The sequence below is a fragment of the Prosthecochloris marina genome, from assembly GCF_003182595.1.
Taxonomy (GTDB): Bacteria; Bacteroidota; Chlorobiia; order Chlorobiales; family Chlorobiaceae; genus Prosthecochloris; species Prosthecochloris marina.
This window is the reverse complement of sequence record NZ_PDNZ01000002.1, coordinates 230687-286295: the sequence shown is the minus strand read 5'-3', so window position 1 is coordinate 286295 and position 55609 is coordinate 230687. Positions and strand designations below refer to the sequence as shown.

Genomic DNA, 55609 nt, shown 5'->3' with positions numbered 1-55609 from the left:
GTGCCGGCAGGCTCGGCGGCGTCGAGATCGCCCGTGCAGAGCAGTACAAGGAAGGCAAGATTCCGCTGCATACACTTCGTGCGAATGTTGACTATGCGAGTGTCACCGCCCACACGATTGCGGGTGCTATCGGTATCAAAGTATGGGTATATAAGGGCGAGGTTCTTGTCCAGCGCATCGATGCCGTTGAAGAAGAGGAGATGAAGAAAATCAGGGAACGCAGAAACGAGCAGAGGTCGAGAGGTGGCGGTCGTGATTCCCGGAACAGAAGGCGCCGCAGGCCGAAGAAAACTGCTTGAGGCATAGAGAAAAAAGCACCGCCAGACAGCATAGGTTGATAGTGGTGCCGACAAGAACTTTACAATCAGAAAAAGAATTGGAGTTGCCGGTATGTTAATGCCGAAGAGAGTTAAGCATAGAAAAGTTCAGCGTGGCAGGATGAAAGGAAATGCGGGACGCGGAACAACCATCACGTTTGGTTCATATGGATTGAAAGCTCTTGAGCCTGCATGGATTACCAGCCGTCAGATTGAAGCTGCCCGTGTTGCGATGAACCGGTACATGAAAAGAGACGGTAAAATCTGGATCAGGATTTTTCCTGACAAGCCGGTTACCAAGAAAGCAGCTGAAACCCGTATGGGGTCCGGTAAGGGTACTCCGGAGTTCTGGGTGGCGGTTGTCAAGCCTGGAAGAATCATGTTCGAGGCTGATGGTGTTCCTCAAGAGATTGCTACTGAAGCATTCAGGCTTGCAGCTAAGAAACTGCCGATCAAGACCAAGTTTATCGTAAGACCTGATCTCGAAGGTTAATGTGCTAAACAGACAGAGAAATTTATTATGAAAAAGCATGAAATAGCAGCAATGAGCCGTCAAGAGCTCGTCGACAGCATCAGGGAATTGGAAGACAGGCTTGCTGATCTGAAGTTTTATAAGGCTATTGAGCCGCCGCAAAATCCAATGGTTTTTCGTAATTCACGCCGTGACATTGCGAAAATGAAAACACGCTTGAGCCAGCTTGCAAAGCAGGAGAGCAGTGAAGGTTGACGCGTTCGGAAAAAGGATAAAAAAAGAAAGAAACTTAAAATCAAGAAACTGCAATGGCTAAAAGTGCAGCAGAAAGAAGTCGCAAGAAAAGCTGGATAGGCAAAGTGGTCAGTGATAAAATGGATAAGGCTATTGTCATTGCCGTCGAGCGAAGAGTACAGCATCCGGTTTATAAAAAGTACTTCAAAAAGACGACGCGTCTTATGGTTCATGATCAGAACAATGAGGCTGGAGTGGGTGATATTGTCAAAGTGGTGGAGTGCAGGCCGCTCAGCAAAAAAAAGAGCTGCCGTTTGGTCGAAGTGGTTGAAAAAGCAAAATAAGCTTGGTTTCCAATTTCATTTTAATAAAGGTTGAAGTAGGATGATCCAGAAAGAGACAAATCTGGTTGTGGCCGATAACAGCGGCGCCAAAAAAGTTCGATGCATACATGTGTTCGGCGGTACAGGCAGGCGTTATGCCGGTCTTGGAGATCAGATCATGGTTACCGTAAAAGCTGCGGTTCCTGGAGGTGTTGTCAAGAAAAAAGAGGTATCCAAGGCTGTCGTGGTTCGTTGTGCAAAAGAACAGAGAAGAAAAGACGGTTCATATATTCGTTTCGACGAAAATGCTGTTGTGTTGCTCAATGCACAGGGTGAGCCTCGTGGAACACGTATTTTCGGACCTGTCGCAAGGGAACTCAGAGACAGGAAGTATATGAAGATTGTTTCGCTGGCCCCGGAAGTTCTTTAAGGGTCTGCGATGTTCAAGCGGGAGTAACTCAGCTGGTAGAGTCACAGCCTTCCAAGCTGTTGGTCGCGGGTTCGAGTCCCGTCTCCCGCTCGGGTTTTATGAAAAATATCTCCAGGGTAAAACATGAAAACAGGTATTAATCAGGTTAAGCTGCATGTCAAAAAAAACGACACAGTCGTTGTCATTGCAGGTAATGACAAGGGGAAAACAGGAAAAGTATTGAGGGTATATCCTCAAAAAAACAGGGTGATCGTTCAGGGGGTGAATATCAGAAAGCGTCATGTTCGTCCATCGCAGACTCATCCTCAGGGAGCCATTATCGAACGTGAATTTCCCATTCACGCGTCGAACGTCAAGAAAAGTTAACCAGTTTATGAATCAACGCAGGATGACCAAGACCATCCTGTATAATGTTACAGTAGAAGATGGCAAAGAAAACAGAAACACAGCAAAACACCGATACAGCCAAGCCTCGCCTGGAGACAACATACAAGGATACCGTTGTTCCTGCTCTCGTCGAGCGGTTCAAGTATAAAAATATCATGATGGTTCCGAAGCTTTCCAAAATATCGATCAATATCGGGGTTGGAGAAGCTGCGGCTGAGCCAAAGCTGCTCGAGACTGCTATTCAGGAGCTCGGACAGATTACCGGTCAGAAGCCACAGATCCGCAAGGCCAGAAAAGCCATTTCCAATTTCAAGCTTCGTGAAGGACAGGCCATCGGCTGCAGGGTTACGCTGCGGAAGAAATATATGTATGAATTTCTGGAAAGGTTTGTTACATTGGCCGTTCCGAGGATTCGTGATTTCCGGGGATTGAGCACAACCAGCTTTGATGGTCGTGGAAACTACACGGTTGGAGTCAGGGAACAGATCATTTTTCCCGAAATCGATATTGATAAGGTGCCGAGAATTCAGGGTATGGATATCAGTTTTGTAACAACAGCGAAAACTGACGAAGAAGCATTTGCACTGCTCTCCGAGCTTGGTATGCCGTTTAGAAAAAAGAACAACTAAACAATCAAGAGAAAAGATGGCAAAGAAAAGCGTGATCGCAAGAAACGAGAAGAGGAAAGCGCTCGTAGAGAAATATGCCGCAAAGCGTGAAGAACTGAAAAAAGCAGGGGACTACGAGGCTCTCAGCAAGCTTCCGAGAAACAGTTCCCCTACTCGAGTCAGAACCCGTTGTGTTTTGACCGGGAGAGGCCGAGGTGTTTACGAGAAGTTTGGTCTCTGCCGCCAGATGTTTCGCAAGCTTGCTCTCGAAGGCAAACTGCCCGGGGTAAGAAAAGCAAGCTGGTAGCACGTTCATACGCCCTGATGTGCAGCAAAAGAGTTTATTTTGAAAGTAATTAACAGTGTACTATGCCTGTAACCGATTCAATAGCCGACTACATTACCCGTATCAGAAACGCCGGGAATGCACATAATACAACTACGGATATTCCGTACTCCAAGCTCAAGGAAAATATTTCGAAGCTGCTTGTTGAAAAAGGCTACATCAAAAACTTCACGGTGATAACTTCCGAACAATTCCCGTTTATCAGGGTGGAGTTGAAGTATTCCGACGACGGTTCGCCTTCAATCAAGGAGATTACCCGAGTCAGCAAACCGGGAAGAAGAGTATACAACGGCAAAGACCTGAAGAAATATCTGGGCGGTCTTGGGCTTTTTATCGTTTCGACCTCGAAAGGTGTCATTACCGATAAAGAGGCCAGAGAGCAGGGTGTCGGTGGAGAAGTCCTGTTCCGTATTCTTTAATTAACAAGCCAAAGCGTTTAGGGATATCATGTCAAGAATTGGAAAAATGCCGGTCAAGCTGGCAGAACAGGCAAAGATTGAGATAAAAGATAACGTTATTACGGTTTCCGGGCCAAAGGGTACATTACAGCAGAACATGGTGCCTGAAATCGTTGTCGATATCAAAGAAGGAGAGGTTGCCGTTACCCGTGTCGACGATAGCAAGCGTTCAAGGGCGATGCACGGTTTGTATAGAATGCTGGTGAGCAACATGATCGAAGGTGTTACCAGCGGTTTTACAAAAAAACTGCTTATTAATGGTGTTGGTTTTCGTGCTGAGAAGAAAAGTGAATTCCTCGCTCTTTCACTCGGATTTTCACATATGATATATTTCAAGGCACCTGAAGGCATCGCTATCGAGTGTCCGGACCCAACATCTATTGTCGTTAGTGGTATCGATAAAGCTCTTGTTGGTCAGGTTGCCGCTAAAATCCGCTCTTTCCGCAAGCCTGAGCCGTATCGTGGTAAGGGAATCAAGTACTCTGACGAGGTTGTACGCCGTAAGGAAGGAAAAGCAGCTGGTAAGTAAAGTGGTAAAAGGCACGTTAATTGTCAGGTAATAAAATTTTCAGGATAAAGAAATGGGACAAGTTGTAAAAGTTGCGCGCAGGCAGAAAATTAAAAAACGCAGTAAAGCCAGAGGGCAGGGGACTGCTGAAAAGCCGAGACTTTGCGTATACAGGAGTTTGTCGCAGATTTATGCACAGTTGGTCGATGATAACAATGGTTCTACCCTTCTGGCTGTTTCCAGCATGTCGAAAGAGAACAAGGCGCTGAAAGGGTCGAAAACCGAAGTCAGCCGTGCTATCGGGAAACAGATCGGCGAAAAAGCTATGGAGAAAGGTATTACAAAAGTGGTATTCGACCGTAACGGGTTTCGGTATCACGGCAGAGTGCAGGCTCTGGCCGAGGGTGCACGAGAAGCCGGACTGGTCTTTTAAAACAATACAAAGAAAGTGTTCATGTCGAAGAAAACTGCGAAAAATATCAGACCTGGTGAGTTAAACCTGAAAGAGAAGCTGGTCCATATTAACAGAACCGCGAAAGTTGTTAAAGGTGGTAAGAGATTTGGTTTCAATGCTATCGTTGTTGTCGGCGACAAGGAAGGGCATGTCGGTTACGGGCTTGGCAAGGCAAACGAGGTTCAGGATGCAATCGCAAAAGGGGTTGAAGACGGTAAGAAAAACGTTATCAAGGTTCCGATTGTCAAAGGAACCATACCTCACCAGATAGTGGCGAAATACGGTTCGGCGAAAGTGATGATGAAGCCGGCTACGCCAGGTACTGGTTTGATCGCAGGTGGTGCGGTTCGTGCCGTGCTGGAAATGGCAGGTATTCATGATATTTTAGCCAAATCGCTTGGTTCATCCAATCCTCATAATGTGGTCAAAGCCGCAATCAGGGGGCTTGAAAGTATTTCCGATGCCTATGATGTCGCTGAAAGACGTTCAAAAAGTTTGAAAGAGGTTTTTGAAAGCTAAACAGAGCTTGTGAATAATGAGTGATAAAAAGATAACCATTACCCAGGTACGCAGCATGATCGGGTGTACAAAAAAACAGAAAGCTACTATCAAGGCTCTTGGTCTGGGTAGACCGAACTATAAGGTTGAAAAACCCGATAATGCCTGTACAAGAGGTCAGGTAAGGGTTGTTCAGCATCTGGTGAAAGTCGAAGAGCAGTAAGAGTTTCAATAATTGCAAGTCAGAGATTGAAGAAAAATGGATTTAAGTTCACTACGTCCTGCTAAAGGTGCGGTAAAGAACAGGAAACGAATCGGCAGGGGACCGGGGTCCGGAAACGGAACTACGGCAGGGAAAGGTAACAAAGGGCAGCAGTCGAGGAGTGGTTACTCCCGCCCAATATCGGAAGGCGGTCAGATGCCGATTTACAGAAGGTTGCCCAAGTTCGGTTTTACCAAGCCAAACAGAAAGAACATTATTTCTGTTAACCTGTCTCAGATCGCGCTCTGGATTAAAAACGAAAAGGCATCGGCAGAAAAGATCACCGTTGAAGATCTCAAAAAGCTTTGCAGTGCAAGCCGGGCCGATTACTTCAAGATTCTCGGTAACGGAGAGCTGGAAACCCCGGTTACCATAACCGCGCATTTTGTCAGCAAGGCCGCAGAAGAGAAGATCGTCAAAGCAGGTGGCTCTATTACCCTTGCTTCGCGTACTCTTCTTGAAGCTGAACGGCTCAAGGATCTTCCGCTCGATGAAGCGCTGATGAAGCCGAAGGCTCGTGTGAAAAAGACGAAAGAAAAAAAGTCCTGAACCGCTCATTGATCACTTATGAAGCTGACTGAGAGCCTCCAAAATATCAACAAAATTCCCGAATTGCGGCAACGGATTCTGTATACGTTGCTGCTTTTGATTATCTACAGAATAGGATCCCATATAACGCTTCCTGGAGTCGATGCGTCGGCCATATCGGGCGCATCACAGACACACGCCAGTGATTTGTTCGGTCTGTTCGATCTTTTTGTGGGGGGTGCGTTTGCCAGAGCGTCGATCTTTTCTCTGGGAATCATGCCGTACATTTCTTCGGCTATTATCGTTCAGCTGCTTGGTGCTGTAACACCTTACTTTCAAAAGCTGCAGAAAGAAGGTGAGGAAGGCCGGCAGAAAATCAACCAGTATACGAGGTACGGGACGTTGTTAGTCGCCTCGCTTCAGGCCTGGGGGGTCAGCGTGAGCCTAGCAAGTCCGGCTTCTTTCGGACGGGTTGTCGTTCCCGATCCAGGGTTTTTCTTTATGTTTTCCACGGTGTTGATTCTCACCGCAAGCACACTGTTCATCATGTGGCTTGGTGAAAAAATTACCGAGAGCGGTATCGGCAACGGCATATCCCTCATTATCATGATCGGTATTCTTGCCGGATTTCCTCAATCGCTCATTGCTGAAATTCAATCCGTATCGCTCGGCAGCAAAAACTGGATCGTAGAGGCGGTCATTCTTGCCTTGATGGTTGTAATCGTTGCAGCTGTTGTCGTCCTGACCGTAGGAACTCGGCGTATACCTGTCCAGCATGCCAAAAGGGTGGTCGGAAGGAAAATGTACGGTGGTGGAACCCAGTATATTCCGATGAGAGTAAACACGGCAGGCGTCATGCCGATTATTTTCGCACAGTCGATCATGTTCCTGCCGAGCACGTTTCTTTCTTTCTTCCCGGAAAGCGAGATCATGCAAAATGTCGCCAATGTATTTGCGTATGACTCATGGTGGTACGCGGTCATGTTCGGTTCGATGATTGTTTTCTTCACGTATTTTTATACGGCTATTGCATTCAACCCGAAGGAAGTTGCCGATACGATGCGCAGGCAGGGTGGTTTCATTCCAGGAGTTCGTCCGGGGAAGAGTACCGCTGATTTTATAGATAACATTTTAACCAGGATAACACTTCCCGGTGCTATATCGCTGGCATTCATTGCGGTTCTGCCTACGTTTCTTACAAAATTTGCTAACGTAACCCCAGGGTTCGCTCAATTTTTCGGTGGTACAAGTCTTCTGATTATCGTTGGTGTCGGGCTCGACACGCTCCAGCAGATAGAAAGTCATCTGCTGATGCGTCATTATGATGGTTTTATGAAATCGGGTAAAGTTCGCGGCCGTCGATGACGGGCGCGTGAAAAGGATAGTATGATTACGATTAAAAGTCAAAGAGAAGTTGAGCTGATGAAGGTATCAGGATCCATTGTTGCCGCAGTTCTCGACATGATAGGGGAGGAAGTTCGTGAAGGAATGACTACCCTTGAACTCGATACGATGGCCGAGGCATGCATTCGAGATCACGGTGCAGTCCCGAGTTTTCTTCATTATCGGCCGAAAGGGGATTTAAGTGTAAAGCCTTATCCCGCTACTCTCTGTGTTTCCATCAATGAAGAGGTGGTTCATGGAGTTCCGAGTAAAAAAAGGATTGTCAAAGAAGGGGATATTGTTTCTGTCGATTGCGGTGCCTACAAAGGCGGTTATCATGGAGATTCGGCACGAACCTACATTATCGGTGATGTGCCGTCGGAAGTAAGGAAGCTGGTTACCGTGACCAAGGAATGCCTTGAGCGGGGGATTGCACAGGCTGTTGCAGGAAACCGTTTACATGATATCTCCGCAGCCGTCGAAGAACATGCCCGTTCTAACGGTTTCAGTGTCATTGAAAATATGGTGGGTCACGGAATCGGTAGTGAATTGCATGAGGAACCGGCGGTGCCGAATTACGGACGGAAAAATACCGGCGTCAAGCTTCGCGAAGGAATGGCGCTGGCTATAGAGCCTATGATCGCCATGGGCCGTTCGAGAAATGCAGTGTCGAAAAACGGTGAATGGGTTGCCGTGACGGAAGACGGAAATCCGTCGGCACATTTTGAGCATACGATCATCGTGAGGAAAGACCGCGCTGAAATTATGACGCTGTCGTAAAAGAGCAGGAACTCATTTTAATCAAAAAGGAGTTTGTAAAGATTGGCGAAGGAAGATTCGATTGAAGTAGAAGGTGAAATTCTCGAGGCATTGCCGAACGCACAGTTCAAGGTAAAGCTCGAGAACGGCTTGGAAATCCTGGCGCATGTATCCGGAAAGATTCGAATGCACTATATCAGGATTCTTCCCGGTGACAAGGTTAAGGTTCAGATTTCCCCATATGATTTGACCAAAGGAAGGATAACATACAGATACAAGTAAATCCGGGGTAAAGTGGCGCTTTAAATCGGGTGTTCTGTTGATTATTTCCGAAAAAATTGTTACATTATAGGCCTTTTCTGTTTTGAGAGCCAATACTATCATAGTGGGAGTTAACCATGAAAGTTTATTCATCTATTAAAAAACGTTGTGAACATTGCCGCATTATCAGGCGCAAAGGTAAAAGGTTTGTGATCTGTAAAGTAAACCCGAGTCACAAACAGCGTCAGGGTTGATAAAGCAGGAATTAAGAATAACGACATACTAAGAACATTATGAGGATTGCTGGGGTAAATTTGCCGCTAAACAAGCATGCTGTTATTGCCTTGACGCATATTTACGGCATTGGAAAAACATCTGCGAAAAATATTCTTGAGCGTGCAGGAATAGATCCCGCTAGAAAAATTTCCGAGCTGAACGACGACGAGGCTCATTCCATCAGGGAGATTATTTCCGAGGATTATATCGTCGAAGGTCAGGCAAGAGGTGAGCAGCAGTTGTCCCTCAAGCGTTTGATGGATATCGGCTGTTACAGAGGGTTGCGTCACAGACGCTCGTTGCCGGTAAGAGGTCAGCGTACGCAAACAAACGCAAGAACTCGAAAAGGAAGGCGCAAAACAGTCGCCGGCAAGAAGAAAGCGGTCAAGAAGTAAGCGTCAGTAGTTGAAAGAGCTAACACAGATACCAAAGATTGTAAAGATACATGGCTACAACAAGCAGGAAAAAAAAGAAGGTAAAAGTTACTTCTGAAGGCACGGTGCATATCAAGGCGTCGTTTAACAACGTATTGGTGACCATAACCGACATGCAGGGAAATACCGTTTCCTGGTCAAGTGCCGGTAAAAACGGTTTCAAGGGGTCCAAGAAAAATACCCCGTATGCTTCGCAGGTGACATCTGAAGCCGCTGCAAAAGAGGCTTATGATTTAGGTATGCGGTATGTGCACGTACTCATTAAAGGCCCAGGTTCGGGAAGGGATGCTGCAATCAGGGCTCTGCAAGGTGCTGGCCTGGAAGTGCGATCCATAAAGGATATTACACCTCTTCCGCATAACGGCTGTAGACCTCCGAAACGCAGAAGGGTCTGATCACCATTTAGCTAACAAGAATATTTCAATGAGTTAATTTGATATGGCAAGATTCAGAGGTTCTATTACTAAAGTATCAAGAAGATTAGGGGTTGCTCTGTCGCCCAAGGCGGAAAAATATCTGGAGAAACGTCCTTATGCTCCAGGTGAACACGGGCAGTCGAGAAGGGGGAAGGTCTCGGAATATGCATTGCAGCTACGTGAAAAACAGAAGATGAAGTATCTGTACGGCGTGCTTGAAAAACAGTTCCGTAATTACTATAAAAAAGCTGTTTCCCAGCGCGGTGTAACCGGTGACAACCTTGTGAGATTGCTCGAGAGACGTTTTGATAATGTTGTGTTCAGGGCAGGTTTTTCACCATCGAGGGCTGGTGCCAGGCAGCTTGTAACCCATGGCCATCTTTTGATTAACGGAAAGAAAGTCAATATTCCATCATATCTGTTGAAACCCGGTGATGCTATAGAGTTCAGGCAGAAAAGCCAGAACCTCGATGCCGTTACCGATTCGCTCAACAAAGCTCCGGAATCACGCATACCATCATGGATCCAGGTCGACAAGGCGCATAAGAAAGCGGTATTTCTGACTGTACCTGAGCGGGAAGAAGTACAGGAGCCGTTTAATGAACAGCTTGTTGTTGAGTTGTACTCCAAGTGATTTTAATGAAACTCTAAGGTATAAAGACCATGATATACCAAATGCAGATGCCAGAGAAAATTGATGTCGATGAAGGAACGCATAATGACAGGTATGGTACGTTTATAGCGCAGCCTCTGGAGAGAGGATATGGTGTTACGCTCGGCAATGCAATGCGTAGAGTGCTCCTTGCGTCTCTGCCTGGAACCGCAATTACCGGCGTCAAGATCGATGGCGTTTTTCATGAATTTTCGGCTGTCGATGGTGTCCGTGAAGATGTTCCGGAGATTATTCTCAATCTTAAGAAAGTTCGCTTCAAATCATCCAATAAAAGGAGTTGTAAAACGACGCTGACCATAGAGGGTCCGGCAGATGTCACTGCGGGTGATATTGTTGCTCAAGAAGGGGAATTCGAAGTGCTGAACTCGGATCTGCATATTGCTACGGTGAATGCGGGTGCGAAACTGAGTATGGATGTTTATATCGGTCGTGGCAGAGGATATGTGCCGGCTGAAGAAAATCGCGGAGAAGGTATGCCGATCGGGTTTATCGCTCTCGATGCGATTTTCACTCCTATCAAAAATGTGAAGTTTTCGGTTGAAAATACCCGTGTCGGGCAGCGGACGGATTACGAGAAAATGATTCTCGATGTCGAAACCGACGGCTCCATTTCTCCTGACGATTCAATCAGCCTTGCGGGTAAGATCATTAACGATCATGTTTCGCTTTTTGCGAACTTTTCGCCGACTGAGGAAGAATTTACGGAAGAAGAGTACAAGCAGCAGGATGATGAGTTTGAAAGCATGCGCAAGCTGCTGCAAACCAGAATAGAGGATCTTGATCTTTCTGTTCGTTCCCATAACTGTTTGAGGCTTGCTGAGATTGAAACTCTCGGGGATCTGGTTTCCCGTAAAGAGGACGAGCTTCTTACATACAAGAACTTCGGAAAGAAATCCCTGATGGAGCTGAAAGAGCAGTTGGAAAAGTTTGAACTGAAATTTGGTATGGATATAACCAAGTATCAGATGAAAGGGTAAAGAAGTAAGTAGATTTTTTAAGAATTCTTGAGAGAACCACGCCGTTATGCGCAAAGTAAAGTCAGCAAGAAAACTTGGGAGAACAGCCACCCATAGAAAGGCAACACTGGCTAATTTATCAACACAGTTGTTGCTGCATAAACGTATAGAGACCACCGAAGCTAAAGCTAAAGAGGCAAGCAGGTACGTTGAAAAAATCATCACAAAAGCAAAAGACGGCACCGTCCATGCTCAGCGTATCATTTTCCGTAAAATACGTGATAAAGCCGCCATACGTGAATTGTTCGAGGATATTGTCGGAAAGGTGGCGGATAGAAACGGGGGCTATACAAGAGTTGTAAAGCTTGCGCCTCGATATGGTGATGCTGCAAAAATGGCTGTGCTTGAGCTTGTCGATTATACAGAGGCTCCTATGGACGCTCCTAAACAGGCAAAACAAGATCGTTCCAGGCGCGTTCGGGGTTCGAAGAAAGCTGCAACAGCACCGGAAAAAAGTGAAACTGTCGAACCTGCTGAAAATGAAACTGCAGCGAGTGAAAAAGAATAGGTGACACGCATCATTCGCTTTCTGCTATCGGCGGTAGTGATACTATCTAAATAGAAAAGCACCTTGAACGAAACTCAATTGTTCAAGGTGCTTTTCTTTTTTATTTCAATGGTATTACCGTTTTTAGCTGTTTGCAATGACTATGTATTTATTCTCAAAACAGGCGTCAAAATGGTCTATCGGTAAAAGAGAAACATCTGCCGGGAAGCCGTTGTTTTTTTGGGCCCGGTCCAGTGCCTCTTCAATCTCTTTTTCAAGGTATCCGCCTTTAAGGCATATGAGTGAACCTCCAGGAAGCAGAAGCTTCTCTGCGTAACGGCACAGGTTACGAAGCGGTGCAACCTGTCGGCTGAGCACCGTATGAAAAGCGACTCCTTTCAACTCTTCTGCTCTCTCTTTTTTGGCATGAACATTTTTCAGGCCGATTCTCTGTATCATTTCCCTGCATGCATTGATTTTTTTTCCTGTTGCATCTATGAGCAGAAAAGAGGTTTCAGGGAATGCTATGGCAAGAGGTATGCCGGGTAGTCCTCCTCCTGTCCCGATGTCGAGCACTTTTTCGCCGGGTTTGAATCGATGGTACAAGCCGATAAGCAGGGAATGAAAGATATGCCGGATAAGTAGCGGGGCTTTTTCTTTTCTGCTGACGAGGTTAAGCGTTTTGTTCTTTGACTCGAGAAGGTCGGCATACTCCTCCAACTGCCGGAGCTGCACGTCATGTAGCAGGAGTCCTTTCTCGGCACACTGTTGCCGTATTCGTTCTGTGTTGTTATCTCGTACTGACTCCATTGCAAAACTTCTTGAAAAGGAGATGTAACAGTTTTGAAACCATAAAATGATAAATTAACTGTAATGTATAAATTGTTATGCTGATGGGTGACTCTGAATTTCTCCTTTTTTTATTGCATCCTGAAGAAATTATAATCCTTCGATAATGCAGTTTCCGGTAGAGCATCTCTATGCAGTGGTCATGGCAGGTGGAGCAGGTGGTTTGATGCTTTGGCCCTATTCGAGAAAAAAGATCCCGAAACAGTTTGTCGATGTTTTTGGGAGCGGAACGATGATCGAGTCTGCCATCACCTGTGTAAGCGGGTTGGTTTTACCTGAAAATATTTATGTCGTGACGAATGTTCAGGGTGAGATGATGATGCGTCGGTCATTGCCATGGTTTCCTTCCGAAAATATTCTCGTTGAGCCTGTCGCAAGAGATACCGCTCCCTGTATCGCTCTTGCGACGGCCTACATAAGTAAAAAAGATCCTGAAGCGGTAATGATTACCGTTCCTTCAGATCTTCTTGTGCTTGACAAGCGGTTGTTCGGGGAGATTCTCAATACAGGGGTTGCCGTTGCTCAGGACAGAAAAAGCATAGTGACCATAGGGGTAACACCGGATCATCCTGAACCTGAGTACGGCTACATCCAGATCGACAAACTTCAGGCGGCGGAAGATAGTTTGCAGGAGAGTACTGTTCCGATGTTTACGGTCAGGGCATTTGCGGAGAAGCCGGATATCAAAACCGCACAGGAGTTCATCGACAGTGGTGATTTTTACTGGAACAGCGGCGTTCTTATCTGGCATATCGATGCTATTCGCCGTGAGTTCGAGCGTTCAATGCCAGATCTTTACAAGGATTTACAAAGCATTTATGACGTGATTGGCACGGAAAGAGAACGTGCGGTTATAGAAGATGTCTACAGCTGGTTACATCCGGTATCGATCGCTTATGGTGTTATGGAAAATGCCGAGTCTGTTTGTATGCTTGCCGGGAAGTTTGGGTGGACGGATCTCGGGTGCTGGGATGACGTGCTCAAGATCGATGGAAAAGATGCCGGTGCTTCTGAGGAAGCGGATTTCAATATGGTTCAAGTGGACACAGCAAACAATTTTGTGAAAAAAAGCGGTAAGAAAGCGGTTGCAATTGTCGGGCTTGAAGATATTATCGTTATCGATACTGAAGATGCCCTCCTGATATGCCGCAAAGGACATTCGCAGGATGTGAAAAAGGTTGTGGACATTCTCCGCCGTGAAGGCCTCGAGGATTATCTCTGAATACCGGATGTTTCGAGGATAGTGGTCGGGGCTCGATAGTTGTATCGGTCGAGGCTGCTTCAAAATGGAAGTTCCTCTTTTCTTGCCACCCTGGAGTTTGAACCGTAGAATCCGAAACAATTATTTCACAGGTCTTACCCGGGATCCATCGATTTTCCTGTTTTTCACTATGGATGCCGGATCAAGTCCGGCATGACTTTATAGGATGATTGGATGCCGGATCACCTTGTGTAATAGAACAAAGAGTATTACACAAGGCGTCATGACTTTCTAAGGAGATTGGGTGTCTTACTTATTTTCGGAGATGCTCCATTCTGCGCCTTCCTTGGTGTCTTTGATTGCAACTCCGGAATCTGCAAGCCTGTCACGAATAAGATCGCTCAGTGCAAAATCCTTGTTCTGCCTCGCCTGTTTTCGTACGTCAAGCAGAATGGAAACGATGTCATCGACCATCTCTTTTCCTGCAGCTTTTCCTTGTGAGCTTTCCGTATTTCCGGTCTCGATAATTCCAAGCACGTCGTGGCCACAGGACTCGAAAATCTTTTTACATTCTTCGAGCGAGTTTTCCGAGAGCCCTTGTTTACTGTTCAAGGCGGTATTTACGGCTCGAGCAAGGTCGAAAAGTACGGAAATAGCGATCGGTGTATTGAAATCATCGTTCATGGCATCGGTAAACCGCTCTTCATATCCCGCAGTGTCGAGTTCTTCGCTGCCTGGGGCTGCGGTTGCGAGTGCCCGCCATGTTTCCTGCAGTTTTTCGAGGCCGGATTGTGAAGCCTTGATAGCGGTTTCTGAAAAATCAAGGGGAGATCGGTAGTGGGACTGCAGAATAAAAAACCGTATGACTATCGGTGGGATGGTTTGAAAAAGGTCTTTCAGGTTAACCGAGTTTTTCAGCGATTTTCCCATTTTGGTGCCGTTAACCGTTACCATGTTGTTGTGCATCCAGTAGCGTACATAGGGCTTTCCCGTAGCGGCTTCGGATTGCGCTATTTCACACTCGTGGTGGGGGAACTTGTTTTCCATGCCTCCGCCATGTATGTCGATTGTATCACCGAGGTATTTCATTGCCATGGCGGAACATTCGGCGTGCCAGCCCGGATAGCCGGTACTCCAGGGGGAATCCCATTTCATGAGGTGCCCGGTTTCGGCTTTCTTCCAAAGAGCGAAATCCGCAGGGTGACGCTTTTCGCTTCTCGATGCCACCCTGCCGCCGGATTGCTGGGCTTCCTGGTCTGTCCGGCCCGAAAGCCTGCCGTAGTCGGGAAAAGAGGAGACTGAGAAATACACATTGCCGTTTACTTCGTAGGCATGGCCGTTTTCCATCAGCTTTTTTATCAATGCAATTTGTTCGGGAATGTGTCCGGTTGCCGTAGGTGCGATATTCGGTCTGTCAACTCCTAATCGATCCATATCTTCATAGTAACTCCGCGTATAATATTGGGCGATTTCCATGGGATCGGTTTTTTCGAGACGGGCCTGTTTGGCGATTTTGTCTTCTCCTTCGTCGGCGTCATCGGTAAGGTGCCCGACATCGGTGATATTCTGGATATACTTGACGGTATAACCAAGATGCCGGAGCCATTTGACGACGACATCGAACGAGACATAACTTTTTGCATGGCCAAGATGAGCATGCCCGTAAACCGTAGGACCGCAGACGTAAAGCGTTGCGATTCCGGGATGCAGGGGTGTAAACTCTTCTTTTTGCCGGCTGAGTGAATTGTATATAAAAAGGGACATGATTCGTGGTTCTATGCAGTGGCTGAAAATCTAAGGAAAAAGTTAAACATTTGGGTTTTTGATACAAGGTGTTTAGCTTTCCGGTTTAGCTTTTACCCGGTTTTGCAACTTCGAATCGCTGCTCCCGGACCTTTCTTTGATTTGGGTTACTGTTATGACATGAAAATACGAAACGCAAAGTTTTATAAAAGTGTTTCCGCCCTCGATCAGCTTCCCGAAGAGCAGTTCCCGGAAATTGTTTTTGTCGGAAGATCGAATGTCGGAAAATCGACTCTGCTTAATTCGCTTACAGGGAAAAAAGGGCTGGCAAAAACAAGTTCAACACCTGGAAAAACCCAGCTTATAAATTATTTCGTGATTAACGATACCTGCTATTTTGTCGATCTTCCCGGCTATGGGTACGCTAAAGTGGGAAAAGGCCAAAAACAGGAGTGGGGAAAGCTGCTCGGTGATTATGTGCGTACTCGTGACCGCATTGCACTCGTTGTCATGCTTATCGATTCCCGCCATCCGGACATGGAATCCGACCGTCATATGATGGAGTTTCTTCAATATTACGATCGCTCTTTTGGGATTGCGTTGACCAAATATGACAAGCTGAAACAAAAAGATAAGGCGCGTGCCGGGCATGCCGTGAAAAGTTACTCGTTCAAATCCAAATTTATAGTAAATTACTCGGCCCTTTCCGGGCAGGGAAAAGATGAGCTTTTAGAACAACTTGCCATGTATACAGGTTAAAAAAGAATTGTCGTGAAAGAAAAAACAAACATGCAGCAACCATCGGCTTCAGCAACGGTCATTGTCGGGACTCAGTTCGGCGACGAGGGAAAAGGGAAACTGGTTGATTTTCTGTCATCGAAGTTCGATGTGGTTGTTCGCTACCAGGGTGGTGCAAATGCCGGTCACACCATCTGTTTCGACAACAAAACGGTCGTACTTCATCTCATCCCGTCCGGGATATTCAATGAAGGCTGTACTTGTGTCATCGGAAACGGAGTTGTTATCGATCCGAATGCCCTGCTCGATGAAATACGACAGGTCGAAGAGCTTGGTTATGACGTCAAGGGGCGTTTGTTCATCAGCCACAACGCTCATCTTATCATGCCGTATCACAAACTGCTCGATTCATTACACGAGAGTGCCCAGAACAAGAAGAAAATCGGCACAACCGGGCGTGGTATAGGACCGAGTTACGAAGACAAGTTTGCCCGTAAAGGCATACGGGTGGTCGATCTGCTTCATCCTGAAATTCTCGAAGAAAAACTTCGTTCCAATCTGGAAGCCAAGAACAAGCTGATCAGGAATATTTATGGATCCGAGGAGATAGATATCGATACCATGGTTCGCCAGTACTCCGAGTTCGACGAGATTATCAACCCCTATGTCACCAATACGCAGCTGCTTTTACACAAGATGCTGCGTAAGGGAAAGACGGTACTGCTCGAAGGGGCGCAAGGATGCCTTCTGGATGTCGATCATGGAACGTATCCGTATGTAACGTCATCCAACCCGACAGCAGGCGGTGCTTCGACAGGATCGGGGATAGCTCCGAACTACATCGGTAACGTTATCGGGGTTGTCAAAGCGTATATGACCCGTGTCGGTAACGGGGCGTTTCCGACGGAGCTCAATGACGAGACCGGTGAGAAACTCGGTACAATCGGTAACGAGTTCGGAGCGACAACTGGCAGAAAGCGCCGTTGCGGCTGGCTCGATCTGGTCGCTTTGCGTTATTCGCTGATTGTCAACGGTGTGACGGAAATAGCTTTGACGAAACTCGATGTACTCGATTCATTCAGCGAGATATGTGTTTGTACTTATTACACGCTCGATGGAAAAAAGATTACGGACTTTCCGACGGATGACCAGACGCTCAGCCGTGTGACACCGGTGTACAAGCCTTTGAAAGGCTGGAATGCATCGAATGCGGCAGCAAGATCTTTCGATGATCTGCATACCGAGACAAAGGCGTTCATCTCGTTTCTCGAAGAAGAACTCGATGTGCCGGTAACGTTTATTTCGGTTGGTCCCGGCAGGGATGAAACCGTTTTCAGGTGATGGTTCAACGGCTATAGTGGCAAGGAGAGATCATGGCATTGATGGATATAACGGTTGTTCCGCTTGACAAGGGTTCGAAAGGGCTCAGCGCCGGTGTCGCAGAGCTTCAGAATATTCTCCAAAAGAGTGGCCTGGATTACAGGCTTCATGATATGGGCACTACCGTTTCGGGTTCCGCCACCGAGCTTTTTGCTGTGGCGGAGCGGCTGCATGAACACTTGTTTACAGCAGGAACACAACGTGTCTATACGGTTATCAAGATCGACGACCGCAGGGACAGGGAGGTTACTATCGGCGAAAAAGTCGCCTCGGTTGAACGGAGGATGGGCAGTTCCGGCACCAGCCCTCGCTCATAAACGCGATGTATGGCTTCTCTGCTCTCGGAAGAAAGCTATGAGGTTGTCTCAAAAGAACTGCTTCACGATTATCGGTCAACGTTTCCGATAGAGAGTCATGCCGCACTCGATGCGGCATCCATACTGACTTTCATTGGAAGATGGATCCCCGGGTCAAGCCCGAGGATGACTAGAGAAAGAGTAATTATAGGACTAACGAGACAGCCTCTTGAACGGTCCATCTCATGGAAGGATTGTTTTTTCAGGGAGTTTCGTACGTGAGCGATGAAACGACAAGCTCGACCCCCTTGGCGACTTTCGAGTGATGCTCGTCTGCTACCTGGTCTACAACAAAGCATACCTGGTCGGCAACGGATTTGCGCCTGTAGGTTCTGGTGTGCGGTGTCTTTACACCCAAAATGTCCATGGAGAATTGCTCTGAAAGAATTTCGTATTCACCCGATTGTCTTATACTGCCAAATACCGAATCAGTGACATCCCCAAAAGGAACCTCTTCTTTGAATGATCGAGCATAGATTTCTGCAAACCCTTGTATATCGCGAGCGTCATCTGCCGGGAACATAAAGATTGTTACCAAAAGACCAATTCCCGGGGACTCGATCAAAAGGTGCCGGAGTTCTCCTTTCTTGCCATCTTCTGTTACTTTCCAATTTCCCGGGTATTGAAATTCCAGTCCGGCATTGTTGTGGGCTCTTGGATTATCTACCTCTGCGCTTCTTTCGCCACAACCTGTCAAGAATAGTGATAGAAGTACCAAGCAGGAAATTTGAATCATGTTTTTCATTGATGTCTCCCTGACAGTATTCATTATATGTACTCCGGGTAGTAGCAGAAACCTATATAAAGATGAGCTGCATATTTTTTTCGTGCTACTTGAATTGTATTATCACCCTGCAGCGAAGGAAAAATAGGTTTTTCTTACGACTCTTCCGGGGTTATGCTTATGTTTCTCAGTAACTTATACTTTCCAAACATCCTCCGCAATTTCGCCATGGTTTTCGAACAACTACAAATAATAATAGCTACGCAGCCTCTCTCCCATGTTGCAGACGGGGCAGAGAAGTATGGTGGAAAGATCGGATTTTGCGGCAATCCGTCACATGTCGTTAGAAGTGGCTCCCAACCAGCAATGGTCACTCCTGTTTGGTTGTGCTAAGAGGGGCGATCATAGGTTTTCATTTCTACCTATTATTCGTATCTTCAATTCTTTATATTCAAAGCTTGACGGTTGCAGAATCTGAAGCTGTATTCATGGTGTCACCCGAAGGATGCGGCGTCAGCAAATTTCAGGAGGAAGGAGCTCATGGCGTCAGTTCCGGGCACAACTCATTTAATTAAAGAAGACAACGTTACTCATAGTTTTTGCGGTCTTGCCAGTGTCGGCTGGCTGTACCAGAAAATCAAGGATAGTTTTTTCCTGATTCTCGGCACCCATACCTGTGCGCACTTTCTCCAGAATGCTCTCGGTATGATGATTTTCGCGAAACCCCGTTTCGGTATAGCGCTGATGGAAGAGAGTGACCTCTCGCGGCAGGACCCGAAACTCGAAGACGTTATTGCTGAAATCAGGAGAGACCATCACCCTTCGGTTATTTTTCTGCTTTCTTCCTGCACGCCTGAAGTCATGAAAGTCGATTTCAAAGGGCTTGCGCATTCGTTGAGCACTTCTGAGGTTCCGGTGCTTTTTGTGCCGGCGAGCGGACTCGTCTACAACTTTACCCAGGCGGAGGATTCGGTGCTTCAGGCAATGGTGCCTTTTTGTCCGGAGGCTCCTGCCGGAGAAAAAAGTGTTGTTTTTGTCGGATCGGTCAATGATTCCATTGCTGATGATCTTCGTTCCGAGGCTGAAGAACTCGGCATCAAGGTAGGAGGGTTTCTGCCCGAAAACCGCTTCGATCAGCTGCCTGCGATCGGGCCTGATACCGTGCTCGCTCCGATACAGCCCTATCTTTCGAGAGTTGTTTCCAGGCTTAACCGTGAACGGGGTTCGAAAGTGCTTCGCTCTCTTTTCCCTTTCGGGCCTACGGGAACGAGGGTTTTCTGGGAAGATCTGGCGGCCATGTTCGATATAACAGTAGACTTGCATGAAAGGGAGCAGGCGGCATGGGACCGGATTTCAGACCAGGTTGACCTGTTGAAAGGCAAAAGGGTGTTTTTCACGGCGGATACCATGATGGAACTGCCGCTCGCCCGTTTCCTGAAAAACGTCGGGGCAGAGGTCGTTGAGTGCAGCAGCGCATATATCAATAAAAAGTTTCATGCACGCGAGCTCGAGGCGCTCGATGGCGTCAAAGTGGTCGAGCAACCCAACTTTCATCGTCAGCTGCAGGACATCAAGCAGGATAATCCTGATCTGATCGTTACCTCTCTCATGACTGCCAATCCTTTCGTCGGGAACGGATTTGTCGTCAAGTGGAGCATGGAGTTCACGTTGATGCCGATTCACAGCTGGTCCGGAGTTTTCACGCTCGCGAACCTGTTTGTTTCTCCGCTTCAGCGCCGAAACAAGCTTCCTGAGTTTGATGAGTCGGTGTGGTTGAAGGGAGTGATGCCGAGCGCCGGGCATTGAACACGATGGTTTCGGCTGAACCGAAGTTCGGGTAAGAGCAAATAATGGAATTGCAATCATAAAGAGGATTACAAAGCATGCGTTTAGCTTTCTGGCTCTATGAGGGAACAGCGCTTCACGGGATAAGCCGTGTTACCAACAGTATGAAAAATGTTCATACGGTCTATCATGCCCCTCAGGGAGACGATTATATAACCGCAACCTATACCATGCTGGAAAGAACACCGGAGTTTCCCGCTCTTTCCATCAGTGTTGTCAGAGGCCAGGATCTTGCCCGTGGTGTGTCACGGCTGCCCAGTACCCTGGAGCAGGTTGAAGAACATTACCATCCTGAAATCATTGTTGTCGCTCCAAGCTGCAGTACCGCTCTTCTTCAAGAGGATCTCACTCAACTCTCCCGGCATTCAGGAGTCGATCCCGACAAGATTATCGTACATGACGTCAATCCTTTCAGGGTTCAGGAACATGAGTCGGCTGAAGGTTTGTTTACCAAGCTTGTGGAGCGGTATTCGCTTGAACAGAGTGTGACCGAAAAACCAAGTGTCAACTTGTTAGGGTTTACATCACTTGGATTTCACCTGCGTTCGGACCTTGTCAGCCTGCGCCGGATTCTCAAAACTCTCGGTGTTGAAGTAAACGTCGTGGCGCCATGGGGCGCGGGTCTTGAAGAGTTACGAAATCTTCCTGCAGCATGGCTCAATATCGTGCCTTACCACGAAATGGGACGGGGTGCAGCACATTACCTTCGTGAGAAGTTCGGAATGCCCTCGGTTCAGGGGACGCCTTTAGGAGTAGAGCCAACGCTCGACTGGATTAGAGAGCTGCTTGAGAAACTGAACGTTATTGCGGAAGAGAAAGGGTTACCGGCGCTTGCAATGCCGCCTTTGACCGATTTTTCGCTTGACGGGCTGAGTGCACCGAGCGGGGTGCCGTGGTTTGCCCGTACTGCCGATATGGAAAGTTTCAGCGGTAAATGGGCGTTTGTTTTCGGTGATGCTACACACACTGTCGGTATGGTCAAGTTTCTCAAGGATGAGCTTGGGATGCAGATCATCGGCGCGGGTACCTATCTTAAAGAGCATGCCGAATGGATTCGTGAACAGCTCGAAGGGTATCTGCCGGAACCGCTTATGGTGACGGACAAGTTCCAGGAAATCTCGAAAAAAATCGAGAACGAAATGCCGGATCTGGTTTGTGGCACGCAGATGGAACGGCACAGCTGCCGGAAGCTCGATGTACCGTGCATGGTTATTTCAACACCGACGCATATAGAAAATCACCTGATCGGGTACTATCCTGTTCTTGGATTCGAGGGGGCTGATGTACTTGCCGACCGGGTCTATACGTCATGTAAGCTCGGACTTGAAAAACACCTTGTTGATTTCTTCGGCGATGCCGGTCTGGAATACGAGGAAGAGGAACCGGCAGCGACATTGAACGGTCAGCCAGGATCTTCAGCAGAAAGCGGTGAAGAGGGTACGCAGTTCGGAGAAGAAGGCGGTGCGGACGGAATGCCATGGAGCGCAGATGCTGAAAAAATGCTCAAAAAAGTACCGTTTTTCGTTCGCAAGAAGGTTCGTAAGAATACCGAGAATTTCGCCCGTGAAAACGGTGAGACAAACATAACCGCCGAGGTTTTCAAAAGGGCCAAAGAAGCTTTGGGCGGGTAAGCAAGTATCGTATCGTTAATAATTTAATCTTTGCGTTGTCACCATGAGTTTAATCCTTGCTGTTTATGGAAAGGGAGGTATCGGGAAGAGTACAACAACCGCGAATATTTCAGCAGCGCTTGCACTGAAAGGCGCTAAAGTTCTACAGATCGGCTGCGACCCCAAGCATGACAGTACCTTTCCTCTTACGGGTACCCTGCAGAAAACCGTGATCGAGGCTCTCGAGGAAGTTGATTTTCATCACGAGGAGCTGACCGAGGAGGATATCATAGAAACCGGTTTTGGCGGTGTTGACGCGCTGGAAGCCGGCGGGCCTCCTGCCGGAAGCGGGTGCGGTGGCTACGTTGTTGGTGAAGCGGTCAAGCTTCTTCAGGAACTCGGTGTCTATGACCGTTACGATGTCATTCTGTTCGATGTTCTCGGCGACGTGGTCTGCGGCGGGTTCAGTGCTCCATTGACCTATGCCGATTATGCGGTGATTATCGCAACCAATGATTTCGACAGTATCTTTGCGGCTAACCGCCTTTGTATGGCCATCGAGCAGAAAAGTACACGCTACAAGGTGCAGCTTGCCGGAATCGTCGCAAATCGTGTGGACTATGCGAAGGGCGGTGGCACCAACATGCTTGAACAGTTTGCCGACAAGGTCGGTACCAAGCTTCTTGCACGGGTTCCCTATCACGAACTGATCCGCAAGAGCCGTTTTGCCGGAAAGACCATGTTCCAGATGGAAGACGGGTCGGATAAAGACGAATGTGTCAAACCATACAACGAGATTGCGGATTTCCTTCTTTCCAAGGAGCCTTCGGCTTCCGTTCCGGCACCGATCGGCGACAGGGAGATTTTCGACATTGTCGGAGGATGGCAGTAAAGAAAGGCAAAGGGCAAAAGTCAAAAATGAGTGAGTCGTCGAGCTGTTGAGAGGACACAAGAGCCCGAAAACAAATCTGTTACAGAGCTCATAATAGAGCTTTACTCCACCATGAATAACCGGATTCTCAATTGATCTCCGGGTAAGACCTGTGAAATAGTTGTTTTGGATTTCACGAGTCAAGCCCGAGGATGACTGAAAAGAGAAAACTCAGTACTTTTTCAGACGTGTTCGTCCGTTATCATATCATCACTAGACAAGGGCAGCTTTCGGGTTGCCTTTTTGCGTGTAAGGTTACTTGTGGGTTGAATTTCCTTGTTTCTTGCGCTTAGGGTGAAGATATTATTGAAGTATATCTGTCGAGGAGTTGTTTGTGAATGTTCTCATGAAAGAAAATTTATGGTCATGCCATTTGAACAAAAATACTCGGTAGAGGAGATAAAGAATCATTTTGATAATGATGTTGCAAGGTTTTCGAATCTTGACACCGGGCAAAAATCGTTAATTGATGCTCCTTTGTTGATGGAACTGATTTCGCTCTCTGCGTTCAGATCTACGAAAAATATCAAGCGTGTTCTGGATATTGGCTGCGGGGCGGGGAACAGCACGCTCAAGCTGCTGCAATATGTCGGTTCTTTTCATTGTGATCTTGTTGATCTCTCCCGTCCAATGCTTGACAAAGCTTGTGAACGGATTGGAAAGGTCAACTCAGGTGTGATACGGTCTTTCCAAAGCGACTTCCGCCATGTTGATTTGGAAGAATCAAGCTACGATGTGATTCTTGCTACAGCTGTTCTGCATCATTTACGGGATGATGGTGACTGGGAGGCTGCTTTCAGAAAAATTTTCCAGTTGACTGCACCGGGGGGCAGCGTCTGGATTACCGATCTTGTTTCTCACGAAACCGAACCGGTTCAAAAGCTTATGTGGGAACGCTATGGTTACTACCTTTATGCTGCCGGGGGTGAAGAGTATAAGGACAAGGTTTTTGCAAATATTGAGAAGGAGGATACTCCACGATCAGTTCCCTATCAGTTGGATCTTCTGCGTCACGTAGGGTTCAGGCGTGTAGAGCTGTTGTATAAAAACGAGTGTTTTGCGGCGTACGGAGCGATTAAAACTGACTAAAAAAAATGAGTGTTCAATACAAAACAGGAACCGACGGTATTGACTGGGAGGCTTTGGGAGATCTCTATGAGGAAGTCGGACTTGTTGCGCAATTTGGAAAAAAGAGAGATGTCGGGGTAATCAAAGATGCCTTTCAAAATAGCTGGAAGGTCGTGACGGCATGGAAAGAGGGGAAACTGGTTGGTGCCGGGCGATTGATTTCGGATGGATTATGCTATGGAACCGTCTACGATGTCGGTGTATTGGAAGCATGCCGGGGAGCGGGCGTCGGGAAAGGTATTATGGAAGCCTTGCTGAAAGGAAACGAGCATCTTCTCATCTATCTCACCTCGACCTTTGGCAATGAGGCGTTTTATAAAAAGCTTGGTTTTAAAAAACATAAAACCGCCTACGCAAAGTATCCGCACGTGTCCGAATATCTGGAACAGTAGAGGGTAGCATGATGAACCCTACGCTCGCGTTCGACGTTTATGGAACATTGATCGATACCCATGGTCTTGTATCGAAACTTCGGGAAACAGCCGGTGAAAAAGCTGAGGAGTTTTCCCGAATCTGGCGGGAAAAGCAGCTCGAATACTCGTTCCGCAGAGGGTTGATGCAGAACTATGAGTCGTTTGCGGTTTGTACCCGCGACGCGCTTGATTACGCCTGTGCTTTTTGCAAGGCGCCTCTTACTGCAAGGCAGAAGGATGATCTGCTTGAACGCTACCGCACGCTTCCGGCTTTCGGTGATGCAGAGGAGAGTCTGAAGGCGCTCAAAGCATCAGGCTTCCGTCTGTTCGCCTTTTCCAACGGCAGTGCGGAAGCTGTCGAGACGCTCCTTGCGGCAGCAGGCATCAGAGAACAGTTCCTCGGAGTGGTCAGTGTTGAAGAACTGCGGTCGTTCAAGCCGAACCCGGCGGTGTACAGCCATTTTCTCAGGAAGTCGGGTGCGAGCGGAGATGGAGCATGGCTCATTTCAAGCAATCCGTTCGATGTGATCGGGGCACTATCGGCAGGTATGCGGGCGGCTTGGGTCAAACGTTCTCCCGAAGCGATCTTCGATCCTTGGGGATGTGAGCCGACACTCACTGTTTCAGGCCTTGACGAGCTTGAAGAGCATATTTCAGCATTTATGGTGAACGGAGGGGTACAGGTGAGATGAATCCAGCAAACGTTAGCAGAAACAAGCTTGAAAAGCTCACCGATCTTCCCAACATCGGACCCGCAATAGCGTCCAGCCTTCGTTTGTTGAGAATCGACAAGCCGGACGATCTTGTCGGACGGTCACCGCTTGAATTGTATCATATGCTCTCTTCGATTAAGGGTAAGCGCCAGGACCCCTGCCTGCTCGACGTACTTATTTCCATAACAAGGTTCATGGATGGCGATGACCCACGTCCTTGGTGGCATTATACTGCAGAACGAAAGAGGATGTTCGGAGTTCATCAGGAAACTTCATAGATATGATTGCAGATATTTCCATAAAGCCGGTTCAGGAGGGAGACTATCACGAGCTTTCCCTGATGGTCGGGGCGTTATTGGATGAGATAATGGCTGTGATAGATGAAAAGGTCTTTACCTTTGATCAAAAAGAAACCGAAGCTCGGTCAAGGGAACTGGTGGCCAGAGGGAAATATTGGATTTTTATTGCCAGGGAGTCTGCCACTGGCGGTTCGGTGGGTTTTGTGTCGCTTTATGAGAGTTACGCGCTGTATGCCGAGGGAGCTTACGGTACTCTGCCCGAATTATATGTCCGCCCCCAATGGCGGTCGCAGTCTGTCGGAAACATGCTCTTGCAGACAGTCAATGCCTTTGGCCGTGAAAAGGGCTGGAACAGGATAGAGGTGACGACACCGCCTCTGCCTGAATTCGAACGGACGCTCAGGTTTTACGAAGCAAACGGTTTTTCGATAACAGGCGGGAAAAAGTTGAAAAGAGATGTCACTCCCTGAAGTAAGGTTGATCAGCGCGGGAATCTTCATCATCCACTTCGAAAAAATATGGTACGCAACAGATCACTGACCGAGTTGAAAAATATCGGGAAGAAAATAGCTGAACGTCTCAGTGAGGCAGGTATACATACCGAAGAAGCGCTGAGGGCGGCCGGGCCGGTCGAGGCACATAAAATGATCAGGGGAAACCATCCTGATGAAACCTTGCCGTTATGCTACTACCTCTATTCATTCGAGGGCGCTTTATGTGATAAACATTGGGACGCTATCGGAGAGGAGAGAAAACGTGAGCTTAAACGGGCAATTGCCGATTAATCTGTTCTGCTTTAGTTGCAGATCAAAACCACTTTTTCTGATTGTCACCTATGAAGATATTCTGGAGCTATGCCCGGCTTGACGATATGAAGCCGAAACGCAAAATCTCGAAACTACGGAAGGAGTTTGAAAACGTTCTGTCGCAGACGGTCGGGAAGAAATGCGAGGTTTTCTTCGATACGGATTCCCTGAACTGGGGCGTGAAGTGGAGGGAGGAGATAGGGGGTTCACGCAAGGCTTTTAAAAACACGTTCAAGGAGGACGGCGAGGAAGCGGAGATCAACAGGCAGTTGAACAAAGCGTCTTTTGCTATTGCTGACCTGCAAATGATGGATTTCCGCGAATTGCGCAACGAAAAACTCGATTCAAAAAAGGTTGAGAATTTTCTGGACAGAATGGCTGGGGCGGTTGGGGTATGAGTAAAAGCCGGGTTTGTTGAAGGTTTTCGAAAACTTGGAGAAAGCGTTTTATTCAAGGAGAAAACGCTATTTAAAGTGCGGTAAGTATACAAGGTACAAGCATGACATCGGCTCACTTCATGCGGAAAAATAAAGAAAAACTATGATAGATCAATCTCATGAGTACGTGACTCTTCGTGAAGAATTGCTCCAGGCAAAACGGTATGTTTTTGAGAGACCACTGGTAATCGTGGCATTAGGGGTTGGAGTGCTTACGACGCTTGATGTGGAATATATGGGGACAATGGCGCTTGTTTTGGCGAGCTTGCTCCTTTTCAATTTCTGGTTCACCGTGAATCGTCTCAGGAGTGCAGCCAGGATTATCGCATATATACAGTTGGAGCTGGAGGGTAGGACCGATGGTGCATGGGTTGGCTGGGAGTCATGCCTTCGATATTATCGCAAATGGTTGACGCTTGACTCAGCGGGAGCGGAAAAGAATGTGGACATTGAAACGGAGATCGATAAAGATGCGGTACCTGACGCGATGCTGCATTATCCGCCGATATATTACCTCCATATCGCTCTCATGCTTGCCGTAGCGATTTGGTCAATAACGGTCACGTGGATTGGATATAGTGCCGTCAATGTGCTTTGCAGCATCTGTATTGTGGTTCTTTCCGCTATTTTCGGTTTGGAATCTCTCAAGTACAAACCATCGGTAATTGCCGCTTTGGTTGAAAGAAACCGTGTGGTTTGGCGGCATGTGTTCGAGTACATGCAAAAAGACGGAGCAAAGCCTGTTGTCGCCGGTAAAAAGGGGTAGTTGGTGCCAGATTTCTTCCTGCCCTGTCACTCGGGTGACGTTGATTTGCAAACTTACAATAAGAATCGCCCTTATTTTAGTTTCAGGCGTTATCCTAAAATAACGTTTTAGTGAGCATGGGATTATGACTCCAACTTCAACTGCCAAATATGTTGCTCTAAATCGTTGATTTCCCTTAAAGTGGAAAATATCTTTGGCCATTGCGGAGCATTAAATAGTGGATTTCCGTGAGTTTTGGGATCATAAGCTTGACTCAAAAAAGGTTAAGAATTTTATAGACAGAATGGCTGAAGCGGTCTGAAAATGATTAATAATGACATTTCTTGAATTTTACGTCTCTGGTGATAATATTAATTTCATTAAGCGTTAAGAAATTATTACAGGTTGAGATGTAAAACGGTTACAGATTGAATTGTTTTAGGTAGGAGATATCTCGCAAGGCAGCATAACCAAAAAGATTAGACAAGCCATGACATTAAAGGCGCCTATATCGGTTACCATCTATAGTGAGATGGCGCCAAAGCTAAATTTTGCGTGTCATCAGAGTGCATTTGCTTTTCTAAGGGACTTACGGATAGAGAACAATGACCCGGAACTGGCTCTGGATAATGTTGTTGTAACGTTATCGTCAAATCCTTCTTTCCTTAAGCCAAAATCATGGCGGCTTGAACAGCTTGCTCCTTCAGGGATTGTTCATATAAAAGATCGGGATATCGAACTTGATGGAAATTTTCTTCTGCACCTTTCGGATTCCATACGTGGTAGCGTAACGATTACCGTTGAAAAGGACAGTTCGACACTATTAAAGGAAGAGAGTAAAACGGTTGAGTTACTGGCGTACAATGAATGGGGAGGGGCAGGATACATGCCTGAGCTTCTTGCAGCTTTCTCGATACCTAATGATCCTGCAGTTGATCGTGTGTTACGAGATGCCAGTCTTGTATTGCGAAAAGTTGGCAAGCCAGACGGCATTGACGGATACAAGTCAGGCAGTCGTCAGCGTGTTTGGGAGATTGCATCAGCAATTTATACGGCAGTCTGCAATCTTGGGATTAGTTATTCCCTTCCCCCATCGAGTTTTGAACAGAATGGTCAGAAGATCCGTTTGCCAGGACAGATCCTTGAAAATCGTGTGGCTACCTGTTTGGATACCTCAATGCTTTTTGCTTCAGCATTGGAACAGGCGGGCTTGAATCCAATTATTGCTTTGCCTAACGAGCATGCGGTCGCTGGGGTCTGGTTGCAACCAGAAGAACTTTCGACGATTGTCATTGACGAGGCTGAGACTTTACGAAAGCGTGTTCAGCTCAAAGAGTTGCTGCTGATCGAGACTACTTTTGTGACTTCGCATCCATCCCCGCCATTTTCTAAATCCGTAGCGGCTGCTAACGATATGTTTTTTCCTGAGAGAGACGGTTCGTTCAATGCGGCAATCGATATTCGCAAAGCCCGCGCTCATCGATTTACTCCTCTTGGGTTAAAAACCGGAAAGCCTTCGGATGAAACTGAATCAGAAAACGCTGGGAGCGTCGAACTCGCAATGGAGGATGCTCCAGTACTACCTGATTTCGACGACAACATCAATGAAGAAAAACCTGATACCCCTTCAGGGCGTCTTGATCGTTGGCAACGAAAATTGCTTGATTTAACGGCTCGCAATGCCTTGTTGAATCACAGGTCTTCAAAAACAAGCCTTCGCATTATTTGTCCGGAGCCAGGGTTTCTTGAAGACAAATTGGCCGAGGGAGCCAGAATTTCGATTCAAACAGTGCCGCGGCCTACAACTCTGGCCCAGGATGAAGAAATTCATCGTCAACGTACAGGAGAGGTGATTACCGAGGAATATGCTCGAAGTGTACTCGAGAAAAATCAGGTTTTGGTCGATTTGCCTGAGGCGGAGCTATCGGTAAGGGCAGTTGAAATTTACCGAAAAGCTCAAACAGCTTTGCAGGAAGGGGGGGCCAATACGCTTTATCTGGCCCTTGGTTTTTTACTATGGAAGCATAAGGAAAAGGATGATCGGCGATTCCGGGCACCGTTGATTCTTTTGCCGGTAACGCTGGAGAGAAAGTCTGTTCGAAGCGGTATAAAAATGCTGGCTCATGATGACGAACCTCGTTTCAATACCACTTTGCTGGAAATGCTAAGAAGAGATTTCGATATCGATATCCGTGGGTTGGATGGAGCCTTGCCTTTAGATGAGAGTGGTGTTGATGTAAATGGAATTTGGGACAGGATGCGCCGTGAAGTTAAGTGTGTCCCTGGTTTCGAGGTCATCGAAGATGTTGTCTTGGGGCATTTTTCTTTTGCCAAGTATCTCATGTGGAAAGATCTTGTTGATCGTACTGATGAATTACGCAAAAACCCAGTGGTCAGACATCTTATAGATACTCCGCGTGAAAATTATCCGAGTGATGTATCTTTTGTTGATGCTGCCCGCTTAGACCAAGATTTTAAACCTTCCGATATTCTTGCTCCTTTACCAGTGGATTCTTCACAAATGGCCGCAATCGCCAGTGCGGAACGTGGTAAAGACTTTATCATCATCGGTCCACCGGGTACAGGCAAAAGTCAGACTATTAGCAACATGATTGCTCATATGCTGGGCAAGGGTAAAACCGTTCTTTTTGTTTCGGAAAAGACAGCGGCTTTGGAAGTCGTTTATCGTCGACTCAAGGATATAGGGCTTGAGCGGTTCTGTCTGGAACTGCATTCTAATAAGTCCAGTAAGACCGATGTTCTTAAACAGCTTGATAATGCATGGGTTAGCTGCCAAAGCAAAGATGTCGGAAAATGGGAGAATGAAGCTGAACGGCTTCGAGCTTTGCGAGACCAGTTGAATTTTGTCGTAGATAGGCTTCATATTCGCCGTCGAAACGGTATGACTGCGTTTTATGCAATGGGGGTAAAGGTACGTGATGGTGAATTTGCTTCAAGAGTAAACTTTTCTTGGCCTTCAGCGGATCAGCATGACGAGGAAGAATTACAGTCTATGCATGAAGCTGTGGAGAAATTGTGTGTTCACCTGGCTGAGATTGGCGATGTGTCAAAAAATACATTGCAGTTGATAACGAAAGGAGATTGGTCGCCACAGTGGGAAAGTCAGGTGGTAGAACAATCTGGCCGACTTTCTGTTGCAGCCGATGCTGCAGAGCTTGCATGTAACGCACTTCTCGAAGTTCTCGGGATCACGGTTCCTGATCGAACTATGGCCCGTCTTGATGCCATTGCAAGCTTTGCAAAAATTTTATCAGAGTCTTATCGAAAGCAAGCCGCCTATGCGCTTGAAACTGATGCTGTTAATCGTATCGAGGCTCTTGAAGAAGCTGTCAGTCGCCTTAAAGCTTATGCTGATGCTCAGACAAAGCTGAGTTGTTCTTATGATCCTTTAGCATGGCGCAATCTCGATGGTAACGAGATTGCACGACGTTGGAAAGCTGCGAATGCTGCTATTTGGCCAAAGCGTATAATAGAGCGCAAAAGGCTGATCAAAGAAATGAAAGCAGGTGGTGCCCAAGGTGATCCCGATCCTGAGCGTGATGCAGTGATGCTGAAGCGGTTGCGGGAAGAAGGTGAAGCCATAGATCGTCTGGAAAAGATGCTTTCGGGTTTCAAGGATTGGCAGGGGTATGATACCAATTTTGATGCATTATCTGATTTGCAAAATCTTGGTCAAACAATTCGGATTGCAGTCAGTCGTTTGGTTGATGATGCTTCAACGCTTGCCGAACTTCGTGGTAAGATTCGAATATTGCTTAATGATGGAAACGATCTTCTCGCTCCTGATGCTACTGTAGGCCTCGCAGTGCATGAGTTTTTGAAGATGAATAGCGCATTACAGGATGCCTGTGATGATTTTGAGGCTATTGCTGGAAAAGCGATTCGTGATCATTTCTCAAAGACTGATAAGGCTTTGGAGGCCATTAGAGAAACTGCCGAGACGATCACACTTCGCCATACTGAGTTGCGTGACTGGTGTGCATGGCGTCGAAGCAGAACCGCTGCTTTGGATTTGGAGCTTGCACCTTTGGTTGAGGCGATTGAAAATGGTCGGGTTCCTGTCGACGAAATCGAAAAGACTTTTGAAGCTGCATATTGTGCCTGGTGGTCAAGCGCAGTAATTGGTGAAGATGAGATTTTGCGGACTTTTTCAACACCAGAACATACAGCGACGATTGAAAAATTTCGCACACTTGACCAACAGTTTCAGCGACTCACTGCCGATTACATTCTTGCAAAATTGTCTGGTAAGTTACCGGATTCGGATGAGGTGAGACGAAATTCATCTTGGGGTAATTTGCGCCGCGAAATCAAGAAAACAATTCGACATAAGCCAGTCCGGCAACTGCTCGACGAGATTCCTGATGTTCTGACTACGCTTGCGCCCTGCCTCATGATGTCACCACTTTCTGTTGCACAGTATCTGCCAGCTGGTCAAGAGCATTTTGATGTCGTGATATTCGATGAGGCCTCACAGATTACGGTTTGGGATGCAGTTGGAGCTTTGGCTCGGGGACGCCAAGTTATAGTCGCTGGTGATCCAAAACAGATGCCACCAACGAATTTTTTTGCTAGGACGGATGATGATTCTTATGGGGATATCGAAACTGAAAGTGATCTGGAAAGCATTCTTGACGAAATGTTGGGCGCAAGCATTCCGGAAAAATTACTGAATCTTCATTACCGTTCACGTCGAGAAAGTCTTATAGCTTTTTCTAACAGTCGCTACTATGACAATGAGCTGATTACTTTTCCAGCTCCAGTTCATCCCGATCTGGCGGTTAGTCTTAGACGACCTGAGGGATATTATGCTCGGGGCAAAGGACGTCACAATGAAGGTGAAGCAAGGGCAATCGTTTCAGAAATTTTGATGCGGCTTACTCATAGTGATGAGAACCTGAGGAAGCAGTCTATCGGCGTGGTGACATTCAACTCTGAGCAGCAGTCTCTCATCGAGAATATGCTTGACGCAGCTCGTTCCAAAAACCCTCATATCGAGTGGGCTTTTTCTAGCCAAAGTGTTTTAGAGCCTGTGTTCGTGAAGAACTTGGAGACAGTGCAGGGGGATGAACGTGATGTTATCCTGTTCAGTGTCACCTATGGTCCCGATCAGAGTGGTTATATCACGATGAATTTTGGTCCACTGAATCGGGATGGTGGTGAAAGGCGTTTGAATGTGGCCATGACAAGAGCTCGATCGGAAATGGTTGTTTTTTCAACGCTCTCCCCTGATCGTATCGATTTATCACGTACTCAGGCAAGGGCTGTTACTGATCTTAAGCATTTTCTTGAATATGCTGAACGAGGTCCCTCGGTGCTGGGAGCCGCTGTTTATGGCTCTATTCGGGATTTCGATTCGCCTTTTGAACTTGCTGTCGCTCGTGCATTACGTGATAAAGGGTGGAAAGTTCACCCTCAAGTTGGGGTTTCTGCTTACCGAATCGATTTGGGAATTGTGCATCCAGATGAGCCGGGCAGGTATCTTGCAGGTATCGAGTGTGACGGCGCCATGTATCACAGTTCAGCTTTCGCGAAGGAACGCGACAAAATTCGCCAGTCAGTTCTAGAGGGACTTGGCTGGAAACTATTGCGTATTTGGTCAACTGACTGGTGGACTTATCACGCAAAAGCTCTAAACGATCTTCACGATGAATTGAAAAATCTCTTGGAGGCTGATAGGCAAAAGAAGAAAGAGAAAGTGGTGTCTCAGACAGAAAACCGTTCCGATAAAAATGGCGACAATGATTCTCTAAAAGAAAATTATTCGGAGGATAACAGGAGAGCTATCACTGAGGAAGAAGCAATGAAAGAGGTGAATCATTCTGATTTTATTCCTCCACAAAGCGGCATGGTAGAGCGCAGACATACATCAGAAACAGCAATGCTTAATCAAGATTTGCAATCGGTTACTGATAAATCACCCGACAGACTCGATGAAGATGCCAAATGTATTTATAAGGTTGCTACTCTTGATGAAGAAATATACAGGCCAGAGCCGGAAATATTCTATTCTGATGAGTACAAGCCGCGTTTGATGAAAATGATCAATTATATAATCGACATTGAGAGCCCAATCCATGAACATGTTTTGATTCGGCGAATTGCTCGTCACCATGGATTTCATCGTGCCGGAAAGCAAATTCGTGACATTGTAATCAATTTAGCACGTCCGCGGAGTAATCAAACCAAGGAGCGTATTGGTCTTTTTTTTTGGCGAAAGGGAATCAGTGGTGAAGACTCTCTGCCAGCCCGATACGAAAATCGCAATGATGAGATGAGAAAAGTCGAGTATATCTGTAAAGAGGAAATACAGGCTATCAATTCTTTGCTTTCAATGGATGGTGATCCAGTAGAGTTTGCTCGACGTATCGGAATTGTCAGATTAAGTCAAAATGCGCGTAAAAGGTTGGTCGAGGTTTTTGAGTCTTCCAGCGATTAAAAAGAAATTTGAAAAATAATCGAGAGATCAATTTTTGTTTCCTATTCATGTTTTTTTGCCATATACATCATTGGACTTTTATTCCTTTTCAGGCAACTCCGTTCCTCTGTTCAGAATATCAAGATAGTTGCTATAGCTGTATATTCGGTTTCGTTTTTGGGCGGTCAGTTCGCTTACTATTCCAAGATGTTGAAGCTTTTTCAGTGACCTGTTGATTGTTGCAGGGGTAAAACCTGTTTTTTGTACAAGTGACGTGGACGTGGCAATCGGGTGTTCAATCAACGCCCGGTGCACTTCCAGTATCGAAGCGGCCGCTCTGCCAAGGCCTGTGATTTTTTCACGATCCTGATTGGAAACATTGACAAGCTGTTGTGCGGTTTCCACTGCCTGGGTTGCGGTTGCAATAACCGCATCGGCAAAGAAATCCAGCCAGGCTTCCCAATCTCCCTTGAACCGAACAGAATCGAGTAGCTCGTAATATGTTTTACGATGTGTTTTGAAGTAAAGGCTCAGGTAAAGTAATGGTTCATGCAAGACTTTTCTGTCACAGAGAAGCATTGTGATAAGGAGTCGCCCAAGTCGTCCGTTTCCATCAAGAAATGGGTGAATGGTCTCGAATTGTACATGGGCCAATGCGGCTTTGATGAGTACTGGAGTCGGCTCAGGTTTGTCATGCAAAAACAGTTCGAGTTTTCCCATGCACTCCATGACCATTTCGGGCGGAGGAGGAACAAAGGTGGCGTTGCCTGGTCGGGTTCCGCCAATCCAGTTCTGGCTTTTACGGAATTCGCCAGGAGTCTTTTCACTACCTCTTCCTTTTGCAAGAAGTATCGAGTGCACCTCTTTCATTAAACGCAGTGATAACGGGAAACCGCTTGCTAGCCGTTCCAGTCCATGGTTCAATGCCGCAATGTAATTGCTTACCTCTTGTACATCATCAAGAGGGACTCCGGGCTCCTGATCGAGCTCAAATATAAGGAGGTCGGAGAGGGATGACTGCGTTCCTTCTATCATCGAAGAAAGGACAGCTTCTTTTCTGACATACATATAAAGAAAAAGCGACGTGTCGGGCAGAAGTGTCGAGACGCTGTCCAATCGGCCAATGGCAAGGAGGGCTTGATCGAATTTACTGCGCAATTCAGCCGTCCATTCGAGAGGTGGGGTGGGAGGTAATGGATTCGGAACAAATGCTTCTACACTTTCACCTGAGGTTGTTGTTGTGATGTAGTGTCCCTGTAGAATGCGTTTCATGCTTATTGTAGAAAGTTAAAATAAGGATTACTCTTATTTTAAGTTAGTCGCTTATCTTAAAATAAGAGAGGCGTAATTATCTTACAAGCAAAATGATCCGAAGTGAACTTACAATAAGAATCATGCTTATTTTAGGTTCAGGCGTTATCCTAAAATAAGGATAAGGGGCTGTCTCAAAAGGACTGCTTCATGACAATCGGTCACCATGCATACGTATCAGGCAGAGAGTCATGCGTTCCCGTAAAATAGGTATTGGGATTTCATAGGGATGCGGCATCCATACATACTTTCATTGGAAGATGGATCCCCGGGTCAAGCCCGAGGATGACTACAGAAAGACTCTTTGTAGGTCTTCTAATGAGACTTCCTCTTGTCTGTTTCCCGGTGGGGTATCAGATATAACAGGTGTAGCGGCAGGTGATGTCGCCGCTTTCTCCGATGATCGAAGCGTCGATTTTCGTATTGGGGTTTACCAGTTCCTTGAGCAGTTTCGTGAACGTGCCGAGGTAGAAATTGCCGACAACCGGGATGGTCGGATGGGTTACCTTGACGGTGATGACCGGTTTTTTACCGGAGGTATAGCTGAAGTCACCGCTTCCGACAAAGGTCCAGGCATTCTTGCTGATGGCAAAGAGCAACAATTTGAATGCAAGGCTTGGTGGCAGGGGTTTGAGCAGTTTCTGGAAGAATCCCGGGATTCTCACTTTCAGCAGATAGGCCGCAGTGCGCTGGCCTGAATCTTTCAGCAGTTCCGCCAGAACACTGTTATCGAGGTCCTTGTCGAGGGAGGTGACAAGGGTGTGAAACGTTTTCTCCTCAACCATTTCCGACGGTAGGTTGCCGATAAGGTGCCCATGACCTGCAACCGTCAGGCGCGCGTCAGCTTCTGCCTTGCCGTATTTCGCTTCAAGGGCTGCGACGGTTTGAATGATAGAGTTGGGGCCAATTTTTGCAGGAGCTGTCATATGGGAAAAACAGTTTGGTTAGTAAATGATTGTGAGAAAATACATATAGTGGGCTAATTCTGAAACAAACTACCTCGTGAAATAAAAAGGGTCGCCCATTATCCGGATGTGGGTGGAAAGATGATGTTGATGTTTTCCGTATCCCATCCCTTTCGAACGGTTACCGTATCTCTATTGACGGTAAAGAGATCTGCAGGTTTGAACGGATGGATATTGCCCGGATCCCACGATAATTCGTTGTCTTGCTGGAGAGGGGAGCCCGGAATGAACGCTCTAAGAGTGTACTTCCCTGGGGCAAGCTGATGTATGGTGAAATCAGTTGGGCTGTCATCGTCACGCTGAACTACCGTTCTGCGGGGCAAGCGGTTTGTCGAATCGAGCGCTTCGACGACGACAGTTCCTGTTCCACCCGATACGGTTCCCTTGATCGTGCCGAAGTCTCCTGTATCCGCAACGGTAAAGAGAGACGATGCAAGTGAGTCGGCGGCTTGTTCTCCGTCGAGGCCGACGAGGGTAGCCAGTTGGATGTCAACGCGGTAGGTGGAACCATTATCGAATGACGGATTGGCCTGCAGCGTGTAGCGGCGGTTGTCTACCGGCGTGAGCGTGAAGGCGAGAGGAGAGAGGTTTTCTCCACTAACGAGGTGCAGCTTTGCTGCTTGCCTGAGTGATTCTTCTTCAACCGGTATATTGAAGGATATATCGACCGTTCTTCCCCGTTTTGGAAAAGTGGGGCTGAGAAATGCTGTTTTTTCATCGTTTTTTGGTGATAATCCGGTGAGTTCGACCGTTTCTTTTCTTTCTTTGTCTGTCCCCCTGCACATGGTCGATTTCAGATTCCCCTTATACGTGATCCGGTAACCTGACTTCCTGTTGAGTTTCCCGGTAACCACCCTGAACGTAATGGCTGATGTTGTATTTTGTGTGCTGTAGAATCCTTTAACCGGTAATTGCTTGTTGCTGACTGTGTCGATGATAGTCAGCGATGAAACGTCGAACTTCTCGACTGGAATGCTGCGGTTGAAGCTGATTTCAAGAAGGTTGCTCGCCGGTGCGGAGCAGTATACCGGTTGTGGAGTGAGCTGTGATTCGGCAAGCCTGATTATGTTGTCAAGAGTTCCTGTTTTGATCAGCTCCTCATGGCCTATTCCGAAAGGTTCGTTTTCAGGGTTCAACCGTTGGTCGCCGTTTTTGTCCTGCAAGGCAAGCAGCCGGTAGCTGCCCTCCGCAAGGTATTCAAAGATAAATTTTCCATCCCGTCCGGTTTGTACACTGTAGTCGGGTGTGCGATCAAGAGGATTGAAGGAAAGCGTATCGTTGTTTGTTACGGAGTAAGCAAGAACCAGCGCGCGAGGGAGTGGACGAGCGTCACTCGAAAAGACCTGGCCTCCTATGATTCCCCGGTTGATCTTCTCCCCGGTTGAAAACGCGTAGGTATAGCTTTGCTCGAGTTCGTTACCACGGCTGCTTCTCAATGATTTGTTGAGGGTGATCGTGTAGGTTTTGTTTTTGCCCAGTGGTTTCGTGAAGATTATTTCTGCATCGGTGCCACCGGCTTCAAGTGTATAGTCGGTGGTCGCGGGAGAAAAAACGATAGATTTTCTCAAAGACCAGGCAGGAACATAGCGATTGAAACTGAAAACGATCTTTTGAGGTGACGTATTGACGGAAGAGGAAGGCGGAGTCACCGAAATAATTTCAAGAGGTGCGGTATCCTTCGGTCCTCCGGTTGGGGGGCGATCAAGTGCACATGCCGTTAGGAAAAGGCTAAGTGCTAAAAGAAGTTGCAGCGGTTTCATGGAAAGAGATGTTGAAGCCCTGGCCCGGATTGTAAATCAGCGTATGAATTCGTAAATTAAAAAGCTAAGAAGTTCTATGAAAATATTTTGAGAAAAAAATAACAGATTGTTTACGATATAGATGACCAGAAGCACTTGCAAAGTTCTTTATGTGTCTGGTGAAATTTCTCCATTTGTACGGGTCAGTTCTCTCGCCGATTTCATGGCATCTTTTCCTCAAGCCATGGAAGATGAAGGTTGTGAGGCACGCATAATGATGCCAAAATACGGTGTGATCAACGATCGCAAATTTCGCCTTCACGATGTCTTGCGACTTTCAGATATCAAAGTACCCCTGAAAGACAAGACTGACTTGCTTCACGTAAAGGTTACGGCTCTTCCGTCCAGCAAAATACAGACTTATTTTCTCTATAACGAAAAATATTTCAAGCGTAACGGCCTTTTTACGGACATGGCCCAGGGTGATAATTTCAAGGGTAGTGCCGAAAGGGTGATTTTCTTTAATATCGGTATTCTTGAAACCCTGCAAAGACTCGGTTGGAAGCCAGATATCATTCATTTTCATGACTGGTATGCGAGTCTTGTTCCTTTGTTGCTGAAAACAGTTTATGCCGATAACGCTTTTTTCAAAGGGATTAAAACGGTTCTTACCCTTCATAACGTACACTCTCAGGGTGTTTTTCCAGTCAAACCGTTCAAAAAACTGCTGCCTGAAGCTATGATTGAGGGGCTGCATGCTGAAGGCGATGATGCGGTAAACATGCTTTTTACAGGAATTGAACACGCTGATAGAGTTGCTACTACCTCCGGTCGTTATGCCGAGCTTATCAGCAATGATGTGGATGCAGCTCACGGCGTCGATAAAATTCTGGCGTTGCGCGGCAATCATCTGGAAGGAATAATCAACGGGCTCGATACAAAACAGTGGAACCCGTCTTCGGACAAGCTCATCAAAAAAAAGTTCGATGTCGAGCGGCTCGAAGAGAAGCTTGAAAATAAGAAATATCTGCATCAAGAGCTGAAGCTTTCTTTCGATGAGGATGCACCCCTGATTGGCGCCATGGTAAATTTTGACCGTTTTCAGGGGATCGAGCTCGTGGTCGATGCCATCGAGAATCTCATGCAGCTTGATCTCCGGTTGGTTATTTCCGGTACTGGGGATAAGAATATTCAGAACAAACTGCAGGACCTTGCAACAAGGTACCACGGTAAGCTCGGGCTTAATTTTGAATTTACCGATGCATTTTTTCATCAGATAATGGCTTCTGCCGATATGTTGCTTATGCCCGGGAAGCTGGAGTCATGCGGTATGATGCAGTTTTTCGCGATGCGATACGGAACGTTACCGATTATTTATGCCGGTTCCGGCAGTGCCGAGACCATCGATGAGGTAGACCAGCAGCATGATGGTTCCGGTTTTGCATTCCATGAGTACACTCCTGAAGCGTTGACCAAAACGGTGGAAGCGGCACTTTCGATATATGGTGACAAGGAGCGTTGGGCCAGGCTTGTGACGGATAGCATGGAAAGGGAAATGACCTGGAAGGACTCGGCGGAAAAGTATAATCAGATCTACCGCGGTCTGCTTGAACGTGTATAGGAGTAGAGTGAGAAAGGTAAAGGTGTTGTTTCTCGACCGGGATGGCACGATCAACCGCGATATAGGCACCTACGTTACCACGAGAGAGCAGTTTCAACTCATTGAAGGAACGGAAGCTGCGATTGCCCTTGCCAGGCAGGCAGGCTATCAGATTGTCATTGTAACCAATCAGGCCGGCATTGCTAAAGGTATTGTCACTTCCGAGCAGGTTGAAGATATTCATCGTTACCTCAATGAATTGCTTGCTGTGAGTGGCGCTGCTTTTGACCGCAGCTATTATTGTCCTACGCACCCGGACTATCCGAATCCCGAGTATGATCGTTTCGCTTGGTGCAGGAAACCTGAAACCGGTATGGTTGACCGGGCGGTTGCCGATTATCTTGCCTCAGGGTTTGAAGTGGACAGATCACAATCGTTTTTTATCGGTGATAAAACCGTTGATGTTGAATGCGGATTGCGTGCAGGGCTTCGTTCCATTCTCGTCAGAACCGGTCATGGCGAGGAGGAGTTATGTCGTGAACGAGGAATTGAGCCTGAATTCGTAGCCGATAATCTCTTTCAGGCAATAACTGAGCATATACTCTTGAATGCCTGTTGATTTGTTTTTTTATTGAACTGTTGCGTTTGTTTCGGGCATATCCTTTTTGTCGAAAAGCGGGTCGATGCGGTGGTGACGATGGTTGATCAGGATGATAGTATGACGAGGCTACATTGCTATGTACATGTTCCTTTCTGCCGTGAACGGTGCAGTTACTGTGATTTTTTCCTTGTAACCAGACAGGATCTTCTAGGGCGCTTTTTTTCGGCGCTTCATTCGGAAACCTCGGAACGTCTTGCTGCTCTGCGAGAAAGTACCGTTCACTCCATTCATTTCGGAGGAGGAACTCCCTCTTTAGTTCCTGTTGTCTATCTGGAGAACTGGCTCGAAGCACTGTCGCGACATGTTTCGTTGAGTGATGACGCGGAAATTACCCTTGAAGCCAACCCCGAGGATCTTACCAATGAAAAACTTTATGAACTTGCGGCCTTGGGTGTCAATCGGCTCAGTATCGGAGTTCAGTCTTTCATTCCTGAAAAGCTAAGGGCGTTGGGTCGTTTGCACACGGCTGAAGAGGCTTTGCGTGTGACGGATATGGCACTGGACCTGATCGGTAACGTCAGTGTCGACCTTATCTGCGGCGTCGAAGGAGAGTCGCCGGATATTTGGGCGCAGGACCTCGATACCGCTATTTCCAGCGGTGTGCCGCATGTGTCCGTTTACATGCTTACCCTCGAAAAGAAGACCAGGCTTGAAAGTTTCGTAAGAAAGGGACTTGTTACTCTTCCTGATGAAGGTGCTCAGGCCCTCATGTATATGATGGCTTGTGAACGGCTCGATGCTGAAGGGTTCGAGCATTATGAAGTTTCGAATTTTTCAAAACCGGGGTTCTTTTCCCGTTATAATCTGGGATGCTGGCAAAGGGAATCGTATCTTGGTTTCGGCCCTTCCGCGCACAGTTTTCTTGTTTCAGGGGACCATGAGTTGCGAAGCGCGAACGCAAGCAGTCTGATCCGCTACATGTCGTCTCCACGTGAAGCACAGGAGTATCGTGAAATGCTTTCACGGGAGGAGCGGGCCGATGAAAAGGTTTTTCTTTCTCTGAGGCTTTCTTCCGGGCTCGAACTTGTGCATTTGATGCAATATCATGAAGGTAACGATGCGGTACTGGAAAATGTGGATCGGCTAAAAAAACAGGGGTTGATCGAATTTCGGAATGGTGTGATAAAGGTTTCTCGCAAGGGGTTCTTGTTTGCCGACAAGGTGGCCGAGGAGTTGCTGCCGGTTCGGATGCGGGATTGAAGTTTTCGCCCTCGCCGGTCTTTTTTGACTGTTAACTTTTGACTTTTCTTTTTCTCTGTTGAATATGGATCACAAAACGGTACACCGCGGCATAGCCGTAACGCTGTTTCTCTTGGCCGAAGCTGTTTATCTGATGACCATGGCTCCCACGCTCTCTTTCTGGGACTGTGGTGAATTTATCGCAACATCGTATACTCTCGGGGTTCCCCATCCTCCGGGTGCCCCTCTTTTTCTCCTGGTTGGCAGGTTGTTTTCCATGGTCCCTTTTTTCGAGGATATCGGGGCCAGAGTCAATCTTTTGAGCACGTTATCGGCCTCGGCAACCGTCATGCTTACCTACCTGATTATTTTTCAATTGATTACCGTCTACCGCAAGAGCGACCCCCGTTCATGGGATGATTCTGGACGGCTCTCGGCCTATGGTGCTGCTCTGGTGGGAGCTCTTGCTCTTGCTTTTTCCGACAGTTTCTGGTTCAATGCGGTTGAAACGGAAGTCTACGCGCCTTCGCTCTTTTTTACCGCACTTGTTGTCTGGTTTATCCTGCGATGGTTTGGAGAGGAGTCTCAAGAGGGAAACGAACGTTGGCTGATGGCCGCGATGTACGTCATCGGCCTGTCGATAGGGGTACACCTCTTGAGTCTTCTGGCCATTTTTGCCGTCATCATGGTGTACTACTATAAAAAATACGAGGTTACAGTTGCTTCGTTCCTGGTGATGGCGGTTGCAGCATCAGGGGCTTTTCTACTGGTTTATATCGGCATTATCAAGGGGGTGCCGATACTGATGCAGCAAGCTTCCTGGTGGGGGATAGCGATACTTCTCGGTGGGATCGTCTATGTCGTGTACGTTGCTCATATCAGAAAGTACAGGTTGCTGCATACGCTCAGTATGTCGTTGCTGCTGCTGATTGTCGGTTATACATCCTATGCACTCATCTATGTCCGTGCAAACGCTTCGCCATCCATAAACGAGAACAATCCTTCAACCGGTGAGGCTTTTTTTGCATACCTGAACCGTGAACAATATGGTGAGTTGCCGTTGTGGCCGAGACGATGGTCAGAAGAGCCGATCCACCGGTATTTTTACCAGCAATACGAGAACGATCTCGACTATTTTTTCCGTTACCAGTTGAGCCATATGTATCTCCGGTATTTCGGGTGGCAGTTTATCGGTCGTGAAGGTGATAGTGATGGGACTGATATCGAAAGGGCTGATATCGACTGGACACAACTCTGGGCATTGCCTTTCCTTGTCGGCGTTTTCGGGATGTTTTCACACTTCCACCGTGACTGGAAGATGGGATCGGTTGTGACCGCGCTGTTTATTCTCACCGGTGCGGCTCTTGTTATCTACCTCAACCAGGTTGAGCCTCAGCCAAGGGAACGGGATTACAGCTACACCGGCAGCTTTTTTGCGTTTGCCATCTGGATCGGTATAGGTGCGGAAAACCTCATCAGGCTGGTTCGTAACATTGCCGCTGATGCGCAGGAAAGGAATATACTTTCTATTGTCACGTTGGGTGCATTGCTGTTGGTGGTGGATGGCAGAATGCTCTATGCCAATTACGCGGTGCACGACCGTTCAGGAAACTACGTGCCCTGGGACTGGGCGTGGAACATGCTGCAGAGCTGCGAAAAGGACGCCATACTCTTTACCAACGGTGATAACGATACCTTTCCGCTCTGGTATCTGCAGGAGGTTGAAGGTATCAGGACTGATGTCCGGGTTGTCAATCTCAGCCTCGCCAATACCGGTTGGTATCTCGACCAGTTGAAGAACACCTCACCGCACGGAGCGAAAAAAATAGCGTTCAGCCTTAGCGATGAGGAGCTGAAAGGAATCAGCTTTGTTCCCGTGCAGCCGGTAGAGGTCGAGCTTCCTGCAGGTTCAGAAAAAGAGGCGCTTATCGGGGAATACCGTTCGGCGGACCTCGATGTTCCGGAAGGAGTTGTCGATACGCTTCGATGGCAGATTGAGCCGACTATTATCTATCGCGGGAGAGGGTTTCTAAGGCCACAGGACTTTGCCGTCTATCAAATTCTGATGAATAATTATGCAAAGCGTCCTATTTATTTTGCCATAACCGTCGGTCGTGATAATCTGCTCGGTATTGACAACTACCTTCGTCTCGACGGACTTGCCTATAAGGTAGTGCCGGTTGAAAGCAGTGAGGAGAGGGTCTTTGTCGGGACGCCAAAACTCTGGACGAATCTCTGCAGTGTTTTTCGTTACCGCAATCTCGACAATCCGGATGTGTTCATCGAGGAAACTTCCTTTAGGCTGAGCAAAAACTACAAGCCACTGTTTTCAAGTCTTGCAGCTGCTCTTGCCGAGGAACCCGGAAGAGAAATCAACGTCAGGCAGAGCGACGGAAAAACTCGCAGGGCCACCGGTAAGGAACTTGCTCTCGAAGCGCTGGATACATCGCAAGAAATGCTACCCCTCGAGCGTTTCAAAATGGACCCGGGGATTGCCGCATCCGTAGTTTCACTGTATGTTTCGCTAGGTGAAAAGGATAAAACGGATCGATATATTGTTTATCTTGAAAGGCTTGCAGGGGCTACCGCTTTGCGTGAAGATCCTCAGCTTCACTATATTCTTGCCCTTGCGTTACGTGAGGTTGGCCGAACCGGTGAATCCGCAGCAATTTTGGACAAGCTTTTCAAGGAGATTGATGAAAGCAAAATTGAATTACCGAATCAATAAAACAGCTATTGATGGAAAGTTGTATTCATTCGACAGCCGTTATCGGGTCGAAGGCTGAAATCGGCCAAGGAGTTATAATTGGCCCTTATGCGGTTATCGAGGATGACGTCGTAATCGGGGATAACACCGAAATCGGTCCCCATGCACAGATCGCCGACGGTGCACGATTAGGGAGAGATTGCAAGGTTTTTGCCGGTGCGGTCCTTTCCACCGTTCCTCAGGATTTGAAGTTCGAGGGTGAGAAAACATACCTCTATGTTGGTGACCGTACCGTTATCAGGGAGTATGTCACCCTGAACAGGGGAACCAGGGCAAACGGTAAAACGGTTGTTGGTTCTGATAATCTTATCATGGCCTATGTTCATGCCGGTCATGATTGCATTATAGGGAACCATGTTGTTATCGCTAACTCCGTCCAGTTCGGAGGCCATTGCGAGGTTGAAGATTACGCTGTTGTCGGTGGGCTTGCAGGAGTTCATCAGTTTGTGCGCATCGGAAAGTATGCCATGGTCGGTGGAATATCCAGGGCTTCTCTCGATGTGCCTCCTTACGTCATGGCTGGGGGGCATGAAAGCTTCCGTTTTGAAGGGTTGAATGTCGTTGGGCTCAAACGCAGAGGTTTTTCATCAGAGCAGATCGATACGATCAGGCGCGTTTACAGGATTATTTTCCAGTCGGGGATGCTGCTCGGCAATGCACTTGAAAAAGTCGAGACTGAGTTTGAACGGACGCCCGAGGTTGATGAGGTATTGCATTTTTTTGATACAAGTGCTGCAAAGAGGAAATATATCAGGCCGTTCAAATCCTGAGCAATCAGTTTGGATGAAAATGAGAAGGGGGGAAACATATGCCGCGTTGGGCGCTTGGGATAGATCTGGGAGGAACGGCGGTTAAACTTGCCGTGATTGACGAAAATGGCGATGTGTTGGATCATCAACGGCATCCAACACGGGTGAATGCCGGGCCGGAGGGTATTGTCGAGCATATTGCATCACTCGGGTTTTCGATGTACGATCGTTTCAAAAAAAGACTTGACGAAAATCTGTTTGCCGGAATCGGGCTTGGTGCCCCTGGAGCGGTGGATACCGTGAAAGGGACGTTAAGCTACCCGCCGAATTTGCCCGGGTGGGAGCGATATCCGCTGAAAAGCCAGCTGCAGAAGGTACTGTCGAATGAGTATTCCCTTGACAGCTCGCTTATCCTGGAAAATGATGCCAATATCGCTGCTTGTGGTGAGGCTGTGTTCGGTGCCGGGAAGGTGTTCGATGATTTTATGATGATTACTCTCGGTACCGGTGTTGGCAGTGGAATTATTCTTGACCGCAAACTCTATCGGGGACCGCGTGGTACCGCCGGTGAAATAGGGGCTTTGACCGTCGATTATGACAGCCAGAGTGTTCATGTAGGTATAAGGGGTTCGGTAGAAAGTCTTATCGGTAAAAAGCGTATTGTTTCCATGGGGATCGACATGTATCGTTGCAGTGAAAGGAACGTACAAGCCGAAACTTTTCATGGAAAGGATTTGTGTGATCTTTCACCGAGAACTCTTGAAAAAGCGGCTCATCATGGAGATGCTGTCGCTAAAGAGGTCTGGGAACGGGTCGGCAAGATACTTGGCATCGGGCTAGCAGGTGTTGTCGCGTTGATGGATATCCGTAAATTTGTTATCGGAGGGGGGATTTCCGGTGCAGGCGATCTGATTTTTTCTCCGGCATTCGAGCAGATGAAAGCGGCGACACTTCCATCGATGCATGAGGGGATGGAGATTGTGCCGGCTGCACTTGGCAACAAAGCAGGGGTCTACGGTGCGGCCGCTCGTTGTTTTTCTTTTATTGAATGAAAATGGCGCGATGCTTGACGAAGTGCTCCATCTTTTTTATCCTCGCGTTTGTGCAGGATGTAATGCGCTGCTTGACGAGGGTGAACGGGAGATCTGTCATGAATGTATCGTCTCTTTCGACAGGTTTTCAGATGCCGATGCTGCGGACCGCGCAGTGAAGCAAGTGTTCAGGCGCACATTCGCAGCAGACGATGGCCTTCAAAAAGCGTGGACTCTCTACCGGTTTCATAAAAACGACAGACTCCAGAAGGTTATTCATGCAATGAAGTACGAGGGAGTATATCGTCTCGGTAGTGTGCTTGGAGAGTTGCTCGCTGAAATGATCGGTGATTCGGTTATTGCTGCTCGTAGCGACTGTATTGTTCCCGTACCTCTTCACCAGTTGAAGGTGATCGAGCGAACCTACAATCAGTCTGAGCTTATAGCCCGTTCACTCGGGGTTGCCCTCGGAAAAGATGTTCGGGTTGATCTTGTGGCGCGAAAAAAATATACAAGATCTCAGGCGGGATTGTCGCCACGTGAAAGGCTGCGCAATGTAGAGAATGCTTTTACTTCTTCGGGCAATGCGGTTCCCGGGAATATTCTGCTTGTTGACGATGTGCTCACAACCGGATCGACAGTCGCTGCTGTCATGCGCTCCCTCAAATCTGCAGGAGCGTCGAATGTATCTCTTGCAACTATAGCGCTTGCTGTTTGAATCTCCCTACGTCGATATGGATCTTTTTTACACACCTTCTAACTGTATTGATCTTACAGGAGAAACTCTCCTTGTTGAAGGGGAAGAGTTTTTTCATATGACAAAAGTTCTCAGAAAAAAAGAGGGAGAAACAGTTCATCTTACTGATGGGGCCGGGCTGTCGATAAAAGCCGGTATTACGAAGATACACCGGGACGGCTTGACTGCAGCCATTATTTCAGTGGAACGAGTAGCTCCTCCGCCCACAAAAGTGACGGTTGCCATATCGCTTCTGAAATCAGCGCAGAGGTTTGATTTTTTCCTTGAAAAGGCTACCGAACTGGGTGTTGGTGGCATCATACCCATGGTAACCGACCGGACGGTTTCACTGCCGAAAGCCGAAAAAGTCGATAAAAAACTGCAGCGCTGGAAAAGGATTCTTGTTTCTGCATCACGTCAGACAAAAAGGTATCATCTTCCTGAAATCACCAAGCCGCTTTTGTTCAGCGATGTGCTGGGTCTCGAGGGGTATGATGTAAAGCTGATTCCTTACGAGTCATCTGATGCAATTCCAAAGGCATCATTTACAGGAAAAAATGTGTTGTTTATTGTTGGCGGTGAAGGTGGGTTTACTGAAGAAGAAATAAGGTGCGCCTGCAAGCGGGGCTTTCGTGAAATATCGTTCGGTCACTCGATTCTTCGTGCGGAAACAGCCGGCGTTTTCGCAGTTGCCTTGGTCCGTTCGCAAATTCTGGTGAATGGAACTCCGGGAGAGTGGCTGTGATGAGTGGCTGCGAATCATTTTTTTGACGGGATGGAATTATGCAAAAAACAATTCTCAACAATATCATACTCCTGCTCTTTGTTCTGGTGATTTCTGCGATTTTTGTGTCCATGGTTTACAATTTTCTCATGGTCATTCTGATTGCCGCGATTTTTTCCGGGCTTGCTATGCCGTTATATAGGTGGTATGAGCGCCTTTTCAAGGGAAAGAAGAGTCTGAGTGCCGCCATGACGCTTGTGACCATAGCGATCATACTGATATTTCCTTTACTTGCCCTGCTCGGTATCATTGCAGGGCAGGCGATCAAAGTGAGCCGTTCGGTCGGCCCCTGGATTGAGCAGCGTCTTGAAGAACCGGTAGCATTGCCTGACATTGTCGATTCACTTCCCTATTCCGAAACGATCATCGAGTACAGCGATGAAATTCTCCAGCGTCTGGGTGAACTGGTTGGTAAGATGAGTTCTTTTCTTTTCGAGAATATCTCTTCTTTTACCCTCTCGACCGTGCATACGCTTTTTATGATGTTCGTATTTTTTTACACCATGTTTTTTTTCCTTCGGGATGGTAGAATGTTCCTCGAAAAAATTCTCTATTACCTTCCTCTCAGTGAGCGCGATCAGTTCCGCATGCTCGATAAATTTACCTCGGTAACGGGAGCCACTATCAGAGGGACTTTTGTCATCGGTATTATTCAGGGAACCCTTGCCGGAATTGCTTTGGGGGTCGCCGGTATAGATAGTGCCGTATTTTGGGGAGCGGTTATGACAGTTCTGTCGATTATTCCGGTTATAGGATCAGGGCTTGTATGGGGACCTGCGGCTATTTTTCTCTATGCAACCGGAGAGTATATCGCCGCGACCGGTCTTTTGCTTTTTTGCGGTCTGCTTGTCAGCAGCATCGATAATGTTTTACGGCCCATTCTTGTCGGAAGAGACACCAAAATGCACGAACTCCTGATCTTTTTCGGTACTTTCGGCGGGCTTAGTCTTTTTGGTATTGCCGGGTTTATTGTCGGCCCTGTCATCGCCGCCCTGTTTATCACTGTCTGGGAGATTTACGGTGAGACCTTCAAGGAATATCTCAAGTCGCTGAAAAGTTCCGATCCCTGTAGTGATAAAGAGTCAAGTGAAGACATGCTGGAGTAAAAACGATATTGTCCGGCTTCGTTTGCTTTTGCTACATTGAATGAATTGATGAACTGTGCCGTTGTGACAATTGATAGATTTTGAAAATTGATGATGACGTGAAGGGCTATGAGGCAGTCTTTAACCGTGTTCGTTATTTCCTTTTTCTTCTTGGTTGCGGGTCTGTTGTTTGCAGCGTCGCCTTTTTCTTATGCGAAGCCGAGCCCTGCTGAACGGGACAGCCTGAATTTCGAGCAGGAAATCAACTCGTATATCCTCAAAGACATGAGCGCATCGAAAGTGCTCATGTCCAAAAATTCCAAAAAACGCATACAGCCGGCGAGTCTTACGAAAATATTGACCGCTATCATCGCGATTGAAAGTGGAAAGCTCGGCAACGTAGTCACAATTCCGGAAGAGGCGACAAATGTGGAACCAACCAAGGCCGGTTTTGATCCGGGAGAGAAAATCCGGCTTGTGGATCTGGTCAAGGCATCGATGGTCCGGTCAAGCAATGATGCTGCGTTTGCAATTGCGTACTACCTTGGGGGAAGCGTCAAAGGGTTCGCCGGTATAATGAACCGTAAGGCAAAGGAAATAGGAATGAAGCATTCACATTTCACCAATCCGGCTGGCTATGACCGGGATGTCTACGCCGGACATTACTCGACTGCAGATGATCTGCTTCTTCTTACCGAATATGCTATCGGCAATGAAATTTTCAACCGTGTCGTTGCGCTCGATTCTGTCTCGTTTTATGAACAGGAAACGAAGAAAAAGTACTTTCTCAAATCAAGTAACAAGCTTCTCGAAAACTATCCTTATGCCGTTGGCATCAAGACCGGTTATACTCTTAGGGCAGGAAGATGCCTCATTGCCAGAGCCAAAAGGGATAAAAAGGACATGGTTCTTGTTATGCTCAAAGCGGGGAAAAAACGTTGGGAGCTTGCAGAAAGGATGTTTGAACAGGCTTTTGCCGAGAGTCAAAAGAAGAAGGTTTCTTACCGCCAGGACGGGAGTGAGGATGTCCGGCCCCTGATACTTAAAGGCGGTGCGCTTCAGTGAAAAGTGACATTGCAGAAAAGAGATGCCGCCCCGTAAAACAGATGTTTGGTTTTCACGGGGCGGCATGACATTTTGCTATCGAACTATCGGTATACGAGCTCTTTGCCTGAGCAGCGTTATCAATTGTTCACTCGGACAGCGTCTTCGGTGGAGAAGAAGAATGAGGACTCGATTCGGGCGTTTTCGTCCGAATCGGAACCATGGACAATGTTTTCGCCTTTGCTGTCTGCATAGAGTTTACGGATGGTGCCTTCCGAAGCTTCTGCCGGGTCCGTTGCCCCGATAAGCTTGCGGAAATCTTCCACTGCATTTTCCTTTTCGAGAATCATCGGTACACACGGCCCGGAAGACATGAACTCAACAAGTTCCCCGTAAAATGGTCTTTCGCGGTGCACGGCATAAAATGCACCGGCTGTTTCTGTTGTCAGCTTTGTTTTTTTCATGGCGACAATACGAAACCCTGCACGTTCGATTTTATCGATTACTGCACCGATAAGCTGCTTGCGAACACAATCAGGTTTGAGAATTGTTAGTGTTCTTTCCATTGGAATGTCTGTTTAATTGTCTGGTTTAATGGATGTTGTGCTTCTACACCTGTGCGAAAATACGTAATGTCGGTTGAATATGAAAGAGTGAACTGTGCCGATGTTCACGAGTGCCTGATACTGGAGCCTGTTTTACGTTCTGGCATCGTTTTGCGCCCCGTGATCGAAGAGTACCAGAATTTTGCCGACTCGTTGCCCGTCCATTTTAATGACCTTGAAAAGCATGTTCTGCCACTCGAGGGTATCCATCACCGAAGGGACTTTTTCAAGCTTTGTCATAAGAAAGCCGCCCATGGTATCATAGCGGGGATCTTCTTCATCGAGGAAATTGTCTAGATCGAACTCTGCGATAAAGTCATCTACCGGAAGAAGCCCATCGATAATCCAGGTTCGCTGGCTTCTGCGCACTATTTTTTTAGTTCCTTCAAGATCATCTGCAGGAATATCTCCAACGATGCTTTCAAGCACGTCGGTAAGTGTAATGGCTCCTTGTACAAATCCCTGTTCGTCTATTACCAGAGCAAGGTGCGCTCTGTTTTCCTTGAAGAGTTCGAGTACCTGGAATGCAGGAACTGATTCAGGGACGAACAGCGGCGGTTTCATGGCGGTACGGATGGTCGCTTTGAGGTTGCCTGGTTTAAGCAACTGTTTGTTTACCAGATCGAGCGAGCGCACAACACCTCTGAGATTGTCAAGACTTCCTTCGGCAACGGGAAATCGCGAACGTCCGCTCGCTTGCATTTTGGAGATCAATTCCTCATCGGTGGTATTGAGGTCGAGCCATTCGATCTCGCTTTTCGGGGTCATCATGGAACTGGCTCGTTTGTCGCTCAACCGGAAAATTCTCGAGACCATCTCGTATTCCACGGATTCGAAAACTCCTTTCTTTGCACCTTGTTTTATCATCAGCATGACTTCTTCATCGCTCACGAGAGGCTTCTCAATATTTTTTATGCCGATGATTTTAAGAACGATATTTGTCGATCCGTTGATAAGGCTGACCACAGGTGCGCTTATCCGGCAGAGGATATCGATAACTCGTGCAATGTTAAGCGCTATCTGCTCAGGATGTTGCAGCGCGATTTTTTTTGGTGCAAGTTCACCGATGATCAGGGTGAAATAGGTGACACTCACGACAACCAGGCCAAGAGCCAGTTCCTCACTGTATGGTTCGAGGGGTTCGATGCCTGAAATGAGCTCCGAGACGGGACCAGAAAAGCTTACACCGCTGAATGCACCGGCAAGTGTACCGATGAGAGTAATGCCTACCTGTATGGCGGAGAGAAATTTACCGGGGTTGTCAAGCAGTTCGAGAACAAGAGAGGCTCGAGCTATGCCGGCTTCGCGCAGTTCATGTAGTTTAGTTTCCCTTGAAGAAATAATTGCAAATTCAGCCATCGAAAAGAAGCTGTTAGCTAAGATCAGGCCGAATAATATAAAGAGTTCTAATATGTCAGAATCCATATTGATGGCACGAAGGTGCCTGGGAATAAAAAGTCTAAAAGTTATGTGTTTACTGAATTGGGCAATTGTTGTCGAGCGTCCGGTTTGTGGTGCACTGCAAGGACAAATGCTCAATTACAGGTAAATGTATTGTAAATGTATCAATTAAAAAAGATAGGTAAAAAATCCCCAGTGGAAACATATTGTAAAGTCGACGACAACAGTCGTGTTGCTTGATATGTTTTATGAAGAGTTGGGTAACGGTAATTCATTGTTCATGTATAAAAATATAGCTAAACTGCACACGTTTCGAAAGGTATAAACCTGAGCGGGAAATCGAACAATAAAATGAATACGATCGTGGGTATCATACGTCATATCGTCTTAGTATCCATAGTTTTTGTTGTCGCAGCATGTGCAAAGCCTGAAAGGGAGCCGGCGGGTGAAAAGGGGACTGTATTCTACGAAAAGGCGGCTGTGCATGCAGCAAATCATGACTATGAAAATGCCCTTGAACTTTTAAACAAAGGGCTTGCTCGAGATACTCTGGACGGCTTTTCGCTTGAAGCCGCCGAAGCTTTGAACCGCAAGAGTGCCATAGAAGCGTTGACGGGAGAGTATTTCGATGCTCTCGCCTCTCATGAGATCATTGAACAGCAGTGTAAAGGGATGCTAGCCGATAGCGTTGAGACAGGACGTATCCGCACGAAAGCTCTCCTTCTGGCTGAACTCGGTGAGTTTGCCGAAGCGGAAAAGGCTTTGATGAAAATCTCTTCGATGAGTGTTGAAGATTCACTGAAACTTGCCCGTTACCAGACTCTGGCAGAAAAGCCCGAAAAAGCATTTGCCCTTTATAACGGGTTGAGCGGTAACATCGATCCGCTCGTTTCGTTGCAGGCATACACCGGGCTGCTCGAGCTGAGTCTCGATGAGTCGTTCGGCAAGGCTGAAGCGCCTTCGTTCTATGTACATAAAACTATCGGGCTTGCAAGAAAACTGCTCGATGAGGAGCGGAAAGGAACGGAAAGGGCAGAGGCGCTTGCCCTGCGCCGGGCAGCGATGTTACTCGAGATGTTTCCCGCTCATGTCAGGGATGCGAGTTATCTTTATTTTAAAGCGCTCGCACGAGCCCGTCTTGCAGGCGAAGAAAGGCTTGTTCAGGTGCTGGATTTTGAATCCAACGCAGTTCTGGCCAATAATCCGGAAGCTTACGCGCGCACGCTCGATTACTTTGAAAGAAACAATATGCCACTTGCGAGGATGGTGGCACTTTTGAAACAGGGGACCGGGTCGAAAATAGATGATGCTGAAAAGATAAAGGTGTTGAAAAAAGGGTTGAGTATTTATCAGTATCAGCTTGCTCCTTTACCGGGTTATGCCATTGTAAGCCTTATCGACCGCTCGACCGATACGTTGGTGGAATTGCTGTTGAGTAAAGGCAGGTATGCCGAGGCTTTTGAATATGATGAACTCAAAAAGCTTTATGTGTTACAACAGGCGGTACAGCATCGTTATGATTCTCTTGAACTGCCGGGAAAGCATGAAAAACTTGCACGACAGGTCGAAAGGATCGGTCTCGAGCTGAATGCGTTGCTTCAACGGTCGATGAATTGTTATGAATCGGGTTGGGGGTATGAGATGCATGCGACAACAATCGATGCGATTAACAAAAAACGGGGACAGTTTTACGAAAAAATTGGAGAGCTACGCAATGTTTCACCATTACAGGCAGAACGGTTAGCATTGGCTCCCGTTACTCTGAGGACAGTTCAGCAAACGCTTGATGAAAACCATGCAGTCTTGAAAATTATCGAGGGGAAACGCTGGTGTACGGTTTTTCTGGTGCAAAACGGCTATGTCGATGTGTCCAGGCGAAAGATCGATGATGCTCTTTACCGGTCCAGATTAAAGCGTTTGACAGAGCGTCTTGCAGTAGGCGCAGAAGGTGACATTACCGGTATTGCAAGAGATGCTGACCGGCTTTGGTTGACGGACCTGTTGATCAAACCATATACAGGCCGCCTGCAGGATGTGCAACGATTGACAGTTATTGCCGGTGAACCGGTTCCAGCTCATCTGCTTGGGAACAACCGGTTTCTGGTTCGTGATTTTCCGGTTTCGTGGGTCTACTCGGCAAATGAAATTGCATACCAGACTTCACTGAAAGAAGAAAGAGATGCGGAGCAGGAGTTTACTTTTTACAGCACGGAAAAGTATCGAGATGCTCTGGAGCGGAAATTAGCGTTTCCCCGTCAGGCTGTTTTTCTGCTTTGGAAGCATTTTTCCGATACGGAGCTTGAGGAGATGCGGGTATTGCTTGCATTGTCTTTGCAGCAGGGAGGAGATCCTTCCGGTATGTTGCATCGACTGGTGCAAAACAAGCAGGCGGAAAGTGACCAGTGGTTTTATGTGTCCGAATATGGGGTGAGAGGTAAATAAAAAGTATTCGATCAAAGCCCTCGAGACCAAGGGTAATTCATGAAAGTGTATGACGATGTGATCAGGGCGACAGTCGTACAGGCCTGTGTAAATTATTGTTAATTCAATTGTCATGAAGGCTTAATTTTTGTAAACTACATAAGTTGAGTGTTTTGGGTGGTTCGGAAGAATTCAACGGATGACATAAATCACGTGCGTGTCATGGCGGATGAAGCGACATTTGGCTCTGCAAGCGATTTGCTGGTAAGCAAACTCGTTCGAGCCAGAAAAGAGCAGGGACTTTCTCTTGAGGAACTCAGTGCCGAGACAAGAATAAAAAAGGACCACCTGGAAAAAATCGAGGCTGGGAATTTGACGTTTTTGCCTGCAGCATACGTTTATGCTTTTCTGAAGGAATATGCTCAGGCTCTCGATGTATATGACAGTGACCTTATAGAGCGTTGCAGGGATGAGCTCAGCATTCCTGCAGACCTCAAAATCATGCAGGGAAACGAACCGGTAGAGGATGAACAGAGGGGAGGGAATGGTGAGCGCCTTTCCGGCATGTTCGGTGCTGTCACTGCAGCTGGAGGTAAAACTCCTGTCGCCGCACTGCTTGTAGGAGGAGCGGTACTCTTTGTCCTTGTTTTATTTGCCATCTCATTTTTTATGTTTTCCGGGTCGTCAGGAGATGATCAGGCAGGTTCGCAAAAGGAAAATGAGGCTGAGGTGTCGGTCGTTGAAATGCAGCCTGAATTCGACCTTACGGGGTCGGACTCGGTTGCCCGGCTCGATACGCTCATGAAGGTACCCGCTCATGAAAATGCTGTTTCCCCCGATCTTGCCGTAATGCAGGAGGAGTGGGCGCAGGGGGTATCGTTTTTACCTGAATCACCGGCATCGCCATATCAGAAAATACTCATTGTCCGAATTACCGATGATCTCAGCTGGGTAAAAATCGTAGCCGATGACGGTGATATGGTATATCCCGGCGGACAGTTCAAGGCTGGAGAAGTACTGCGTTATGAGGCAAAAAGGAAATTCTGGGTTAATATCGGTCGTCCTCCTTTTGTTGAGCTGTATCTGAATGGCGAAAAAGTCCCTCCGTTACGCAAAAGAACTGTCGTGCTGGGTGAAAAGTGATTCCCGGTTTGAAACTTCGTGTTGGTTCTGTAAAATTTCCTGAGTATTAAATTGATTAATGATTACATCTTCGGTCGAGCTGGGTGAAACAGGGAATTTATTGTCCGATTTATGTATTCCTTTATCCATACTTGGCTATATGCTTGTTTTGGTCATCAAAAAGCATGTGAAATGAGTGATATATCAGGAAACGTCGTGGTTATAACCGGTGCTGCAGGTGCCCTGGGAAGTGTTGTGTCGAAAAAGTTCTTCGATAAAGGGGCCATGATGGCTCTTGTCGATAAGCGTGTTGATACGCATGTCAGCCAGTGGCAAGATGTAAAAACGGTGATGTGTCAGGAGTCCGATCTTACGCTTGCATCATCTGTTGAAACATCGGTTGGCCGGGTTCTGGAGCGTTTCGGGCGTATAGACGCTCTGGTCAATATTGCCGGTGGTTTTACCATGGGGCATCTTGTCCATGAAGCTGCTGAAGAGACATGGGATTACATGCTCGATATC

60 protein-coding genes and 1 tRNA gene (2 of these 61 cut by a window edge) are annotated in these 55609 nt (G+C 47.2%); 53 read left to right on the top strand and 8 right to left on the bottom strand.

Annotated elements, in window-relative coordinates; genetic code table 11:
• The 24 genes from rpsC to rplQ all read left to right on the top strand — a co-directional run.
• On the top strand, positions 1-299 hold the final stretch of the coding sequence (gene rpsC / locus CR164_RS03475) for a 30S ribosomal protein S3 (RefSeq protein WP_110022529.1). It extends 463 nt beyond the left edge of the window; the window shows 299 of its 762 coding nt (coding positions 464-762); the start codon falls outside the window, past its left edge; its stop codon occupies positions 297-299.
• 91 nt (positions 300-390) lie between these two features.
• Positions 391-810, top strand: coding sequence for a 50S ribosomal protein L16 (gene rplP / locus CR164_RS03470; protein WP_110022528.1), 420 nt, complete (start codon positions 391-393; stop codon positions 808-810).
• A 27-nt stretch (positions 811-837) separates the two neighbouring features.
• The gene (gene rpmC, locus CR164_RS03465; protein WP_110022527.1) at positions 838-1044 is read left to right on the top strand and encodes a 50S ribosomal protein L29; all 207 of its coding nucleotides are present in this window, start codon (positions 838-840) and stop codon (positions 1042-1044) included.
• A gap of 53 nt (positions 1045-1097) precedes the next feature.
• A complete protein-coding gene (gene rpsQ / locus CR164_RS03460) occupies positions 1098-1367 on the top strand; it encodes a 30S ribosomal protein S17 (RefSeq protein WP_110022526.1) in 270 nt (89 codons plus the stop codon).
• Positions 1368-1407: 40 nt separating this feature from the next.
• Positions 1408-1776: a 50S ribosomal protein L14 gene (rplN, locus tag CR164_RS03455; protein ID WP_110022525.1), complete on the top strand. Its 369-nt coding sequence runs from the start codon at positions 1408-1410 to the stop codon at positions 1774-1776.
• Between the two features lie 17 nt (positions 1777-1793).
• A tRNA-Gly gene (locus CR164_RS03450) sits at positions 1794-1866 on the top strand.
• Between the two features lie 33 nt (positions 1867-1899).
• Positions 1900-2142 (top strand): 50S ribosomal protein L24, encoded by a 243-nt coding sequence (gene rplX / locus CR164_RS03445; protein ID WP_110022524.1) that lies wholly within the window; start codon positions 1900-1902, stop codon positions 2140-2142.
• A gap of 59 nt (positions 2143-2201) precedes the next feature.
• Positions 2202-2792 carry a 50S ribosomal protein L5 gene (gene rplE / locus CR164_RS03440; RefSeq protein WP_110022523.1) on the top strand — a complete coding sequence of 197 codons (591 nt, stop codon included), beginning with the start codon at positions 2202-2204 and terminating at the stop codon, positions 2790-2792.
• Positions 2793-2808: 16 nt separating this feature from the next.
• Positions 2809-3078: a 30S ribosomal protein S14 gene (rpsN, locus tag CR164_RS03435; protein WP_110022522.1), complete on the top strand. Its 270-nt coding sequence runs from the start codon at positions 2809-2811 to the stop codon at positions 3076-3078.
• 62 nt (positions 3079-3140) lie between these two features.
• Positions 3141-3536, top strand: a complete 396-nt coding sequence (gene rpsH, locus CR164_RS03430) for a 30S ribosomal protein S8 (protein ID WP_110022521.1) — start codon at positions 3141-3143, stop codon at positions 3534-3536.
• Positions 3537-3564: 28 nt separating this feature from the next.
• Entirely contained in the window at positions 3565-4104 is a 540-nt protein-coding gene (rplF, locus tag CR164_RS03425) for a 50S ribosomal protein L6 (protein WP_110022520.1), read from the top strand.
• A 52-nt stretch (positions 4105-4156) separates the two neighbouring features.
• Complete coding sequence (rplR, locus tag CR164_RS03420; protein WP_110022519.1) at positions 4157-4516, top strand: 50S ribosomal protein L18; 360 nt, start codon at positions 4157-4159, stop codon at positions 4514-4516.
• A gap of 21 nt (positions 4517-4537) precedes the next feature.
• Positions 4538-5056, top strand: a complete 519-nt coding sequence (gene rpsE / locus CR164_RS03415; protein ID WP_110022518.1) for a 30S ribosomal protein S5 — start codon at positions 4538-4540, stop codon at positions 5054-5056.
• Between the two features lie 16 nt (positions 5057-5072).
• Positions 5073-5258, top strand: coding sequence for a 50S ribosomal protein L30 (gene rpmD / locus CR164_RS03410; RefSeq protein WP_110022517.1), 186 nt, complete (start codon positions 5073-5075; stop codon positions 5256-5258).
• Positions 5259-5294: 36 nt separating this feature from the next.
• On the top strand, positions 5295-5846 hold the full coding sequence (gene rplO, locus CR164_RS03405) for a 50S ribosomal protein L15 (RefSeq protein ID WP_110022516.1): 552 nt from the start codon (positions 5295-5297) through the stop codon (positions 5844-5846).
• 18 nt (positions 5847-5864) lie between these two features.
• Positions 5865-7190, top strand: coding sequence for a preprotein translocase subunit SecY (secY, locus tag CR164_RS03400; protein WP_110022515.1), 1326 nt, complete (start codon positions 5865-5867; stop codon positions 7188-7190).
• A gap of 21 nt (positions 7191-7211) precedes the next feature.
• Positions 7212-7988, top strand: a complete 777-nt coding sequence (gene map, locus CR164_RS03395) for a type I methionyl aminopeptidase (RefSeq protein WP_110022514.1) — start codon at positions 7212-7214, stop codon at positions 7986-7988.
• 42 nt (positions 7989-8030) lie between these two features.
• Positions 8031-8249, top strand: coding sequence for a translation initiation factor IF-1 (gene infA / locus CR164_RS03390; protein WP_068867962.1), 219 nt, complete (start codon positions 8031-8033; stop codon positions 8247-8249).
• Between the two features lie 116 nt (positions 8250-8365).
• Complete coding sequence (gene rpmJ / locus CR164_RS03385) at positions 8366-8482, top strand: 50S ribosomal protein L36 (protein WP_110022513.1); 117 nt, start codon at positions 8366-8368, stop codon at positions 8480-8482.
• A 39-nt stretch (positions 8483-8521) separates the two neighbouring features.
• The gene (gene rpsM, locus CR164_RS03380; RefSeq protein WP_110022512.1) at positions 8522-8899 is read left to right on the top strand and encodes a 30S ribosomal protein S13; all 378 of its coding nucleotides are present in this window, start codon (positions 8522-8524) and stop codon (positions 8897-8899) included.
• 50 nt (positions 8900-8949) lie between these two features.
• Positions 8950-9333, top strand: a complete 384-nt coding sequence (gene rpsK / locus CR164_RS03375) for a 30S ribosomal protein S11 (RefSeq protein ID WP_110022511.1) — start codon at positions 8950-8952, stop codon at positions 9331-9333.
• 43 nt (positions 9334-9376) lie between these two features.
• On the top strand, positions 9377-9988 hold the full coding sequence (rpsD, locus tag CR164_RS03370) for a 30S ribosomal protein S4 (RefSeq protein WP_110022510.1): 612 nt from the start codon (positions 9377-9379) through the stop codon (positions 9986-9988).
• Between the two features lie 29 nt (positions 9989-10017).
• Complete coding sequence (locus CR164_RS03365; RefSeq protein WP_110022509.1) at positions 10018-11004, top strand: DNA-directed RNA polymerase subunit alpha; 987 nt, start codon at positions 10018-10020, stop codon at positions 11002-11004.
• A 46-nt stretch (positions 11005-11050) separates the two neighbouring features.
• Entirely contained in the window at positions 11051-11551 is a 501-nt protein-coding gene (gene rplQ / locus CR164_RS03360; protein ID WP_110022508.1) for a 50S ribosomal protein L17, read from the top strand.
• Positions 11552-11674: 123 nt separating this feature from the next.
• On the opposite strand, the gene rsmG is transcribed toward rplQ, so the two are convergent.
• Positions 11675-12340, bottom strand: coding sequence for a 16S rRNA (guanine(527)-N(7))-methyltransferase RsmG (gene rsmG, locus CR164_RS03355; protein WP_110022507.1), 666 nt, complete (start codon positions 12338-12340; stop codon positions 11675-11677).
• A gap of 145 nt (positions 12341-12485) precedes the next feature.
• On the opposite strand from rsmG, the gene CR164_RS03350 reads away from it, so the two are divergent.
• Positions 12486-13601, top strand: coding sequence for a mannose-1-phosphate guanylyltransferase (locus CR164_RS03350; protein ID WP_110022506.1), 1116 nt, complete (start codon positions 12486-12488; stop codon positions 13599-13601).
• A 288-nt stretch (positions 13602-13889) separates the two neighbouring features.
• Here the strand turns inward: CR164_RS03350 and cysS are convergent, their stop codons facing one another.
• The gene (gene cysS, locus CR164_RS03345) at positions 13890-15344 is read right to left on the bottom strand and encodes a cysteine--tRNA ligase (protein ID WP_110022505.1); all 1455 of its coding nucleotides are present in this window, start codon (positions 15342-15344) and stop codon (positions 13890-13892) included.
• 159 nt (positions 15345-15503) lie between these two features.
• Between cysS and yihA the strand changes: the two genes are divergently transcribed.
• The 3 genes from yihA to CR164_RS03330 are packed head-to-tail and all read left to right on the top strand — an operon-like array spanning position 15504 to position 17758.
• A complete protein-coding gene (yihA, locus tag CR164_RS03340; protein WP_110022688.1) occupies positions 15504-16082 on the top strand; it encodes a ribosome biogenesis GTP-binding protein YihA/YsxC in 579 nt (192 codons plus the stop codon).
• Between the two features lie 30 nt (positions 16083-16112).
• Positions 16113-17402, top strand: coding sequence for an adenylosuccinate synthase (locus CR164_RS03335; protein WP_110022687.1), 1290 nt, complete (start codon positions 16113-16115; stop codon positions 17400-17402).
• Positions 17403-17434: 32 nt separating this feature from the next.
• Complete coding sequence (locus CR164_RS03330; protein WP_110022504.1) at positions 17435-17758, top strand: MTH1187 family thiamine-binding protein; 324 nt, start codon at positions 17435-17437, stop codon at positions 17756-17758.
• 241 nt (positions 17759-17999) lie between these two features.
• Here the strand turns inward: CR164_RS03330 and CR164_RS03325 are convergent, their stop codons facing one another.
• Positions 18000-18542 (bottom strand): hypothetical protein, encoded by a 543-nt coding sequence (locus CR164_RS03325; protein WP_146204130.1) that lies wholly within the window; start codon positions 18540-18542, stop codon positions 18000-18002.
• 519 nt (positions 18543-19061) lie between these two features.
• Here CR164_RS03325 and bchN point away from each other — a divergent pair.
• The 12 genes from bchN to CR164_RS03260 all read left to right on the top strand — a co-directional run bounded on the left by bchN (position 19062) and on the right by CR164_RS03260 (position 33908).
• Positions 19062-20327 carry a ferredoxin:protochlorophyllide reductase (ATP-dependent) subunit N gene (gene bchN, locus CR164_RS03315; protein WP_110022686.1) on the top strand — a complete coding sequence of 422 codons (1266 nt, stop codon included), beginning with the start codon at positions 19062-19064 and terminating at the stop codon, positions 20325-20327.
• A gap of 77 nt (positions 20328-20404) precedes the next feature.
• Positions 20405-21997 (top strand): ferredoxin:protochlorophyllide reductase (ATP-dependent) subunit B, encoded by a 1593-nt coding sequence (locus tag CR164_RS03310; RefSeq protein ID WP_110022501.1) that lies wholly within the window; start codon positions 20405-20407, stop codon positions 21995-21997.
• A 43-nt stretch (positions 21998-22040) separates the two neighbouring features.
• The gene (bchL, locus tag CR164_RS03305) at positions 22041-22868 is read left to right on the top strand and encodes a ferredoxin:protochlorophyllide reductase (ATP-dependent) iron-sulfur ATP-binding protein (protein ID WP_110022500.1); all 828 of its coding nucleotides are present in this window, start codon (positions 22041-22043) and stop codon (positions 22866-22868) included.
• Between the two features lie 399 nt (positions 22869-23267).
• Entirely contained in the window at positions 23268-23996 is a 729-nt protein-coding gene (locus tag CR164_RS03300; RefSeq protein WP_110022499.1) for a class I SAM-dependent methyltransferase, read from the top strand.
• A gap of 5 nt (positions 23997-24001) precedes the next feature.
• Positions 24002-24427, top strand: a complete 426-nt coding sequence (locus CR164_RS03295; protein ID WP_110022498.1) for a GNAT family N-acetyltransferase — start codon at positions 24002-24004, stop codon at positions 24425-24427.
• Positions 24428-24438: 11 nt separating this feature from the next.
• A complete protein-coding gene (locus CR164_RS03290; protein ID WP_110022685.1) occupies positions 24439-25140 on the top strand; it encodes a haloacid dehalogenase type II in 702 nt (233 codons plus the stop codon).
• Positions 25137-25439, top strand: a complete 303-nt coding sequence (locus CR164_RS03285; protein ID WP_110022497.1) for a helix-hairpin-helix domain-containing protein — start codon at positions 25137-25139, stop codon at positions 25437-25439. Before CR164_RS03290 ends, CR164_RS03285 begins: the two co-directional genes overlap by 4 nt.
• 2 nt (positions 25440-25441) lie before the next feature.
• On the top strand, positions 25442-25930 hold the full coding sequence (locus CR164_RS03280; RefSeq protein WP_167392931.1) for a GNAT family N-acetyltransferase: 489 nt from the start codon (positions 25442-25444) through the stop codon (positions 25928-25930).
• Positions 25931-25978: 48 nt separating this feature from the next.
• Positions 25979-26245, top strand: coding sequence for a TfoX/Sxy family protein (locus tag CR164_RS03275; protein WP_110022496.1), 267 nt, complete (start codon positions 25979-25981; stop codon positions 26243-26245).
• A gap of 50 nt (positions 26246-26295) precedes the next feature.
• Positions 26296-26664, top strand: a complete 369-nt coding sequence (locus CR164_RS03270; RefSeq protein ID WP_110022495.1) for a hypothetical protein — start codon at positions 26296-26298, stop codon at positions 26662-26664.
• A 142-nt stretch (positions 26665-26806) separates the two neighbouring features.
• Positions 26807-27469, top strand: a complete 663-nt coding sequence (locus CR164_RS03265; protein ID WP_110022494.1) for a hypothetical protein — start codon at positions 26807-26809, stop codon at positions 27467-27469.
• 469 nt (positions 27470-27938) lie between these two features.
• The gene (locus CR164_RS03260) at positions 27939-33908 is read left to right on the top strand and encodes a DUF3320 domain-containing protein (RefSeq protein ID WP_110022493.1); all 5970 of its coding nucleotides are present in this window, start codon (positions 27939-27941) and stop codon (positions 33906-33908) included.
• Positions 33909-33986: 78 nt separating this feature from the next.
• On the opposite strand, the gene CR164_RS03255 is transcribed toward CR164_RS03260, so the two are convergent.
• From CR164_RS03255 to CR164_RS03245, 3 genes are all read right to left on the bottom strand, one after another.
• Positions 33987-35159, bottom strand: coding sequence for a Fic family protein (locus tag CR164_RS03255; RefSeq protein WP_110022492.1), 1173 nt, complete (start codon positions 35157-35159; stop codon positions 33987-33989).
• 392 nt (positions 35160-35551) lie between these two features.
• Complete coding sequence (gene bchJ / locus CR164_RS03250) at positions 35552-36124, bottom strand: bacteriochlorophyll 4-vinyl reductase (protein WP_110022491.1); 573 nt, start codon at positions 36122-36124, stop codon at positions 35552-35554.
• Positions 36125-36222: 98 nt separating this feature from the next.
• On the bottom strand, positions 36223-37923 hold the full coding sequence (locus CR164_RS03245; protein WP_110022490.1) for an Ig-like domain-containing protein: 1701 nt from the start codon (positions 37921-37923) through the stop codon (positions 36223-36225).
• Positions 37924-38044: 121 nt separating this feature from the next.
• On the opposite strand from CR164_RS03245, the gene CR164_RS03240 reads away from it, so the two are divergent.
• From CR164_RS03240 to CR164_RS03195, 10 genes are all read left to right on the top strand, one after another.
• On the top strand, positions 38045-39523 hold the full coding sequence (locus tag CR164_RS03240) for a starch synthase (RefSeq protein ID WP_110022489.1): 1479 nt from the start codon (positions 38045-38047) through the stop codon (positions 39521-39523).
• Between the two features lie 7 nt (positions 39524-39530).
• Complete coding sequence (locus CR164_RS03235; protein ID WP_110022488.1) at positions 39531-40121, top strand: D-glycero-alpha-D-manno-heptose-1,7-bisphosphate 7-phosphatase; 591 nt, start codon at positions 39531-39533, stop codon at positions 40119-40121.
• Positions 40122-40199: 78 nt separating this feature from the next.
• Positions 40200-41363, top strand: coding sequence for a radical SAM family heme chaperone HemW (hemW, locus tag CR164_RS03230; protein WP_239994449.1), 1164 nt, complete (start codon positions 40200-40202; stop codon positions 41361-41363).
• A 64-nt stretch (positions 41364-41427) separates the two neighbouring features.
• A complete protein-coding gene (locus CR164_RS03225; protein ID WP_110022487.1) occupies positions 41428-44070 on the top strand; it encodes a glycosyltransferase family 117 protein in 2643 nt (880 codons plus the stop codon).
• Positions 44071-44081: 11 nt separating this feature from the next.
• Positions 44082-44879 carry an acyl-ACP--UDP-N-acetylglucosamine O-acyltransferase gene (lpxA, locus tag CR164_RS03220; RefSeq protein ID WP_110022486.1) on the top strand — a complete coding sequence of 266 codons (798 nt, stop codon included), beginning with the start codon at positions 44082-44084 and terminating at the stop codon, positions 44877-44879.
• A 38-nt stretch (positions 44880-44917) separates the two neighbouring features.
• Positions 44918-45910, top strand: a complete 993-nt coding sequence (locus tag CR164_RS03215; RefSeq protein WP_110022485.1) for an ROK family protein — start codon at positions 44918-44920, stop codon at positions 45908-45910.
• Positions 45876-46607 carry a ComF family protein gene (locus CR164_RS03210; protein ID WP_161953473.1) on the top strand — a complete coding sequence of 244 codons (732 nt, stop codon included), beginning with the start codon at positions 45876-45878 and terminating at the stop codon, positions 46605-46607. The genes CR164_RS03215 and CR164_RS03210 overlap by 35 nt, the downstream gene beginning before the upstream one ends.
• A gap of 16 nt (positions 46608-46623) precedes the next feature.
• Positions 46624-47370 (top strand): 16S rRNA (uracil(1498)-N(3))-methyltransferase, encoded by a 747-nt coding sequence (locus CR164_RS03205; RefSeq protein WP_110022682.1) that lies wholly within the window; start codon positions 46624-46626, stop codon positions 47368-47370.
• 38 nt (positions 47371-47408) lie between these two features.
• Positions 47409-48515 carry an AI-2E family transporter gene (locus CR164_RS03200; RefSeq protein ID WP_110022483.1) on the top strand — a complete coding sequence of 369 codons (1107 nt, stop codon included), beginning with the start codon at positions 47409-47411 and terminating at the stop codon, positions 48513-48515.
• A 108-nt stretch (positions 48516-48623) separates the two neighbouring features.
• Entirely contained in the window at positions 48624-49559 is a 936-nt protein-coding gene (locus CR164_RS03195; protein ID WP_110022482.1) for a D-alanyl-D-alanine carboxypeptidase family protein, read from the top strand.
• Positions 49560-49678: 119 nt separating this feature from the next.
• On the opposite strand, the gene CR164_RS03190 is transcribed toward CR164_RS03195, so the two are convergent.
• Positions 49679-50104 (bottom strand): nucleoside-diphosphate kinase, encoded by a 426-nt coding sequence (locus CR164_RS03190; protein WP_110022481.1) that lies wholly within the window; start codon positions 50102-50104, stop codon positions 49679-49681.
• A gap of 132 nt (positions 50105-50236) precedes the next feature.
• Positions 50237-51568, bottom strand: a complete 1332-nt coding sequence (locus tag CR164_RS03185) for a hemolysin family protein (protein WP_110022480.1) — start codon at positions 51566-51568, stop codon at positions 50237-50239.
• Between the two features lie 327 nt (positions 51569-51895).
• Between CR164_RS03185 and CR164_RS03180 the strand changes: the two genes are divergently transcribed.
• The 3 genes from CR164_RS03180 to CR164_RS03170 form a co-directional block, all read left to right on the top strand.
• Positions 51896-53986: a hypothetical protein gene (locus tag CR164_RS03180; protein WP_110022479.1), complete on the top strand. Its 2091-nt coding sequence runs from the start codon at positions 51896-51898 to the stop codon at positions 53984-53986.
• A gap of 201 nt (positions 53987-54187) precedes the next feature.
• The gene (locus CR164_RS03175) at positions 54188-55108 is read left to right on the top strand and encodes a helix-turn-helix domain-containing protein (protein WP_110022478.1); all 921 of its coding nucleotides are present in this window, start codon (positions 54188-54190) and stop codon (positions 55106-55108) included.
• A gap of 171 nt (positions 55109-55279) precedes the next feature.
• On the top strand, positions 55280-55609 hold the 5' portion of the coding sequence (locus tag CR164_RS03170; protein WP_110022477.1) for an SDR family NAD(P)-dependent oxidoreductase. Its footprint extends 375 nt past the window's final position; only the first 330 of its 705 coding nucleotides appear in the window; its start codon is at positions 55280-55282; the stop codon falls past the right edge of the window.

What these genes read in the sequence shown, in the direction of transcription:
- rpsN (WP_110022522.1), top strand. Translation starts at nt 2,809, where the DNA reads ATGGCAAAGAAAAGCGTGATCGCAAGAAACGAGAAGAGGAAAGCGCTC.
- rpsQ (WP_110022526.1), top strand. Translation starts at nt 1,098, where the DNA reads ATGGCTAAAAGTGCAGCAGAAAGAAGTCGCAAGAAAAGCTGGATAGGC.
- CR164_RS03290 (WP_110022685.1), top strand. Translation starts at nt 24,439, where the DNA reads ATGAACCCTACGCTCGCGTTCGACGTTTATGGAACATTGATCGATACC.
- rsmG (WP_110022507.1), bottom strand. Translation starts at nt 12,340, where the DNA reads ATGGAGTCAGTACGAGATAACAACACAGAACGAATACGGCAACAGTGT.
- CR164_RS03180 (WP_110022479.1), top strand. Translation starts at nt 51,896, where the DNA reads ATGAATACGATCGTGGGTATCATACGTCATATCGTCTTAGTATCCATA.
- rplE (WP_110022523.1), top strand. Translation starts at nt 2,202, where the DNA reads ATGGCAAAGAAAACAGAAACACAGCAAAACACCGATACAGCCAAGCCT.
- rplQ (WP_110022508.1), top strand. Translation starts at nt 11,051, where the DNA reads ATGCGCAAAGTAAAGTCAGCAAGAAAACTTGGGAGAACAGCCACCCAT.
- CR164_RS03215 (WP_110022485.1), top strand. Translation starts at nt 44,918, where the DNA reads ATGCCGCGTTGGGCGCTTGGGATAGATCTGGGAGGAACGGCGGTTAAA.
- CR164_RS03330 (WP_110022504.1), top strand. Translation starts at nt 17,435, where the DNA reads ATGGCATTGATGGATATAACGGTTGTTCCGCTTGACAAGGGTTCGAAA.
- cysS (WP_110022505.1), bottom strand. Translation starts at nt 15,344, where the DNA reads ATGTCCCTTTTTATATACAATTCACTCAGCCGGCAAAAAGAAGAGTTT.
- lpxA (WP_110022486.1), top strand. Translation starts at nt 44,082, where the DNA reads ATGGAAAGTTGTATTCATTCGACAGCCGTTATCGGGTCGAAGGCTGAA.
- rpsH (WP_110022521.1), top strand. Translation starts at nt 3,141, where the DNA reads ATGCCTGTAACCGATTCAATAGCCGACTACATTACCCGTATCAGAAAC.
- CR164_RS03200 (WP_110022483.1), top strand. Translation starts at nt 47,409, where the DNA reads ATGCAAAAAACAATTCTCAACAATATCATACTCCTGCTCTTTGTTCTG.
- bchL (WP_110022500.1), top strand. Translation starts at nt 22,041, where the DNA reads ATGAGTTTAATCCTTGCTGTTTATGGAAAGGGAGGTATCGGGAAGAGT.
- CR164_RS03310 (WP_110022501.1), top strand. Translation starts at nt 20,405, where the DNA reads ATGCGTTTAGCTTTCTGGCTCTATGAGGGAACAGCGCTTCACGGGATA.
- secY (WP_110022515.1), top strand. Translation starts at nt 5,865, where the DNA reads ATGAAGCTGACTGAGAGCCTCCAAAATATCAACAAAATTCCCGAATTG.
- rpmD (WP_110022517.1), top strand. Translation starts at nt 5,073, where the DNA reads ATGAGTGATAAAAAGATAACCATTACCCAGGTACGCAGCATGATCGGG.
- rplX (WP_110022524.1), top strand. Translation starts at nt 1,900, where the DNA reads ATGAAAACAGGTATTAATCAGGTTAAGCTGCATGTCAAAAAAAACGAC.
- rpsM (WP_110022512.1), top strand. Translation starts at nt 8,522, where the DNA reads ATGAGGATTGCTGGGGTAAATTTGCCGCTAAACAAGCATGCTGTTATT.
- CR164_RS03300 (WP_110022499.1), top strand. Translation starts at nt 23,268, where the DNA reads ATGGTCATGCCATTTGAACAAAAATACTCGGTAGAGGAGATAAAGAAT.
- CR164_RS03280 (WP_167392931.1), top strand. Translation starts at nt 25,442, where the DNA reads ATGATTGCAGATATTTCCATAAAGCCGGTTCAGGAGGGAGACTATCAC.
- rplF (WP_110022520.1), top strand. Translation starts at nt 3,565, where the DNA reads ATGTCAAGAATTGGAAAAATGCCGGTCAAGCTGGCAGAACAGGCAAAG.
- CR164_RS03205 (WP_110022682.1), top strand. Translation starts at nt 46,624, where the DNA reads ATGGATCTTTTTTACACACCTTCTAACTGTATTGATCTTACAGGAGAA.
- CR164_RS03350 (WP_110022506.1), top strand. Translation starts at nt 12,486, where the DNA reads ATGCAGTTTCCGGTAGAGCATCTCTATGCAGTGGTCATGGCAGGTGGA.
- CR164_RS03175 (WP_110022478.1), top strand. Translation starts at nt 54,188, where the DNA reads ATGGCGGATGAAGCGACATTTGGCTCTGCAAGCGATTTGCTGGTAAGC.
- rplN (WP_110022525.1), top strand. Translation starts at nt 1,408, where the DNA reads ATGATCCAGAAAGAGACAAATCTGGTTGTGGCCGATAACAGCGGCGCC.
- rplP (WP_110022528.1), top strand. Translation starts at nt 391, where the DNA reads ATGTTAATGCCGAAGAGAGTTAAGCATAGAAAAGTTCAGCGTGGCAGG.
- CR164_RS03270 (WP_110022495.1), top strand. Translation starts at nt 26,296, where the DNA reads ATGAAGATATTCTGGAGCTATGCCCGGCTTGACGATATGAAGCCGAAA.
- rpsK (WP_110022511.1), top strand. Translation starts at nt 8,950, where the DNA reads ATGGCTACAACAAGCAGGAAAAAAAAGAAGGTAAAAGTTACTTCTGAA.
- CR164_RS03335 (WP_110022687.1), top strand. Translation starts at nt 16,113, where the DNA reads ATGCAGCAACCATCGGCTTCAGCAACGGTCATTGTCGGGACTCAGTTC.
- CR164_RS03185 (WP_110022480.1), bottom strand. Translation starts at nt 51,568, where the DNA reads ATGGATTCTGACATATTAGAACTCTTTATATTATTCGGCCTGATCTTA.
- CR164_RS03285 (WP_110022497.1), top strand. Translation starts at nt 25,137, where the DNA reads ATGAATCCAGCAAACGTTAGCAGAAACAAGCTTGAAAAGCTCACCGAT.
- rpsE (WP_110022518.1), top strand. Translation starts at nt 4,538, where the DNA reads ATGTCGAAGAAAACTGCGAAAAATATCAGACCTGGTGAGTTAAACCTG.
- rpsD (WP_110022510.1), top strand. Translation starts at nt 9,377, where the DNA reads ATGGCAAGATTCAGAGGTTCTATTACTAAAGTATCAAGAAGATTAGGG.
- CR164_RS03190 (WP_110022481.1), bottom strand. Translation starts at nt 50,104, where the DNA reads ATGGAAAGAACACTAACAATTCTCAAACCTGATTGTGTTCGCAAGCAG.
- CR164_RS03265 (WP_110022494.1), top strand. Translation starts at nt 26,807, where the DNA reads ATGATAGATCAATCTCATGAGTACGTGACTCTTCGTGAAGAATTGCTC.
- CR164_RS03365 (WP_110022509.1), top strand. Translation starts at nt 10,018, where the DNA reads ATGATATACCAAATGCAGATGCCAGAGAAAATTGATGTCGATGAAGGA.
- CR164_RS03195 (WP_110022482.1), top strand. Translation starts at nt 48,624, where the DNA reads ATGAGGCAGTCTTTAACCGTGTTCGTTATTTCCTTTTTCTTCTTGGTT.
- CR164_RS03260 (WP_110022493.1), top strand. Translation starts at nt 27,939, where the DNA reads ATGACATTAAAGGCGCCTATATCGGTTACCATCTATAGTGAGATGGCG.
- hemW (WP_239994449.1), top strand. Translation starts at nt 40,200, where the DNA reads ATGGTTGATCAGGATGATAGTATGACGAGGCTACATTGCTATGTACAT.
- bchN (WP_110022686.1), top strand. Translation starts at nt 19,062, where the DNA reads ATGGCGTCAGTTCCGGGCACAACTCATTTAATTAAAGAAGACAACGTT.
- map (WP_110022514.1), top strand. Translation starts at nt 7,212, where the DNA reads ATGATTACGATTAAAAGTCAAAGAGAAGTTGAGCTGATGAAGGTATCA.
- rpmC (WP_110022527.1), top strand. Translation starts at nt 838, where the DNA reads ATGAAAAAGCATGAAATAGCAGCAATGAGCCGTCAAGAGCTCGTCGAC.
- CR164_RS03240 (WP_110022489.1), top strand. Translation starts at nt 38,045, where the DNA reads ATGACCAGAAGCACTTGCAAAGTTCTTTATGTGTCTGGTGAAATTTCT.
- CR164_RS03295 (WP_110022498.1), top strand. Translation starts at nt 24,002, where the DNA reads ATGAGTGTTCAATACAAAACAGGAACCGACGGTATTGACTGGGAGGCT.
- rpmJ (WP_110022513.1), top strand. Translation starts at nt 8,366, where the DNA reads ATGAAAGTTTATTCATCTATTAAAAAACGTTGTGAACATTGCCGCATT.
- CR164_RS03255 (WP_110022492.1), bottom strand. Translation starts at nt 35,159, where the DNA reads ATGAAACGCATTCTACAGGGACACTACATCACAACAACAACCTCAGGT.
- rplO (WP_110022516.1), top strand. Translation starts at nt 5,295, where the DNA reads ATGGATTTAAGTTCACTACGTCCTGCTAAAGGTGCGGTAAAGAACAGG.
- yihA (WP_110022688.1), top strand. Translation starts at nt 15,504, where the DNA reads ATGAAAATACGAAACGCAAAGTTTTATAAAAGTGTTTCCGCCCTCGAT.
- CR164_RS03245 (WP_110022490.1), bottom strand. Translation starts at nt 37,923, where the DNA reads ATGAAACCGCTGCAACTTCTTTTAGCACTTAGCCTTTTCCTAACGGCA.
- CR164_RS03225 (WP_110022487.1), top strand. Translation starts at nt 41,428, where the DNA reads ATGGATCACAAAACGGTACACCGCGGCATAGCCGTAACGCTGTTTCTC.
- CR164_RS03325 (WP_146204130.1), bottom strand. Translation starts at nt 18,542, where the DNA reads ATGAAAAACATGATTCAAATTTCCTGCTTGGTACTTCTATCACTATTC.
- rplR (WP_110022519.1), top strand. Translation starts at nt 4,157, where the DNA reads ATGGGACAAGTTGTAAAAGTTGCGCGCAGGCAGAAAATTAAAAAACGC.
- CR164_RS03275 (WP_110022496.1), top strand. Translation starts at nt 25,979, where the DNA reads ATGGTACGCAACAGATCACTGACCGAGTTGAAAAATATCGGGAAGAAA.
- bchJ (WP_110022491.1), bottom strand. Translation starts at nt 36,124, where the DNA reads ATGACAGCTCCTGCAAAAATTGGCCCCAACTCTATCATTCAAACCGTC.